Source organism: Amycolatopsis orientalis DSM 40040 = KCTC 9412 (assembly GCF_000478275.1).
In the GTDB taxonomy this organism is placed as follows: domain Bacteria; phylum Actinomycetota; class Actinomycetes; order Mycobacteriales; family Pseudonocardiaceae; genus Amycolatopsis; species Amycolatopsis orientalis.
The window spans coordinates 57,672-115,342 of the sequence record NZ_ASJB01000001.1; the positions used below are offsets into that span (position 1 = coordinate 57,672).

Annotated in this window: 48 protein-coding genes (2 of these 48 cut by a window edge); 12 read left to right on the top strand and 36 right to left on the bottom strand. The window is 69.2% G+C overall.

Going from position 1 to position 57,671, the window contains the following annotated elements; all coding sequences use genetic code 11:
* The 5 genes from L324_RS00245 to L324_RS00265 form a co-directional block, all read right to left on the bottom strand.
* Nucleotides 1–218, bottom strand: the beginning of a protein-coding gene (locus tag L324_RS00245) for a glycosyltransferase family protein (protein WP_081736148.1). The gene continues 1,525 nt to the left of window position 1, outside the view; 218 of the gene's 1,743 nt are visible here — the first part of the coding sequence; it begins with the start codon at nucleotides 216–218; its stop codon lies off the left edge, out of view.
* Nucleotides 219–226: 8 nt separating this feature from the next.
* The gene (locus tag L324_RS00250; protein ID WP_235783367.1) at nucleotides 227–1,816 is read right to left on the bottom strand and encodes a substrate-binding and VWA domain-containing protein; all 1,590 of its coding nucleotides are present in this window, start codon (nucleotides 1,814–1,816) and stop codon (nucleotides 227–229) included.
* Nucleotides 1,817–1,927: 111 nt separating this feature from the next.
* Nucleotides 1,928–4,048 carry a putative bifunctional diguanylate cyclase/phosphodiesterase gene (locus L324_RS00255; RefSeq protein WP_037303155.1) on the bottom strand — a complete coding sequence of 707 codons (2,121 nt, stop codon included), beginning with the start codon at nucleotides 4,046–4,048 and terminating at the stop codon, nucleotides 1,928–1,930.
* A gap of 84 nt (nucleotides 4,049–4,132) precedes the next feature.
* Nucleotides 4,133–5,203 carry an alpha/beta hydrolase gene (locus L324_RS00260; protein WP_152546649.1) on the bottom strand — a complete coding sequence of 357 codons (1,071 nt, stop codon included), beginning with the start codon at nucleotides 5,201–5,203 and terminating at the stop codon, nucleotides 4,133–4,135.
* A gap of 76 nt (nucleotides 5,204–5,279) precedes the next feature.
* Nucleotides 5,280–6,623 (bottom strand): cytochrome P450, encoded by a 1,344-nt coding sequence (locus tag L324_RS00265; RefSeq protein WP_037303157.1) that lies wholly within the window; start codon nucleotides 6,621–6,623, stop codon nucleotides 5,280–5,282.
* Nucleotides 6,624–6,796: 173 nt separating this feature from the next.
* Here L324_RS00265 and L324_RS00270 point away from each other — a divergent pair, with 173 nt between their 5' ends.
* The gene (locus L324_RS00270) at nucleotides 6,797–7,609 is read left to right on the top strand and encodes an SAM-dependent methyltransferase (protein ID WP_037303158.1); all 813 of its coding nucleotides are present in this window, start codon (nucleotides 6,797–6,799) and stop codon (nucleotides 7,607–7,609) included.
* A gap of 56 nt (nucleotides 7,610–7,665) precedes the next feature.
* Here the strand turns inward: L324_RS00270 and L324_RS00275 are convergent, their stop codons facing one another.
* Entirely contained in the window at nucleotides 7,666–8,154 is a 489-nt protein-coding gene (locus L324_RS00275) for a hypothetical protein (RefSeq protein ID WP_037303159.1), read from the bottom strand.
* Between the two features lie 124 nt (nucleotides 8,155–8,278).
* Between L324_RS00275 and L324_RS00280 the strand changes: the two genes are divergently transcribed.
* Nucleotides 8,279–11,038 carry an AfsR/SARP family transcriptional regulator gene (locus L324_RS00280; RefSeq protein ID WP_037303160.1) on the top strand — a complete coding sequence of 920 codons (2,760 nt, stop codon included), beginning with the start codon at nucleotides 8,279–8,281 and terminating at the stop codon, nucleotides 11,036–11,038.
* Here the strand turns inward: L324_RS00280 and L324_RS00285 are convergent.
* From L324_RS00285 to L324_RS00320, 8 genes are all read right to left on the bottom strand, one after another.
* Complete coding sequence (locus L324_RS00285; RefSeq protein ID WP_037303255.1) at nucleotides 11,019–11,816, bottom strand: alpha/beta fold hydrolase; 798 nt, start codon at nucleotides 11,814–11,816, stop codon at nucleotides 11,019–11,021. The genes L324_RS00280 and L324_RS00285 overlap by 20 nt on opposite strands.
* A 70-nt stretch (nucleotides 11,817–11,886) precedes the next feature.
* A complete protein-coding gene (locus L324_RS00290) occupies nucleotides 11,887–13,035 on the bottom strand; it encodes an epoxide hydrolase family protein (protein ID WP_037303162.1) in 1,149 nt (382 codons plus the stop codon).
* 639 nt (nucleotides 13,036–13,674) lie between these two features.
* Nucleotides 13,675–16,020 carry a polysaccharide lyase 8 family protein gene (locus L324_RS00295; protein WP_037303163.1) on the bottom strand — a complete coding sequence of 782 codons (2,346 nt, stop codon included), beginning with the start codon at nucleotides 16,018–16,020 and terminating at the stop codon, nucleotides 13,675–13,677.
* Between the two features lie 107 nt (nucleotides 16,021–16,127).
* The gene (locus L324_RS00300) at nucleotides 16,128–17,585 is read right to left on the bottom strand and encodes an aldehyde dehydrogenase (NADP(+)) (RefSeq protein ID WP_037303164.1); all 1,458 of its coding nucleotides are present in this window, start codon (nucleotides 17,583–17,585) and stop codon (nucleotides 16,128–16,130) included.
* A 15-nt stretch (nucleotides 17,586–17,600) separates the two neighbouring features.
* A complete protein-coding gene (locus L324_RS00305) occupies nucleotides 17,601–18,749 on the bottom strand; it encodes a hypothetical protein (protein WP_037303165.1) in 1,149 nt (382 codons plus the stop codon).
* 4 nt (nucleotides 18,750–18,753) lie between these two features.
* On the bottom strand, nucleotides 18,754–20,010 hold the full coding sequence (locus L324_RS00310) for a glucarate dehydratase family protein (protein WP_037303166.1): 1,257 nt from the start codon (nucleotides 20,008–20,010) through the stop codon (nucleotides 18,754–18,756).
* Nucleotides 20,011–20,012: 2 nt separating this feature from the next.
* Complete coding sequence (locus L324_RS00315; RefSeq protein ID WP_037303167.1) at nucleotides 20,013–20,957, bottom strand: 5-dehydro-4-deoxyglucarate dehydratase; 945 nt, start codon at nucleotides 20,955–20,957, stop codon at nucleotides 20,013–20,015.
* A 47-nt stretch (nucleotides 20,958–21,004) separates the two neighbouring features.
* On the bottom strand, nucleotides 21,005–22,516 hold the full coding sequence (locus tag L324_RS00320; protein ID WP_037303168.1) for a sodium:solute symporter family protein: 1,512 nt from the start codon (nucleotides 22,514–22,516) through the stop codon (nucleotides 21,005–21,007).
* Nucleotides 22,517–22,670: 154 nt separating this feature from the next.
* Between L324_RS00320 and L324_RS00325 the strand changes: the two genes are divergently transcribed.
* Together L324_RS00325 and L324_RS00330 are read left to right on the top strand one after the other, a co-directional pair.
* Nucleotides 22,671–23,483 carry an IclR family transcriptional regulator gene (locus L324_RS00325; protein WP_037303169.1) on the top strand — a complete coding sequence of 271 codons (813 nt, stop codon included), beginning with the start codon at nucleotides 22,671–22,673 and terminating at the stop codon, nucleotides 23,481–23,483.
* 36 nt (nucleotides 23,484–23,519) lie between these two features.
* Nucleotides 23,520–24,344, top strand: a complete 825-nt coding sequence (locus L324_RS00330; RefSeq protein ID WP_037303170.1) for an NAD-dependent epimerase/dehydratase family protein — start codon at nucleotides 23,520–23,522, stop codon at nucleotides 24,342–24,344.
* A gap of 14 nt (nucleotides 24,345–24,358) precedes the next feature.
* Here L324_RS00330 and L324_RS00335 read toward each other — a convergent pair whose 3' ends face one another.
* Together L324_RS00335 and L324_RS00340 are read right to left on the bottom strand one after the other, a co-directional pair.
* Nucleotides 24,359–25,018, bottom strand: a complete 660-nt coding sequence (locus L324_RS00335) for a TMEM175 family protein (RefSeq protein ID WP_037303171.1) — start codon at nucleotides 25,016–25,018, stop codon at nucleotides 24,359–24,361.
* Nucleotides 25,019–25,039: 21 nt separating this feature from the next.
* On the bottom strand, nucleotides 25,040–25,564 hold the full coding sequence (locus L324_RS00340; RefSeq protein WP_037303172.1) for a DUF6790 family protein: 525 nt from the start codon (nucleotides 25,562–25,564) through the stop codon (nucleotides 25,040–25,042).
* A 56-nt stretch (nucleotides 25,565–25,620) separates the two neighbouring features.
* Here L324_RS00340 and L324_RS00345 point away from each other — a divergent pair, with 56 nt between their 5' ends.
* From L324_RS00345 to L324_RS00355, 3 genes are all read left to right on the top strand, one after another.
* A complete protein-coding gene (locus L324_RS00345; protein ID WP_037303258.1) occupies nucleotides 25,621–26,040 on the top strand; it encodes a MarR family winged helix-turn-helix transcriptional regulator in 420 nt (139 codons plus the stop codon).
* Between the two features lie 163 nt (nucleotides 26,041–26,203).
* Nucleotides 26,204–26,617 carry a hypothetical protein gene (locus tag L324_RS00350; RefSeq protein WP_235783368.1) on the top strand — a complete coding sequence of 138 codons (414 nt, stop codon included), beginning with the start codon at nucleotides 26,204–26,206 and terminating at the stop codon, nucleotides 26,615–26,617.
* A gap of 65 nt (nucleotides 26,618–26,682) precedes the next feature.
* Nucleotides 26,683–27,546 carry an aminoglycoside phosphotransferase family protein gene (locus L324_RS00355; RefSeq protein ID WP_037303174.1) on the top strand — a complete coding sequence of 288 codons (864 nt, stop codon included), beginning with the start codon at nucleotides 26,683–26,685 and terminating at the stop codon, nucleotides 27,544–27,546.
* A 49-nt stretch (nucleotides 27,547–27,595) separates the two neighbouring features.
* Here L324_RS00355 and L324_RS00360 read toward each other — a convergent pair whose 3' ends face one another.
* The 10 genes from L324_RS00360 to cmk form a co-directional block, all read right to left on the bottom strand.
* Nucleotides 27,596–28,483 (bottom strand): peptidylprolyl isomerase, encoded by an 888-nt coding sequence (locus tag L324_RS00360; protein WP_037303175.1) that lies wholly within the window; start codon nucleotides 28,481–28,483, stop codon nucleotides 27,596–27,598.
* A gap of 74 nt (nucleotides 28,484–28,557) precedes the next feature.
* Nucleotides 28,558–30,849 carry a glycosyl hydrolase family 95 catalytic domain-containing protein gene (locus L324_RS00365; protein ID WP_037303176.1) on the bottom strand — a complete coding sequence of 764 codons (2,292 nt, stop codon included), beginning with the start codon at nucleotides 30,847–30,849 and terminating at the stop codon, nucleotides 28,558–28,560.
* A 37-nt stretch (nucleotides 30,850–30,886) separates the two neighbouring features.
* Entirely contained in the window at nucleotides 30,887–33,172 is a 2,286-nt protein-coding gene (locus L324_RS00370; protein ID WP_037303177.1) for a glycosyl hydrolase family 95 catalytic domain-containing protein, read from the bottom strand.
* 120 nt (nucleotides 33,173–33,292) lie between these two features.
* The gene (locus L324_RS00375) at nucleotides 33,293–34,117 is read right to left on the bottom strand and encodes a tyrosine-type recombinase/integrase (RefSeq protein WP_037303178.1); all 825 of its coding nucleotides are present in this window, start codon (nucleotides 34,115–34,117) and stop codon (nucleotides 33,293–33,295) included.
* Between the two features lie 61 nt (nucleotides 34,118–34,178).
* Complete coding sequence (locus L324_RS43380) at nucleotides 34,179–34,625, bottom strand: putative endonuclease domain-containing protein (RefSeq protein WP_235783369.1); 447 nt, start codon at nucleotides 34,623–34,625, stop codon at nucleotides 34,179–34,181.
* Nucleotides 34,626–35,256: 631 nt separating this feature from the next.
* A complete protein-coding gene (locus L324_RS00385; RefSeq protein WP_037303180.1) occupies nucleotides 35,257–36,672 on the bottom strand; it encodes a M1 family metallopeptidase in 1,416 nt (471 codons plus the stop codon).
* Between the two features lie 20 nt (nucleotides 36,673–36,692).
* Nucleotides 36,693–40,595: a Pls/PosA family non-ribosomal peptide synthetase gene (locus tag L324_RS00390; protein WP_037303185.1), complete on the bottom strand. Its 3,903-nt coding sequence runs from the start codon at nucleotides 40,593–40,595 to the stop codon at nucleotides 36,693–36,695.
* Between the two features lie 246 nt (nucleotides 40,596–40,841).
* The gene (gene der / locus L324_RS00395; protein ID WP_037303187.1) at nucleotides 40,842–42,326 is read right to left on the bottom strand and encodes a ribosome biogenesis GTPase Der; all 1,485 of its coding nucleotides are present in this window, start codon (nucleotides 42,324–42,326) and stop codon (nucleotides 40,842–40,844) included.
* 5 nt (nucleotides 42,327–42,331) lie between these two features.
* The gene (locus L324_RS00400) at nucleotides 42,332–43,000 is read right to left on the bottom strand and encodes a lysophospholipid acyltransferase family protein (protein ID WP_037303190.1); all 669 of its coding nucleotides are present in this window, start codon (nucleotides 42,998–43,000) and stop codon (nucleotides 42,332–42,334) included.
* Nucleotides 42,997–43,701, bottom strand: a complete 705-nt coding sequence (cmk, locus tag L324_RS00405; protein WP_037303263.1) for a (d)CMP kinase — start codon at nucleotides 43,699–43,701, stop codon at nucleotides 42,997–42,999. The genes L324_RS00400 and cmk overlap by 4 nt, the downstream gene beginning before the upstream one ends.
* A 208-nt stretch (nucleotides 43,702–43,909) precedes the next feature.
* Between cmk and L324_RS00410 the strand changes: the two genes are divergently transcribed.
* From L324_RS00410 to L324_RS00420, 3 genes are read left to right on the top strand one after another with little or no spacing between them, the layout of a single operon-like run.
* Nucleotides 43,910–44,302, top strand: coding sequence for a DUF4267 domain-containing protein (locus L324_RS00410; protein ID WP_037303192.1), 393 nt, complete (start codon nucleotides 43,910–43,912; stop codon nucleotides 44,300–44,302).
* Between the two features lie 15 nt (nucleotides 44,303–44,317).
* Nucleotides 44,318–44,800: a cation:proton antiporter regulatory subunit gene (locus L324_RS00415; RefSeq protein WP_037303196.1), complete on the top strand. Its 483-nt coding sequence runs from the start codon at nucleotides 44,318–44,320 to the stop codon at nucleotides 44,798–44,800.
* 6 nt (nucleotides 44,801–44,806) lie between these two features.
* Entirely contained in the window at nucleotides 44,807–46,003 is a 1,197-nt protein-coding gene (locus tag L324_RS00420) for a cation:proton antiporter (RefSeq protein ID WP_037303199.1), read from the top strand.
* Between the two features lie 70 nt (nucleotides 46,004–46,073).
* On the opposite strand, the gene L324_RS00425 is transcribed toward L324_RS00420, so the two are convergent.
* The 9 genes from L324_RS00425 to pyrG form a co-directional block, all read right to left on the bottom strand.
* On the bottom strand, nucleotides 46,074–47,942 hold the full coding sequence (locus L324_RS00425) for a Xaa-Pro dipeptidyl-peptidase (RefSeq protein ID WP_037303200.1): 1,869 nt from the start codon (nucleotides 47,940–47,942) through the stop codon (nucleotides 46,074–46,076).
* A 106-nt stretch (nucleotides 47,943–48,048) separates the two neighbouring features.
* The gene (locus L324_RS00430; RefSeq protein ID WP_037303202.1) at nucleotides 48,049–48,801 is read right to left on the bottom strand and encodes a pseudouridine synthase; all 753 of its coding nucleotides are present in this window, start codon (nucleotides 48,799–48,801) and stop codon (nucleotides 48,049–48,051) included.
* On the bottom strand, nucleotides 48,791–49,603 hold the full coding sequence (gene scpB, locus L324_RS00435; RefSeq protein WP_037303204.1) for an SMC-Scp complex subunit ScpB: 813 nt from the start codon (nucleotides 49,601–49,603) through the stop codon (nucleotides 48,791–48,793). Before scpB ends, L324_RS00430 begins: the two co-directional genes overlap by 11 nt.
* Nucleotides 49,600–50,535 carry a segregation and condensation protein A gene (locus L324_RS00440; RefSeq protein WP_037303205.1) on the bottom strand — a complete coding sequence of 312 codons (936 nt, stop codon included), beginning with the start codon at nucleotides 50,533–50,535 and terminating at the stop codon, nucleotides 49,600–49,602. The genes scpB and L324_RS00440 overlap by 4 nt, the downstream gene beginning before the upstream one ends.
* Entirely contained in the window at nucleotides 50,535–50,960 is a 426-nt protein-coding gene (locus L324_RS00445; RefSeq protein ID WP_037303208.1) for a hypothetical protein, read from the bottom strand. Before L324_RS00445 ends, L324_RS00440 begins: the two co-directional genes overlap by 1 nt.
* Nucleotides 50,957–51,973: a ParA family protein gene (locus L324_RS00450; protein ID WP_037303211.1), complete on the bottom strand. Its 1,017-nt coding sequence runs from the start codon at nucleotides 51,971–51,973 to the stop codon at nucleotides 50,957–50,959. Before L324_RS00450 ends, L324_RS00445 begins: the two co-directional genes overlap by 4 nt.
* 90 nt (nucleotides 51,974–52,063) lie before the next feature.
* Nucleotides 52,064–52,966, bottom strand: a complete 903-nt coding sequence (xerD, locus tag L324_RS00455; RefSeq protein WP_037303214.1) for a site-specific tyrosine recombinase XerD — start codon at nucleotides 52,964–52,966, stop codon at nucleotides 52,064–52,066.
* A 105-nt stretch (nucleotides 52,967–53,071) separates the two neighbouring features.
* A complete protein-coding gene (locus L324_RS00460) occupies nucleotides 53,072–53,707 on the bottom strand; it encodes an NUDIX domain-containing protein (protein WP_037303216.1) in 636 nt (211 codons plus the stop codon).
* The gene (gene pyrG / locus L324_RS00465; protein WP_081736149.1) at nucleotides 53,704–55,404 is read right to left on the bottom strand and encodes a CTP synthase; all 1,701 of its coding nucleotides are present in this window, start codon (nucleotides 55,402–55,404) and stop codon (nucleotides 53,704–53,706) included. Before pyrG ends, L324_RS00460 begins: the two co-directional genes overlap by 4 nt.
* Before the next feature lie 88 nt (nucleotides 55,405–55,492).
* Between pyrG and aroA the strand changes: the two genes are divergently transcribed.
* Nucleotides 55,493–56,785 (top strand): 3-phosphoshikimate 1-carboxyvinyltransferase, encoded by a 1,293-nt coding sequence (aroA, locus tag L324_RS00470; RefSeq protein ID WP_037303220.1) that lies wholly within the window; start codon nucleotides 55,493–55,495, stop codon nucleotides 56,783–56,785.
* A gap of 1 nt (nucleotide 56,786) precedes the next feature.
* Here aroA and L324_RS00475 read toward each other — a convergent pair whose 3' ends face one another.
* The gene (locus L324_RS00475) at nucleotides 56,787–57,464 is read right to left on the bottom strand and encodes a GntR family transcriptional regulator (protein ID WP_037303226.1); all 678 of its coding nucleotides are present in this window, start codon (nucleotides 57,462–57,464) and stop codon (nucleotides 56,787–56,789) included.
* Between the two features lie 158 nt (nucleotides 57,465–57,622).
* Between L324_RS00475 and L324_RS00480 the strand changes: the two genes are divergently transcribed.
* A protein-coding gene (locus L324_RS00480) for an NCS1 family nucleobase:cation symporter-1 (RefSeq protein WP_037303229.1) crosses the window boundary here: on the top strand, nucleotides 57,623–57,671 show its start. Its footprint extends 1,394 nt past the window's final position; the window shows 49 of its 1,443 coding nt (coding positions 1–49); it begins with the start codon at nucleotides 57,623–57,625; its stop codon lies off the right edge, out of view.

Below are 57,671 nucleotides of genomic sequence, written 5' to 3' on the forward strand. Positions count from 1 at the left end.
TCGGCGAGCAGGAAGCCGCCCGGCGCGAGATGGCCGTGGTAATCCTGGAAGAAGTAGCCGAAGTCGAACGGCCCCGCCTTCGCGGCGTGGTAGGTGATGACGAAGTCGTCCTGCGCGAGGCTCCCCCGCAACGCCGCCCAGGTGTGCAGAAGGAACGGGACCACGCCGGCGACGAACGCGGCGAGCGTGACCGGCGACGGTCTCTCCCCCAGTGCCACTCGGTGCCTCAATTCTTGCAGGTCGGCGGCTGGCACATGATCTTGCTCAGCGCCTGGTAGAAGACGTCGGAGATCTTCCGCGGGTCGGGGGTGGTGAACGATTCCCCGCCGGTGGCGGTGGAGACCTGCCGCAGTTCGGACGCGTCGATATCCGGCCCGATGCCGATCCCGATGACGGGCAGGGGTTTCCGCGGATCCTGGAGCTTGCCCAGTTCTTCCAGCAGCCGCGGCAGGCCGATCGTCTCGCTGTCCTCGTTGCGCCCGTCGGTGAGGACCACGACCAGGTTGATCCGGCCGGGTTTCCAGTTCTGCCTGGCGTTCTGGTAGGCGGCGAGGATCGAATCGTGGAGTCCGGTCGCCCCGCCGGGTTTCGGCCGGACTGACTGCAGTTGCTCGACCCCGCCGGAGGCCTTCTGCTCGGCGATCGTCCGCATCGGCAACAGGACACGGTAGTCCTTGTCACCGTCCAATTTGGTCGAGAACAGCCACAGGCCCAGTTCCGTGGTGGGCTTGAACAGGCCGAGTCCCTGCGTCGCGGCCTGCAAGGTGAGGTCCATCCGGCTCTTCCCCGCCCCGGGTACGGCGGCGGCCATCGAGCCGGAGACGTCGAGGAGCACCTGGACCCGGGCGCTCAGATTCGTTCCCGCCCAGGCCTGCAACGCGGCGTAGAGGTCCGTCGCGGGCGGGGGTCCCGGAGGCCGTGGCGCCGGATCGGTCCGGCTGTCCTGCGCGCGCGGGATCGCGAACTGTCCCGTGGGTGCGCGGAATCCCGCGTCGGCGAAGGTCGCCCCGGCGAGCGGATCGAGCAGCAGCCGCAGAAAACGCTCCGCCGCGCCCCTCGACGCCTCCGACGCCTTGGGCAGCACGACATACGGATAATCGAAGCCGTGCACCGGGACATCCGGATAGGCGGCCACCAGATTCCGGGCGAGCACGGCCTGTTCGGTCGCCGGGAAGGCGGCCGGGAACCGGCCGGGCGCCTGGTTCAGCTTCCGCAGGGCGGCGGTGAAGGCCGCGGCCGGGTCAGCCGCCTTCTCGGTCATCTTCCGGAGGCCGAGAAGCGTGGCGATGCCCAGCGGATCACGGGCCGGATCCGGCATCCCGACCGGGGAGCCGTCGAGGATCTCCTGCCAGGCCGGGGCTTTCCCCGGCCAGCCGAACCGTCGCGCGGTCTCGTCGGGAAGTCCCAGCACCACCGGCGAGTTCGCCACCGACTGACCGGACTCCGGCAGGTTCCACGCACCGGCGTCCCTGGCCTGGACCAGCATCGTGCTCGACTCGGGCACCCAGACGTCGGGCCCGGTGGAGGTGGTGGTCCCGAGCAGGTCGGCGGTTTTGGCCGACTCGCTCGCGGTCACGGTGACACTGAAGCATTCTTCCTGCGGCACGGTCGCCGCGAGCCGCGTGAGCACCGGCGCCACATCGGGCGCGGCGGTGATCTCGACCGGCGTCAACGCGTCACAGCCGTTGCCCGCCAAGCGGGCGCGCAGATAGTCGACACCCCACCAGGCGCCGAGCGCGATCACCAGCAACAGGCTCAAGACGACGACGGGCGCGTTGAAACGCCGCCCACGCCTCGGGCCTACCTGCATGCGCATGCCTCCGAGGTGCGGGGTGAGGATCTGGGATGTTGCCCAATCCACCCGCGCACGTCAACCCTCGGGTAACTTACGCTCGCGCCGGTGCGGCAGATGGCCTAACCGGCGCCCTCAAGCCTGACCGAAGTAGCGGCCCGCGCCGATATGCGCGCCCGCGGCCCGCCACCACCCGGCGTCGCCCGCCGAGTCGATCCCGTCCGCGATCACCGTCGCCCCCGCCATGGTCGCGGTCTCGATGAGGTTCCGCAGCGAGCGCTCGGCCAGGGGTTCGGTCCGCCGCTCGGCCAGCCGGGCGGCGATCCGGACCGTCCGCACGGGCACGTCCACGAGACAGACGACATCACCGGCGGCGCCGAAGTCCTGCAGTTCGGCATCCACCCCGATCTCGGCGAGAAGCTGCAGGTTGTCGACGGTCTCCCCGAGGTCGCGAAGGACGGCACCGGCGGGGAAACCCAGCCGCAGCCGTGACGGCCCCAGACCGGTCATGGCGAGCATGCGGCGCACCGTCCCGACGAGATCCGGATCCGCGGCCTGATGCGGCGTCAGTCCCACCACCATCGGCAACCTGTCGTCGGCCTCCTCGCACGCGGTGCGGATGAGCCATTCGCCGAGCGGGACGATGAGACCCGTCTCGTCGGCGAAGCGGACGCAGGTGTCGTGGCCGATCCGGCCGTGGCGGGGATGGTTCCACGCGAGCCTCGCCTCGATACCTGCGGGTGTGTCGTCCGCGAGCCAGGTCAGCGGCCGGAAACCGACCTCGAGTTCGCCTGTTTCCCAGGCACCCGCCATCGAGACGGCCAGGCTGAACTCGTGCCGTTCCCTGGTGTCGAGGACGGAGTCGGACAGCGCCCACTGCCGGTAGCCGTTGGCCTGCGCCCGGCGCAGGGTCATGTCGGAGACGCGCAGCAGCTCGGTCGGCGCGATGTCGCGCGGCGGCCGGTGCACGACGCCGACGCAGGCCGAGACCGCGACACCGCTCCCGCCTTCGAGGTAGACGGGCTCGGACAGCTCCTGGTTGATCATGCCGATGACGGTGGCGACGTCGGGGCTGGCCGCGGTGTTCTGGATGAGGATGCCGAACTCGTCGCCGCCGAGCCTGGCGACGAGCGCGTCCTCGCCGCCCACGACGGCCCGCAGCTTCGCGGCGACGTTCTTGAGCAGATCGTCGCTCTGTTTCTGGCCGAGCCCGCCCGCGATCAGGGAGAAGCCGTCGAGGTCGAGGTGGTAGACCGTGACGCCGAAGGACGGGTCGGCATGCTGGAGCGCCCGCTCCAGGCGGGTGCCGAAGCACTGCCGGTTCGGCAGGCCGGTCAGCGGGTCGTGCAGGGCCTGGCGGCTCAGCTGCCGCTGGAGCAGTGACACGTCGGTGTCGCCGTCGACCAGCGTCATCAGCTGCTGGGCCACGCCCGCCGGGTCGCGGATGACGGCGCCGGTGAACCGGGCCCACGTCGATTCCTCGTCTTCGGCGACGAGTCTTCGTGAAAGTTCGAGCCGCTGGCTCTTGCCCTCGAGCAGCTTCCGGTAACCCTCGCGCAGGCCCTCCGCGTCCGCCTCGTGGATCAGGTCGTAGAGGTTGAGCCCGACCAGATCGGCCACGGGTCTGCTCAGCATCTCGGCGAACGCCGGGTTCACCCGCTGGATCCGGCCGTCCACCCTGGTGACGGCCACCCCGGTCGCCGAACCGGCGAACAACTGCTCGAAGCGCGCCTGCGCGAGCACCAGCTCACGCCGGGTCTCGCGTTCGAGGGTGACCAGCGTGCGGCTCAGATCCTCCTGCTGCGTCTGGATGCTCTCCCGCAGGGCCTCGCCGTAACCGGAGGCGAGGGCTCCGAGCACCTGCAACACCCGTTCGGGGAGCGCCTTCACGCTCCGCAATTCCGGTTCGTGCAAGAGCCCCTTGCCGAGTACGTCCATCGTGCGACGCAGGCTGTCCGGACCGACGCAGCGGAGCGCGACGAGCCGCGCGCCGGCCTCGGTGGCCTGCGCGGGCTCGGCGTCGTCACTCAGCACCGCCGCGAACACCTCGTCGAGAAGAGCCGCGAAATGCTCTTCGATCTGGGCGTGGGTATACGGAAGGTATGCCGTACTGGTGACCAGATAGGCCCACTTGCGGGCCAGTGTGGCCCGCGTCGGCGCGGCATTCTTCCGTTTGGGCGAAGCGGAGGATGAAGTTCTCTTGGGGGCGTCCGGCGATGCGGAGTACTCGTCGCCGTCCGGAAATGGGGCAGTCACGTCTGCCGGTCCTGTGGTCGTTTTCGCATTCCGTCGAGGAGGAACATCCTCCTCGATTCTCGGGCCATACTCACGGTTTACTGATCACCCGATCGGGTGGTAACCCTGCGGTAGTGCAACACCGACCTTATCCCTCATCCATTCGCGGGTGGCGTCCCGGTACAGCGACGCGTTGCGGTGCAACGCCAGCGAATGTCCGGCACCGGGCAGAACATACGTCGAAAGCTCGGCTTCGGGCCCGTAATACGGCGCTTCCGCCGGACGCAGCGTCTCCCCGCTCGAACAGTCCCGGAGCGCGAACAGACCGCAGAACAGGATGTCCTTCTCCCCGACGGCCTGCAAAACGGGAACCCGGATCGCCTTCGTCGCGGGCAGCACGATGCCGAACACGGCGACGGTTCCCATTCCCGGGACGGAAACCTGATCCTTGGTCGCTTCATCCGCCTCGATGACGCCCGGGTCGGTATTTTCCGTCGCGTAGAACAGCCAGGCACGCGCTCCCGGTTTCGTCACGAAATAGAGCGGATCGCTGCCGAGTGAACCGAGCCGGTCATCCATGAACGCGGGCTGCAGGCCGAAAAGCACGCCGAGGGTCAAGGCGGGTACCGACGGCAGATGCGTCATCCCGGTGAGGATCACGCCGTCGACGTCCTGATACGTCGACGCCTCGGCCGCCACGATGCCCGAACCGACCGAATGCCCGACGATCACGACCTTCTCGAACGGCGTGCCGCCGACCCGGCCCGCCCGCAGGTGCCCGACCACCTCGTGCATCGACCTCGCCAGTGCCGGCAGCAGGAGCGGGAGGCTGAGCGGTTTGCTGCTCCCGCCGGAGCCGAGCTGATCCGCGGCGAAGGTCGCGTAACCGTGCTTGGCCATGTCGCGCTGGTACGAGTAGCGATCCGGGTCGTAGGGCAGGTCCCAGTAGGCGCTGTTGTAGGTGCCGCCGTGCACCAGGAGCTGCACCGCGCCGGGCGCCGGGCCGTCGGGCAGGCAGAACCGGCCGTGCACCGTCGCCGGTTCACCGAGCGGGCCGGTGACCGGCAGATCCACGTCGGAGCACCGGATGTCGACGGCCGCGGCCGGGGCGGCGACCAGGAATCCACCGAGGAGCACGCAGCAGGCGGCCACCGCCGTGGCCAGTTTGAGCGGCATTCTCACAGAACCCTCTCCGGAATCGGAACGCTCGGAAGGAGCACGAACCCTACACCTGGTAATCGAACGCTCACCGTCAGCCCGAGGTTCGGGCCAGCACGGTCATCGGCAAGCGATTCGGCTGCATCGTCGCTTTGATCTTGGGAAAGACCTTCACCCCAGGTAGCGGCTTCAACCGCCACCGCGCGCCGATCGTCGCCGCGACCAAGGCGATCTCCGTCGGGGCGAACTGATGCCCGGGGCACAGCCGGGCGCCGGCGCCGAACGGGATGAACGCGCCCTTCGGCACGGCCGCGGCCCGCTCCGGCTCCCAGCGGTCCGGGTCGAAACGGCCGGGATCGGGGAACCAGCGGGGATCCCGGTGCAGGGTGTGCTGGCTGACCGCGACCTCGGTACCGGCGGGGAGGCGCACGCCGCCGAGTTCGACGTCCTCCCTGGCTCGCCGCATCAGGATCACCGGCGGGGTCAGGCGGACGACCTCGTTGATGATCCGCTGTGTGTAGACCAGGCGCGGCAGGTGTTCGAAGCGCGCGGGCCCGCCGGCCAGGACCTCGTCGACCTCGGCGTGGAACCTGCGTTCGACGTCCGGCCTTGCCCCGATCTCGTGGAAGAACCAGGCCAGCGCGACGGCGGTGGTCTCGGCACCGGTGGTGAGGATCGTGATGACCTCGTCCTCCACCTGGCGGTCGGTCATCTTCTCACCGGTCTCGTCGTCCTTGGCCAGCAACAACATCGACAGCAGATCCCCCTGGTCGCCGCCCTTCTCACGCGCGCTGAGGACCGCGTCGCCGATGACCCGCCGGAGCCGCGCGGCCGCGGCGTCGAACTCGCGGTTCGCCGGGATCGGCAGCCGCTCGACGAACTTCGGCGAAAAGGCCCTGACCATGACGTACTTCAGCATGATCGGGATCGACCGCTGGATCTCGGCGAGCGCGTCGTCGCCGAGTTCGGTGGAGAACAGCGTCCGCCCGGAGATGGTCAGCGCGAGATCCTGCATCCGCCGGTCGAATTCCACCACCTCGCCCGGTTTCCACGAGTCGGCAAGGTCTACAGCGAGCTTCGTCATCGTCGACTCGGCGTAGAGTTCGATGCGGCTTCGCTGGAAGGCGGGCAACATCATCCGCCGTTGCCGCTGGTTGAAGGCGCCGTTGGAGGTCGCCAGCCCGTCACCGAACAACGGCCGCATTTTGTCGAACACAATGCCTTTGTCGAACTTCCCCGCGTCGGCGGCGAGCAGCCGCCAGGCCAGTTCCGGCGTGGTGACCAGGTAAACGGGCATCGGGCCGAAGTCGAGGCGGACGACGTCGCCGTGTGATCGCAGTGACGACAGCAGTTTCAGCGGGTCACGCAGCATCGGCACGGTGTGCCCGAGCAGCGGCCAGCGGCCCGGTGCGACGGCGACGTCCGGAGGTGGTGCCATCGTGCTCGTCTCCCGGTACCTTGGCCGTTGAACCCGGTCACCTTAGGACCGCCGGACGGCGGACGGGGTTCCGTCGCCGCACATCCACACGATCGGACGATGGCAACCCGGCCGCGGCCGCCCGCTAGACTCCTGTGCCCCAACGGATCCCTCACGGAACGGCGGCGACGACGGTGACTTCGAACCTGAGCTGGGTACCCCCCGAGGTCGACATGACCGTGCCGAATCCCGCCCGGGTCTACGACTACTGGCTGGACGGCGACCACAACTTCCAGGCCGACCGCGAACTGGGCGAGCAGATCCTGAAGATCATGCCCGGCGTCCGCGACGCGGCCCGGCTCAACCGCGCCTTCCTGCGCCGTGCCGCGCTGCACATGGTGGACGCGGGCGTGCGGCAGTTCCTCGACATCGGCTCCGGCATCCCGACCGTCGGCAACCTGCACGAGATCGTCCAGCAGGCCGACCCGGCCTGCCGCGTGGTCTACGTCGACCGCGAATCGGTCGCCGTGGCGCACGCCAAACTGCTGCTGCGCGGCAACGACCGCTGCGCCGCGCTCCAAGCCGACCTGCGCGACGTCGACCAGCTCCTCGACGCGCCCGAAACGCGGGAACTGCTGGATCTCGACCAGCCGGTCGGCGTGTTCATGTTGCTGCTGCTGCATTTCGTGCCGGACGCCTGGGATCCGCACGCGATCCTCGCCCGCTACCGGGACCGCATCGCCCCCGGCAGTTTCCTCGCCCTCTCGCACGTCGCCGCCGACGCGGATTCGAGCGGTCTCGACGAGGCCATCGAGGCGTACAAGAGCACGCAGAACATCCCGATCCCCCGGACACACGACCAGGTGCAGTCGTTCTTCGAGGGTTTCGACGTCATCGAGCCGGGTGTCGTCGGCTGCGCGATGTGGAACCCGCAGGGTGCCGGTGACATGTCCAACGACCCGGAGATCAACTCGCTTCCGTACGCCGGCGTCGGCCGGAAACCGTAGCCCGCCCTCGTGAGTGGTAATGACGGTTAGAACCGTCATTACCACTCACGACCCCCTCAGGGCAGGACGTCGGTCACGGTGTCCTTGATGACCTGCCACTTACCGTGCTGGCGGACCAGCGTCAGGCTGATCGTGTAGTGCCTGTCGATGTTCTGCGACGGCGCCTTGTAGTAGGCGTCGAGGATCGCGTAGCCCATCTTGCAGTCCTCGACGACGGTGTGGGTCACCGTCCACGGCATGCTCCACTCGTACGGGAGCTTGAACTGCACGTCGATCACCGGGTCGACGTTGGCGGCGTAGCCGATGATCGTCTGGCCCTTGCGGCCGATGGTGACCATGTCCTGGTGGATGATCGCCCGGTAGCGGGCCGCGTCTCGTTTGTTGTAGCTGTCCATGTCCTCCCAAACGGCGCGGTCGAACGACCGCCGGCAGGCCTGCCGTTCGCTCTCGGCCTGCTGCTCGCCCGCGGTCGCCGCGGCGGGCACGCCGATTCCCGCCGCCGCCACGACCAGCCCGGCCAACGCCGCGTAATACCGCTTGCGCATAGGGTTCTCCTCATCACGTCCGGTACTTCGTCCAGCAGGAGGTTCGCCGGACGGCGCATCACAGCTGCATCACTTCCGCATCGGCGCGGGCCCGCGGCCGGTTAACCTCGCGGGAGGGGGTGCGATGGAGTTTCGGGTGCTGGGGCCGGTGCAGTGCCGCGACGGCGGACGGCCGCTGAAGCTGGCCGGTCCGCGGCAGGAGCGGATCCTGGCCGCGCTGCTGCTCGGCGCCGATCGCGTCGTGTCCGTTTCGCGGCTGGTGGACGTCGTCTGGGACGAGGATCCGCCCGCCACGGCGACCCGGCAGATCCGCAACCTCACCACCGCACTGAAACGCACCCTCGTCGCCGAGGGTGCGGGCGAAGACGTCCTGACCGCGGAGGGACCCGGTTTCGTCCTGCGTCCGCCTTCTTTCGACCTGCGTTCGTTCGAGGAACACGTCTCGCGCGGCGAGTTCCGCGAGGCACTCGCGTGCTGGCACGGTCCCGCACTGTCCGGTGTGGACAGTGCGGTGCTGCGCGGCGAAGCGGACGAACTCGACGAACGCCGTCTGTCCGTTGTGGAACGCTGCCTGGACGAAGAGATCTCCGCCGGTGAGGACTCCGTCGCCGAACTGACGGCACTGGTCGCCGAGCACCCGTTCCGGGAGGCGTTCGCCGGGCTGCTCATGCGCGCGCTCCACCAGCAGGGCAGGCAGGCCGACGCGCTGAACGTCTACCGGCGGACGCAGACGAGGCTGGTGGACGAACTCGGGATCGACCCCGGGCCGAAGCTGCGCGAACTCTACGAGCGGATTCTCCGCGACGAACCGGAGTACGGGAAGGCGCGCTGCTTCCTCCCTTACGACGTACCGGATTTCACCGGCCGGGAGGGAGAGATCCGCCGCCTTCTCGACGCCGTCCGGCTCGGACGGCCCGTGGTGGTCGACGGGATGGCGGGGGTCGGCAAGACCACGCTCGCCGTCCACGCCGCGCACCGGCTCGCCGCGGATTTCCCCGACGGGCAGCTGTTCGTCGACCTTCACGGCCATTCCCCGGCACGGGAACCGCTCCCGCCCGAAGCAGCCCTCGAAGCCCTGCTCGGGCAGCTGGACGTTCCGGCGAGCAGACTGCCGGGCGGTGTGGACCGGCGAGCCGCACTGTGGCGGACCACGACCGCGGGCCGGTCGCTGCTCGTGGTGCTCGACAACGCCGCGAGCGCCGAACAGTTGCGGCCTCTCCTGCCCGGCTCGGCCACGGTCGCCCTCGTGGTCACCGGCAGGCGACGGCTGGCGGCCATCGACGGCGCCGCCTCGATCAGCCTCGACGTCCTCCCGGACGAACAGGCGGGCGCGCTGTTCGCCGCGGCGTCGGGGCGGCCGGACGCGGGGGTGGCCGCCTTGTGCGGGAACCTGCCACTGGCGATCCGCATCGCCGCCGCCCGCTTGCAGCACCGTCCACACTGGACGGTGCACACCCTCGCCGAACGGCTGGGTTCCGAACACGACAGGCTGGCCGAACTGAAGGTCGCCGGACGTGACGTCGCCGCCGCGTTCACACTGTCCTATCAGGACCTGGACGCCGCCGCGCAGCGGATGTTCCGCCTGCTGGGGAGAAATCCGGGTACCGACATCGGCGTACCCGCGGCCGCCGCGCTGGCCGGGGTCGGCGAGCCCGAAGCCGAGCGACTGCTGGAAGAGCTGCTCGACGCCCACCTGCTCACGCAACGGGCCTTGGGCCGGTACTCGTTCCATGACCTGATCGCCGAGCACGCCCGCACCGCGGCCCGTGACGAGGAAGCGGTTCCGGCGGTGGGCAGGCTGCTCGACCACTACCGCGACGGTCATGGAGAGGGCTGGTACGTCACGGAACGGGCCAACCTGGTCGCGGTGACCCGCCACGCCCTCGACACCGGTCATGACGACCACGCCTGGCGGATCGCCGAAAAGACCGCCGAACACCTCCGCGAAAGCGGGCATCTCGACGAAATGCTCGCCGTGGCGCGGACCGGCGTGACCGCCGCCCGCCGGATCGGTGATCCGGACACGCTCCAGCGGAGCCTCGCGAGCCTGACGTTGGCGTTCTGGGAGAACGGGCGGCTCGCCGAGGGCATGCGCTGCGCACTGGAGCGGCTGGACGTCGTCCGCGAATCCGGCGACCGCGGCGCCGAAGCGATCGCACTGTCCAGAGCGGGCGCTCTGCACGGCATGCTCGGTCATTTTCCCGAAGCGATCCGGTTCTATCGGGACGGACTCGCCGTGGCGGACGAGACCGCCGACCCCGAGACCGCCGCCACGCTCTGGGGCAACCTCAGCAACGTGCAGGAGATCCTCGGGCTGCTGGACGACGCGCTGGCCTCGGCCCGGCGGTCGGTGGCGCTGCGCGCGGATCCCCGCGGCACGGTCCTCAGCGCGGCCCAGCTCGGCCTGGTCCTCGCCCGGCACGGCCGGTTCGAGGAGGCGTTCGAGGTCACCGGCCGTTCCATCGCCTCGGCACGGGATCTCGGATACCTGTTCGGCGAGGCGTGGAGCCTCATCGACCACACCGACGCGCTGCTGCTCGCCCATCGGCCCCGTGAGGCGCGCGAGCACGCCGAACGCGCGTGCGCGATCCTCACCCGGCTCAACCATCCGCTGCTGCTGACCATGGCGGCCAACAGTCTCGGTACCGCCTGGCTCGCGCTCGGCGAAGCGTCGGCGGGTCTCGACAGGCACCGCCTCGCGCTCGAAACGGCGAGGCGGATCGGCTACCGGTTGCAGGAGGCCCGTGCGCTGGCCGGGATCGGGCAGGCCCGTGCCGCGCTCGGCGAAGAGGTGGACGCCGACTTCCGGGCGGCACGGGAGCACTACCGCGCGATGGGCCTGTCCGCCGGATCGCTGAAGGTCGTCACCTCAGGAACTCGGTGAGCGGCGCGCGCAGGACGTCCGGCTGGTGAAGGACTCCGTGGTCCTGGCCCTCGACGGTGACGTGCCGGGCACCGGGGACGGCCTCGGCGACGGCGCGGGCGGCGGCACGCATCCAGGTGTCGCTCTCCCCGCCGTCCATGACCAGGGTGGGCACGGTGATCTTGGCGAACCTGGCCGCGGGCAGGACGTTGCCGGGACCGCACAGCGCGAGGTCGTAGGGCAGCGTGTGGGCGAGGCCGGTGAACCAGGCCCAGAACGGGTCGTCCCGCATACCCTTGACGACCTCGGCGGGGGTGGCCGCCGCCTCGACCAGGAACAGCTCCGCCGCGTCGTCACGATTGCCGTCGGCGATGAGCGCCCGGACACGGTCGAAGATGTCGGCCGCGGGCTTCGGACGGCTGTCGTCGACGACATAAGGCGGCTCGTACACCGCGAGGCTGGTCATGGCGACGCCTCTGGCGGCGGCTTCCAGCGCCAGCACCGCTCCCGACGAGTGCCCGAAGACCGCCGCCGCACCGCCGACGTGGTCGATCAGCGCGGCGAGGTCTTCGACTTCGCGCTCCACCGAGTAGACCGCGCCCGCCCCGCTGTCGCCCCGGCCGCGCCGGTCGTAGGCGATCGCGGTGAAGTCCGTGGCCAGCGTGGCGGCCAGGCCGGCCACGGTCGTCCGGTCGTTGAACGCGCCGCCGACCAGGATCACCGGCGTGCCTTCACCGGTGCGTTCGAAGGCGATCGGGGTGCCATCGGCCGAGGTCACGGTCTCGAACGAGGTGGTCATCAGGTCCTCCACAGGGTCGCTTCACTCTAGCTTTCGTCCCTGAGTCGGAGCCGACGACCACCGCTCGACATCACCGCCGAAGTTCTCCGAAGAATTCGCGGAGCTCGGTCACCACGTCGTCCGGAACGGCCATCGCGACCATGTGGCTGGGACTCTCGTGGTCGGCCCAGCGCACGATGTCGTTCTTGCGCGAGGCGATCTTGCGCAACACGGCGGGGCCACCGTGCGAGACTCCGGTCGGGACCACGGTCTGGTCCATCGGCATCGCGGCCGCACCCTCGTAGTACGGCCACAGCGAGGTACCACCGGTCGCGGTCAGCCAGTACAGCGTCGCGTTGGTGAGCAGGAGGTCGCGGTCGATCGGCTCGGCGGGACCGGCGCCGTCCGGCCAGCCGTCGAACTCCTTGAACCGTTCGACCAGGTAGGCCAGTTGCGCGACCGGCGAATCGAGGAAGCCGAAGCTCAGCGTCTGCGGCCTGCTCGTCGTGTAGGCCCCGTAGCCGCTGCCACCCGCGAAGCGTTCCATCAGTCCCGACAGCTCGGCCTGGTCCTGTTCGGTCAGGCCCTCGAAGTCGGCCGGATCGCCCATCGGCACGCCGAGTCCGGAGGTGATGTGGGAGCCGATGACGTGGCCGGGCGCGTACGCCGCCAGGCAGGGCGTCACCAGCGCTCCGGCGTCGTTCCCGTGTGCGCCATAGCGTTCATAACCGAGGCGGCGCATCAGCTCCGCCCAGGTCCGAGCGACCCTCGCGATATCCCACGGCCGCTCGTCGGCCGGTTCCGGGAACGGAGAGAAGCCGAAACCCGGCAAGGAGGGCGCGACGACGTGGAAGGCACGCGAAGGGTCGAGACCGTGGGCCCGCGGGTCCGTGAGCGGTCCCAGGACGTTCAGGAACTCCGCGATCGAATTCGGCCAGCTGTGCGTCATGATCAGCGGGATCGCGTCCGATTCGGGCGAACGGACGTGCAGGAAGTGCACCTGCTGGCCATCGATCACCGTGGTGTACTGCGGGAACTCGTTGAGCTGCTTCTCGTACGCGCGCCAGTCGTACCCGTCGCGCCAGTACTCGGCCAGCTCCTTGAGGTAGCCGACCGGCACACCCCGGCTCCATTCGGCACCGGGCAGCGCGGACGGCCAGCGGGTGCGGGCCAGCCGATCGGTCAGGTCGTCCAGATCGGACTGCGGGATGTCGATGCGGAACTGCTCGATGTCGGTCATGACACGACCGTAAAGACCATATAGGACAGTTCGTGACCTAAAGCCTCGTGAGTGGTAATGACGGTTAGAACCATCATTACCACTCACGAGACCGGCGGCTGATCCCCAACCCGATCCGTGAAGGGCTCCTTCCCGGTGAGTGTCCTGATTTCCCGCATCGTCGGACTGGTCGCCCAGTCTCAGACCTTGGTCGACGGAAGATCCGAGACACTCGACGTCCCCGATCTTCCGTTGATCAAGCTCATGCCGATCACGACCTGTGGACCAGCACCCCCTAGTGGGGAAGATTCCGGACGTTCAACGGCCGCAATCTTCCCCACACCGCTTACGACTCACGAGGCCGGCGGCTCATCCCCCAACCCGGGTAGTGCCAGGTAGTGAAGGACTCCTTCACTACCTTCAGGGTCAGGGTCCCGGCAAAGTCTCAGAGTTGCTGGTCAGCGCTGCTCTTGGTGGTCCGGATGTGACATCGCTGGCGCCTTCGAGGTTCGAGTGTGGAGGCCCCCTTCCCTCGGCTCAGCCGAGGAAACTCGACCTTCGCCCCGTCCGGCGGGGCCCAAGACGCCGGCAGGTGACCTGAAAGCCTCGTGAGTGGTAATGAGGGTTAGAACCGTCATTACCACTCACGAGACCGGCGGTTCATCGGCCGAGTGAGATCACCTGTGTGGCTCCGAAGGTGTTCTTTACCGGCACCTCGACGGTCTTGCGTCGCACGGTCACCCGGACGACCTCCTGGCGCTGCGTCGGGTCCGAGACGGCCAGCCGCCAGCCGTCGCTTCCCCGGCCCAGGGCCACCGACGCCGGACCGGACACCGACACCTCGTCGACCGAGCCGGCGGCGAAGAAGTTCGCCAGCAGCGTCGCGTCCCACAGCCGGACGGCCTGCACGGTCGCGGTGTTGGAGCGCACGCGCCACGCCCAGGCCGACGCGATCGTCTCCAGTACCGAGGCCGTGGGCAGGACGGCGTAGGCGTAACTCGCGTCCGTGGGTTTGGCCCCGTGCTCGATCACCAGCTTCTGGTAGCGCCGGGTGTAGGGCACCGTGGTGCCCTTGGTGTTGGCGCCCTTGTCGACGTCGCGCCAGGTCCCTGTCCGGTCCTCGCGCAGCGCGGTCACCTCCGCGGCGTCGAGCAGGATGTACCCGCCGACCTTCTCCAGATGCAGCCATCGCTTGCGCCGCAACGACTCCGAGCCGCCGACCAGCCTGCCGTCGGCGAGCAGCACCCCCGTGCCGTTCTCGCCGAGGTTGCGGTTCTCGATCGTGGTACGGATCCGCTCACCGGAGGCGTCGGTGATCCCCGCGCCGAGGCAGACCACCCCCGACGGCGTGAAGAACCACGACTTCTTCGCGGTCAGCGTGCCGTCCTGCGAGACGAAGTCGAGGGCGTGCGCGCCGTGCCGCGGGTCCCAGCGGACCCCGCCGCAGTGCGCCTTGCCGGTCAGCGGTACCTGTTCCAGCACCGGGGTCGGCCCGGTCTTGGTGGTCGTACCCGGCAGCAGCAACGGGTCGACGGTCGGCCAGTAGGCGTCGGTGAAGTGCCCCTTGGCTTTCGGCAGGAACAGGTACAGCGAGCCGTCGCCGGTGTACCAGCCGTGCAGGTTCATCGCGTTGACCGACTCGTACCGCGCGATCCGCGACGAGGCGACGCCGAGCGAGGCCGACCAGCCTTCGGTGATGTGCACCATCCGATCCTGCTGGCCGAACACGCGATGCGTGGCGACCGTCGGCGTCGGCCGGACCTTCGTGGCGAGCAGCTCCTGGGCGAACTCGATCCCGGGAACGCCGACGAGGTCCGGGCCCGGCGCGAACCGCTCGGGATCGGGGATCTTCAGGTATGGCGCGAAAGTGTCCTCGGTGATCCATTTCGCGGCGAGCCCGCCGAGTTCCTCCTTGCGCTTCCCGCTCGCCGACCGCGCGAGCAGGACGACGGCGCCGGTGAGCTGATGCCCGATGTCGTGCGCGGACTCCCCTTGCCGGGAAAGGAACCGGCCGCGGACCGACTCCATCAGCGCGCCCGCGTAGACGAACGGGGCGAAGGTGTCGGAGACCAGCGCGTACGCGGCATCCTTGACGTCGGCGGCCAAGTCGAACTCGGTGCCCTTGGTGACGTGGATGGCGGCCGCGACGGCGGTGAGCAGGACGATCCCGTAGTGCCCGGGATACGGCACCGAATCGTGCTGGATGAACGAGCCGTCGGTGTGGAAGCCGTCCCCGGCCGCGCGGTGGAGCTTGGCGATGACGCTCGCCGCTCCCCCGCCTTCGACGTCGGTGAACGCCCCGACGCCGCGCCGGATCCGATCGGTGTCGCCCAGCATCGCCCCGGACACGATGGAGATCGTCGACTTGTCCGCGCGGTTGGCGCCGGTCTCGACGACGCTCGGGTTGTTCGTGCGCAGGTTCGGGTTGCCGGAGAACTTCAGTACCGGCTTCAGATACCTGGCGATCTCGTCCTGGGTCAGCTCGTCCGCCACCGTCGCGAGGATGTGCAGCAGGTAGAGCGGGATGCCGATCTCGTAGGTGTACCAGTTGCCGATCTCGGCGGTCTTCTCGCTGTACTGATCGCTGGTGTACAACAGTTCCAGTGCCGCCTTGATCCGGGCGAGCACCGCCGGATCACCGGCCAGCGCGCCGCCCGGCGTGCCCCAGTTGACCGTGATCGCGCGAAGCCTGGCATACATCGACGTCGTGAATTCGCTGCCCGGGCCGAGCGGGAGGTCCTTCCACAAAGGACCGCCGCCGACCGTCATGCTGTCGTGATAGGACTTCGCGACCCTGTCCAGGTTCGCCAGCGCGGCCGCGCGTTCCGCCGACGGCCGGTTGATGCCGGTCTGCAGTTCGCGATAACCGGTCACGACAGCGGCAGTGCCCGACACGGGCAGGGCCGACGAAGGGGTCACGAGAGTGGTCGTGAGCGCGACCGTGGCGGCCGCCGCCGCACCTGAACGCAAGGCGGTTCTCCGGTCGATGTAACCGAATCCGGGCATGACGGGGCCTCCCAAGAGGTCGAAGACAACAACAAGGGGCGGCGGCGTGTAGTGGGCCTCGTGAGTGGTAATGACGGTTCTAACCGTCATTACCACTCACGAGTCTTCTAGCGTTTCCCGTCGGTCCTGCGCGGCAGTCCCCACGGGTTGTTCTCCTGCAACGGTTCCGGCAGCAGCGCGTCGGGGAAGCCCTGCCAGGCGATCGGTCGCAGGAACCGCTCGATCGCGGCGGTGCCGACCGAGGTGCTGGTCGGCGCGGTGGTCGCCGGGTAGGGGCCACCGTGTTCCTGTGCCCAGGTGACCGTGACGCCGGTCGGCCAGTCGTTCCAGAGCAGGCGGCCGGCGACGCGGGTCAGGGACGGGAGGACCGGGCGGATCCAGTCCATATCGGACTCCTCACCCTGGATGGTCGCGGTGAGCCCCGGTTCCATCACCCCGAGCAGGCTGATCAGCTCGGCCTGGTCGGCGTAGGTGACGATCAGCGAGGCCGGGCCGAAGCACTCCTCGCGGACAGTGTCGGCGTCGGCGAGGAATGCCTTGGCGGTGGTGGCGAGCAGGGTCGCGCCGTGCGAGATCCCTTCCGCGCCACCGGACTCGGACAGCACCTCGACGCCGGCCACGTCACGCAGTTTCGCCAGTCCCTCGGCGAATCCGGCCGCGATGCGCTCGTTGAGCATCGGCTGCGCCGGGATCGCCGAGACGGCCTCGCGCAGCGTGTCTTCCAGCCCGTGTCCTTCGGGAAGGAACAGCAGACCGGGTTTGGTGCAGAACTGCCCGGCACCGAGGCTGAACGAGCCCGCGTAGCCCTTGGCGATCGCCTCGCCGCGGGCGTCGATCGCCGCCCGCGTGACGACGACGGGGTTGACACTGCCCAGCTCGCCGTAGAACGGGATCGGCGACGGCCGCGAGGTCGCGATGTCGAACAGCGCGCGCCCGCCCGGGACCGAACCGGTGAACGACGCCGCCTGGATGCGCGGGTCCTTCAGTGCCGTCACGCCGTTCTGCTGCCCGTAGATGACCGCGAAGATGCCTTCCGGCGCACCGGCCTTGACCAGCGCCTCACCGACGACCTCGCCGGTGCGGGCGGACAGCTCGGGGTGCCCGGAGTGCGCCTTGAGCACCACCGGGCATCCCGCGGCGAGCGCCGACGCGGTATCCCCGCCCGCGACGCTGAAGGCGAACGGGAAGTTGCTGGCGGCGAACACCAGCACCGGGCCGATCGGCGTGAGCAGCCGCCGGATGTCCGGCCGGGGCCCCATCGGCCACGCGGCGTCGGCGTGGTCGACGGTGGCGCCGAGGAACGCGCCGTCGGCGAGCACCTCGCCGAAAAGCCGCAGCTGGAACGTCGTGCGCTTCAGTTCTCCCTGCAGCCGCGGGGAGGCCGGGAGATGGGTCTCCTCGGCGGCCAGCGCGATCAGTTCGGCGGCGGACGCGTCGAGGGCGTCGGCCGCGGCGTTCAGCCAGCCGGCGCGCTGGGCTGGGGTCGCGGCCGCCGCCGTGCCTGCCGCATCGGCGGCGGCCGCGAGGATCTGTTCGAGCGTGGCGGGAGCTGTTGCCTGGCTCATGTGCTTCTGTTTCTCCTAGTCGAGTTCGTGCGCTGCGCTGGTGGCGGCGATGAGGTCCACCCAGCGCCCCGGTCCGGCGAGGCCGAGGTGGTACAGGTGCAGTTCGGTGGCGCCTGCCTTGCCGAGTTCGGTGGTGTAGGCCTCGATGTCGGGCACCGGGCTCGCCCCCACCGCGGTGATGTAGCTGCCGACGGCGACCTTCTCCGGCAGTTTCGCCCGCGCCGCCGCGACGGCGCCCGCGCTGCGGTGACCGGGTGCCCAGTTCTGCAGCACCACCGCGTCGACCTCCGCCGGAGCCGACGGCGTCAGCCCCGGCAGCGCGCCGGTGACCCACGGGTCCATCGCGCCGTGGAGCACGATCCTGGTCCCCGACGGGATCTTCGCGAGCACTTCACGCCGGAGCGCGTCCGTCGCCTTCTGCCGGGTGTCGAGCAGGACCTGCCGCAGCGTCGGCAGGATCCGGTCCTCGGTGGCCCGCAGGTCACCGCTGTCGATCAGCCGCCGGACCTCGGCACGCAGCTTGCCGAGCGCCTTCGCCGGGTCCTTGCCTGCCTCGGCCCAGCCGTCGAGGCAGGCGTCGCAGCAGCACACCGACAGCAGCCGCGCCGTCGCGGGCGACCAGACGCCGTCGGTCTTCTCGTGCTGGTGCTGGTGGACGGCGCCGAGCGGACCGCACGCCTCCAGGATGACCGAGGCGAAATCGAGCCCCGCCAGGCTTTCCGCCGTCAGGTTCGCGGCGTACTCGCGGACGGCAGGCTGCGCCGGGCACAGTGCCCACGGGTACCGCTCACCGAAACAGTTGCGCACGGTGAAATCGGGGAACTCCGTGCCCAGCTGGGAGTTGTGGGTCAGCACGAGCCACGCCGCGGCCGGGACACCGGCCTCGTTCAGCAGCCGGACGGCGTCGCCCGCGCTGTCCCGGCCGTCCACCCAGTCCGGTTCCGCGGGCCGCAGCTCGCCCCATGCCTCCTCGCGCACCGGCCGGTACAGCGCCGCGTGACGCGCGACGACCGAGGTGCGCTCGGGCGACCAGGGCGTCGCCGCGCGGGCGCTGTGGTACGACACGGCGACGGCGACCTCGTCGACACCGAGTTCCCGTACGCGCTCGACGAACCCCGGATCGTCGACGACGTCCCAGGGGTAGGCGTATCCGGTGACCTTCACCGCTTCACCACCGTGCCGTGTTCGGCTCGAACTTTCCGACGAACTTCCGCATATAGGTCACGTCATCCCGTTTTGTCTGTCCACATCGGACATAGTCGTCATGGGCCCGCGCCAGCGCGTCGGGGTCGAGTTCGACCCCGAGCCCCGGCTTGTCGGGCACCGCGACCGCACCGTCGACGAACTCCAGCGCACCCGGGGCGATGACGTCGGCCGTCTTCCACGGCCAGTGGGTGTCGCAGGCGTAGGTCAGGTGCGGCGTCGCCGCGGCCACGTGCACCATAGCGGCCAGGCTGATCCCGAGATGACTGTTCGAATGCATGGAAAGCCCCACGCCGAAGCATTCCGCCGTGGTGGAGAGGGCCTGCGTGTCCCGCAGGCCACCCCAGTAATGATGGTCCGAAAGTATTACGCCGACCGCACGCTGCCGGAACGCCGGTTCGATGTCCGCGAACCGCACGACGCACATGTTCGTGGCCAGCGGCATGTTCGCCTTCTCGGCGACCCTGGCCATGCCTTCGATGCCCGGCGTCGGGTCTTCGAGGTACTCCAGGACCCCGTCGAGTTCTTCCGCGACCCGGATCCCCGTGTCCACGGTCCAGGCGGCGTTCGGGTCGATCCGGAGCGGATGGTCCGGGAACGCCTCGGCGAGCGCGCGGATACCGTCCATCTCCTGGTCGGGATCGAAGGCGCCGCCCTTGAGCTTGATGGAGGAGAAACCGTACTCCCCGACCATGCGCCGCGCCTCGGCGACGAGCGCCTCCGGCGTGGTCACCTCGCCCCACGAGTCCTCCTCGGCGCCGAGGTGGGCACCGAACTTGTAGAACAGGTAGGCGGAGAAGTCGACGGCGTCGCGCGCCTTGCCGCCGAGCAGGTCCACCACCGGCCTGCCGAGGAAGTGGCCCTGCGCGTCGAGCGCGGCCACCTCGAACAGCGAGTACACGCTGGCGACGGTCTTGCTGACGGAGAACCCGCCGGTGAGCCCGTGGGCGTCGGCGAAGACGACCTCGCCGAGGGTGGTGGCGACCTTCCGGCGCAGGCCGGGCAGGTCGAACACATCGTGGCCCTTGAGTTCCGGCAGCACCTTCCGGACCTGCTCCAGGAAGGCGAGGTCCCCGTAGGACTCACCGAGGCCGACCACGCCGTCCTCGCAGAAGAGCTGGATGATGCCGCGCAGCGCGAAGGGCTCGTGTACGCCCATCGCGTTGAGCAGCGGCGGGTCGGCGAACGCGACCGGGGTCAGGACGACGTCGAGAACCTTCATCTTCAGGCACCGGCCTCGACGGACTTGAGGACGGCGAAGCCATCGTCGACGATCTTCTCCAGGCGGGCGATCTGCTCGGCGGTCGGTTCGACCAGCGGCGGCCGGACCGAGCCGACCTTGTCGCCGCGCAACCGCGCCGCGGCCTTGACCAGCGAGACGGCGAAGCCCTGGCCCTCGTCCCGCAACGCCACCAGCGGCAGGTAGAAGCCGGCGAGCAGCGCCTCCATCACCGCGTCGTCGTTCTCGGCGAGTGCCCGGTGGAACCGGGCCGCGATCTCGGGGGCGAAGCAGTGCACGGCCGAGGAGTACCGCGCCACGCCGATGGCGGAGTAGGCGCGCGCCGAGACCTCCGCGGTCGGAAGACCGTTGAAGAACAGGAAATCCCGCGCCCGGTCGGTGCCGATCGACCGGATCGTGGTGATGATCCGGCTCATCAGCTCGACGTCGCCGAAGCCGTCCTTGAGCCCCACCACCGACGGGATGTCGAGCAGGTCGGCCGCGGACTTCGGGGTGAACACCCCGGTGGAACGGTGGTAGACGATCACCGGGATCGAGGAATCCCCGACGGCGTAACGAACGTGGTCGACCAGCCCCGAAGGCGGGCCTGTGACCAGGTAGGGCGGCAGGAGGAGGACGCCGTCCGCACCGTCCGCCTCCGCCGCCGCGATCCCGGCACGCGCCGACGACGCGCCGCCGCCCGCCCCCACCCACACAGGTACGCGCCCGGCGACGACCTCACGAGCCTTGCGCAGGATCGCCGCGTGCTCGTCCGGGGACAGCGAGCTGAATTCGCCCGTACCGCAGGCGACGAACAGCGCGCCGGCTCCGGCGGCCACATGGCTCTCGACGTTTTCCGCGAACGCGTCGAGGTTGAGTTCCAGCCCCTCGGTGAAGGGGGTCAGCGGGAACGCCAGTAGGCCGTCGAGCTCGATCTTGGGCTGTACCATGGATTTCTCTCTCGTTCTTTGTCGGTTGATCCCGGGTTCGGGCCCGGTCAGGCCGGCACGGTGGTGCCGTCCTGGGATTTGCTGACCGCGACGTCGTCGTCCCGGTCGATGGTGTCGATGATCGCGTCCGTGCTGGCCTTGCGCTCGGGCATGAGGAAGCCGAGGCCGACGAACAGCGCCAGCGAGACCAGGATCGGGGTGGACACAGTGACCGCGAGAGTGGCTTTGTAGCCGTAGTAAGCGATCGCGTAGGCGATGAGACCGCCCGCCCACGAGATCAGCGCCGCGCGGGAACCGGACCGGCGGAACGCGGGGAGCATGCCGAGCAGCAGCGGCACCGAGATCGGGCCCATCAGCGCCGCGACCCACAGCACCACGATACCCAGCACGCCACCGAGTTTCTCGGCCTGCGTGGCGACCGCCATGGTCAGCACGACGAAGATCACCGTCGAAACCCGGGCGGCGAGCAGCCCCTGGGATTCGGTGAAGTTCTTCGCCTTCTTCCACAGCACCGGCATCATGTCGCGGGTGATGACCGCGGAGATCGCGTTGGCGTCGGAGGAGACCATCGCCATGGTGTGCGAGAAGATGCCGGCCAGCACCAGGCCTACCAGCCCCGGCGGGAGGAACGTCGTGGTCATGATCGCGTAGGCGTTGTTGGGGTTGGAGATGTTCGGGATCAGCAGCGGCGCGGCGAACATCGGGAACATCATGACCAGCGGCCACACCAGGTACAGGATCGAAGAGAGCCGCGCACCGCGGCGGGCTTCGAAGGTGTTCGGCGCGGCCATGTAGCGCTGCGCCAGGTTCCACATACCGCCGTTGTACTCCAGGGTCTTCACCAGCACGTACACGAGCAACACGACGGTGGTGAACTTCGACGTCGTCGGGTTGAGGTGGCTCGGCGGGAGGTCGCCCCACACGGTCCACAGGCCGGAGACGCCGCCGAGCTTGTCCAGCACGACCCACAGCATCACGATCGCCGCGATGGCCTGGATGACGAACTGGCCGAAGTCGGTGAGCGCGTCGGCCCAGAGACCGCCGACGGTGCAGTAGATCAGCGTGATCGACCCGGTGATGATGATGCCCCAGGTGTAGGGCACGCCCGCGAAGACGTTGAGGATGGTCGCGACCGCGAACCACTTGGCCGCGATGTCGAAGATCTTCAGGAGGCTGCCGCTCCAGGCCAGGGCCTGCTGGGTGGGCACGTTGAAGCGTTTCGCGAGGTACTCCAGCGGCGAGGAGACACCCAGCTTCGAGCGCAGGCGGTTCCACCGCGAGGCGAACAGCCAGCTGCCGATACCGACGCCGATACCGATGCTGGCCATGCCCCAGAAGTAGACCGTGATGCCATCGGTGTACGCGACGCCCGCGTACGCGACGAAGAGCACCGCGCTGTAGCCGGACATGTGGTGGGAGATCCCGGCCAGCCACCACGGCATCTTCCCGCCGGCGGTGAAGAAGTCACTGACCGTGTTGACCCGGCTGTGTGACCACAGGCCGATCACCACCATCAGCACGAAATACGCGGACACCATGATCCAGTCCAGCAAATGCACCGCTGACTCCTTTCCGCGTCCACGATGATGCGGCCTAGTCTGTTCACATCCATGAACGGAGTCTGTTATAGTGATTATGTTCATCCATAAGAACGCTGTTCGGGACGCTAATATGGCCGGAGTCACAAGTCAACGGCCGGATGGAGGAGTGCGGATGCCACAGCAGGAGGCCGCTGTCACCGTGGCGAACGGCTCGTCCGCCACCGAACCGGCCGGGGTGAAATCCGCGCGGCGGGCGATCGACCTGATCGAGACCTTCGCCGCCAACGACGTCTGGCTGTCCCTCTCGGATCTCCACGCGCGTACGGGTTTCCCGAGGTCGAGCCTGCACGGACTGCTGCGCACCCTGCTCGAAGCCGGCTGGCTGGAAGTGGACACCAACACCGCCCGCTACCGCCTCGGCGTACGCGCGCTCATCTGCGGCACGGCCTACCTCGACCGCGACCCGGTCGTCCCGTTCGCGACAGAGGCGCTGGAGCGGATCCGGGAGAAGACCGGCTTCACCGCGCACTTCGCGCGGCGCGAGGGCACCGACGTCGTCTACCTGGAGACGCGGGAGTCACGGCACTCGACGCATCTCGTCTCCCGCGTCGGCCGCACACTGCCCACCCACGCGACCGCGCTGGGGAAGGCTTTACTGGCCGAACTGACCCACGACGAGATCGACGGGCTCCTGACCGGAGAGCTGCGGGCGCTGACCCCGAACACGATCACCACGGTCGAAGCGCTGCACGCCGAATGCGCGAAGACCCGCGAACGCGGCTACGCGTCGGAAGTCGAGGAAGGCAGCCTCGGCGTCCGGTGCGTGGCGGCCGTGATCCCCTACCGCATCCCCGGCACGGACGCGATCAGTTGCTCCATGCCGGTCACCGAAGTCACCGACGCCGACGCGAAACGCGTCGGCGAGCTCCTCGCGGAAATCACGGCGGAACTCGGCCAGCAGCTGCGCCGCGCCGGCATCCGCTGATCGTTCCTGTTCTTCTTCCACTGACAAGGGGTTCCCATGGCAGACCAGCGCGTCCTGATCACCGGCTCGGCGGGCATTGTAGGCACCCTGATGCGGACGCGACTCCGCCGTTCCGGCCGGGTGCTGCGCCTGCTCGACCTGGCCGCGCAGCCCGAAGCCGCGGGCGGCGAGGACGTCGAGCTGATCACCGCGTCGGTGACCGACCCGGAAGCGATGGCGAAGGCGTGCGAAGGCGTCGACGCGCTGATCCACCTCGGCGGGCACAGCCGCGAGAACTCGTGGGAAGCGACACTCGACGTCAACATCAACGGCACGCACACCGTCCTCGAAGCCGCGCGAGCGGCCGGTGTGCCGCGCGTGATCCTGGCTTCCAGCAACCACTCCGTCGGTTTCCGCCGCAACGACGAAGCCGGCGAGAACGGCCTCCCCGCCGACTCCTCACCCCGGCCCGACACCTACTACGGTGTCAGCAAGGCGGCCATCGAGGCACTCGGAAGCCTGTACCACTCGCGGTTCGGCATGGACGTGATCGTCATCCGGATCGGCTCGTGTTTCGAAAGCCCGCTCGTCCTCGGCCCGCGTGGCCTGACGACCTGGCTCTCCCCCGACGACGGCGCCCGCCTCTTCGAAGCGTGCCTGAGCTACCCCTCCCCCGGCTACCGGCTGATCTGGGGCGTCTCCGACAACACGCGCCGGATCTACTCCCTCGCCGAGGCCGAAGAGCTGGGCTACAAGTCGCTCGACAACGCGGAGACCTACGCCGACCAGCTGGCGGACAAACCGGCGCCGACCGGGGTGGCCGCCGAGTACGTCGGAGGGCCTTTCTGCACCGCGCCACTGGGGGCGCACAACCCGCTCTGAGGATGCTTCCGAGGTCATGGTGACGTCGGGTGATCAGGCGCCGGAACGCGCGCGGCCTGGACGCGACCGGCGACGGCGAGCACGACGGGCGCCGCGATCCAGCACAGGTACGCGCCGGTCCCCGTGGTCAGGAACGAGACGGGAACGGAGACCCCGAAGACCGCGGCCAGACAGACGCTGCGCACCAGGTTCGGCGCGAACGCCTCGGGCAGGGCGTCCGTGCGGTACAAGTGTTCGCGGCGGATCTCCCGGATGATCAGCGCGAACAAGGCGGACGCCAGGACCTGCACGATCGCGTAGAAGCTGAACCGGGGCGGGAAGGCGCCCTCGGCGGTGATCACCCGCGTCGCGAACGGCGTCAGGACCTGCATGAACAGCCAGGCCAGGGTGAGGCTGACCAGACGGCCGCTCAGCGAGCGGACAGACCGGAAGATCTCGTGGTGCGCTCGCCAGTGGGCGGCGATCACCACGAAGCTGACCGCGAAGGCCAGGTACTCCTTACCGTGGTCCGACACCGAACGCAGCATCGCCCCGGTGGTGTCACCGGTGGGGACGGGGAGTTCCAGCGCCAGCAAGGTGAGGGCGATCGCGATCACCGCGTCGACGAACATGGTGAGCCGCTCGGCGGCTCCCGCCCGTGTCACATCGGGTTCCTGGCAGGCATGAGTCGCCATGACGAGACAGCTCCTTCGGGGTCAGGCGACGGTCGCCACGGCAGGGCGGGGTGTGGCCGCCAAGCGCCGGGACCACACGGCCAGAATGATCATGACGGCCGGGATGGCGAGGTCGTTGACGAGGACTCCGCCGGTGTTGCCGGGACTGTGGACGCCGTTGGCGAACCACTGGTAGACGTGGCCCGCCAAAGCTCCCCAGAGGAACATCCCGGCGCCGAGCCCGATGGTGACGCGCTCGCGCGCGGAGGCCGAGGCGGCACGGAATCCCATTACGGCCAGCCCGAGGTTGGCGAAGGCGATCTCGAACATGAAGGGTGTCCGATCGAAGCCGATGGCGGTGGCCATGCCGTCCGGGAAGGCGAGGAACGCGACCGTCATCCACAGGCTGCCGAACCCCAAGGCACCGATCGCCCACCAGCGCTGCCAGATCTCCAGCCGTTCCCGGACCGATGTGACGTGGCGGGCCCGCACGAACGCCCCGATGGCCGGTACCAGGATCCAGACCAAAGGGAAGGCGGATCGGGCGAGGTAAGTGAAGTTGTCCATACCTCAGTCTTACCCTGTTAATATTAACCCGTCAACATTCAGGTATAGTGACGCTCGTGGATGATGGACTCGCAGATCTGCTGCACCGCGTGGTCATGCTGCTGGGCGAACAGGCCCGGCGGCGCACCGACGACTCCGACGGCTTGACCTACAGTCAGATAAGGCTTCTGGGCACTCTCGAGGACATCGAGCCGGCGACACAGCACCGGCTCGCGCAGGCACTGTCGGTGTCCGACCCGGCGATCAGCCGGGCGCTACGACCGCTCGAAGCGGATGGCCTGGTGCGGATCACCGTCGACCCCGACCACGCGCGCCGTCGGCTGGTCCGTCTCACCGAGACAGGCCGGAAAGCCTTCCACGCCGCCGGAAAACCGCTCTACGACGAGTTCCGCGCAGGGCTCGTCGCGGCAGGATTTCCCTACGAACGCTATCTCGAGGACACCTTGCGGCTGGCCGAAATCCTCGGAGGCGACTGAGCACAAGACCGGTATCCCGTGTTTCTCGCCGAACAGATCACGCGGGGCCACGTCACCTCATAAGATCGCCGCGCGAAGCCCGGACGTCTCGGTTCCGGGCGGAGAGCTGCGAAAGGCAAGCATGTCACCCTTTACGTTCGCGAGCATCGAGACCATCCCGCGTGTGTTGCAGCTCGTGGTAGGGCTGCTCGGCCTGGTCTTTTCGATCAGAGGACGCTCCAAGGGAGTGTCCGGCCTGATGGTGGGTGCTTTCGTCGTCATGCTCGTCACGACGGCCGCAGGCATCGCCTGGCAGTTCCTGTCGGTGGAGGTGCCGTCCTGGAGTGCTTCCGGCAATCTGAGCGCCGACGAAATCCGCTTGATCTTCATGGGGGTCGGCATCCCCCTCGACGCCGCCGCGCTGCTTTCCTGGCTCCTGGTCGCGCTCGCGGTCGTCAAGAGCGGCCGCCCGCCTCGGCAACCCGGCCTCGCACCGGTCAACTACCCGATGGCCGCGCAGCCGGGTTTCCCGGCCACACAGCCAGGTCACTCGCAGCCCATCCCGCCGGCCCAGCAGCCACCGGGCACGCAACACTGATCGGCACCGTTCCGAGCCGGATAACCGGTTGATCAACCGATGAGGCCGTGACATCTTGCCCAGCCATGGAAACACTCCCGACCATCGATGTCGCGCTGGCGAGGCGGCTGGTCGATACACAGTTCCCGCAGTGGGCCGGTTCGCCACTGCTTCCGCACTCCCCTGGCGGCTCGGATCACGTGATCTACCGGCTCGGCGAGGACCTGTCCGTCCGGCTGCCCCGCCACACCGGCGCGATCAACCAGGCGAAGAAGGAAGCCGAGTGGTTGCCCCGGCTCGCCCCGCACCTGCCGCTGGCCGTGCCTGACCTGGTGGGCGTGGGAGAGCCGGACTTCGGCTATCCGTGGCCGTGGGCGGTTTCGCGCTGGCTGGACGGCGAGGTGGCGACCGTCGATGCCCTCTCCGGGTCGCACGAGGCCGCCTGCGTGCTGGCCGGGTTCCTGACCGCACTCCATCGGTTCGACGCCGAACCGGCCGAAGATCTCACCGGCCGCCCGCTGGCCGCACGGGACACGGCGACGCGATCCGCCATCGCGAAAGCCGGTGACGCCTTCGACCAAGCGGCGATGACCGAGCTGTGGGATACCGCTCTCGCCGCACCCGGGGCGGACGGTCCACCGGTCTGGTCCCATGGCGACTTCCACACCGGCAACCTGTTGACGACCGGCGGCCGCCTCAGCGCCGTCATCGACTTCGGTGAGTTCGGGGTGGGCGATCCGGCTCGCGACCTGATCATCGCCTTCACCCTCATGTCGGCCGAAACGCGAGCCACCTTCCGCGCCGCGCTCGCGGTGGACGACGCCACCTGGACCCGCGGTCGCGGCTGGGCCTTGGCCACCGGATTGAACGCCTACATCCACTACGCCGCCGTCAATCCCCGCGTCGCCGCGCAGACCACGCGCCAGATCACTCAGGCGCTCGATGGCTGAACAACGCCTCTTGAGGAGTAAGGCAAAGGTGTCGGGTCGACGAGCACCTTCAGCCCACCGCGACCGACTGGAACGTCACCGGGACGAGCGGCGGACCCGTGCCGTCGCCGTTCCCCTTCGCGTCGTCCACCCCACCACGCGCGACCTTGTCCAGCACCTGGAGGCCCGCGTCGGAGATGCTCCCGAACACGGTGTACTCCGGCGGCAGTTCCGCCTCGCCGAAGACCATGAAGAACTGGCTGCCGCCGGTGTCCGGTGCCTGCTTCTTCGCCATCGCGAGGATGCCCCTGCCGTACTTGAGTTCGGGGAAGACCTCGTCCGGAATCGTGTAACCCGGTCCGCCCGTGCCGTCACCCTGCGGGTCCCCGCACTGGAGCATCTGCAGCCCCGACGTCCCGAGCCGGTGGCACGACGTCCCGTCGTAGTACCCCTGTCGCGCCAGCGAGAGAAAGTTCGCCACGGTGCACGGGGCCAGCGCGCGGTCCAGGGTCAGCCCGATGTCGCCCGCGGTCGTCTTGAGAGTGACGGCCATCGTGCCGTTCGACGGCGCCGGCCCCGGCGCGGGCGGGGTCGCCTTCTTCGGCACCGGGCCGGAGGAGTCCGGCGGGTAGGCGCAGCTCGCCGGATCCGCCAGAGGCGCCGAGCGCTTCGGCAGCGGTGTCCGCTCACCCGGGATCTGGACCGGGCTCTGCGTCGTCGTTTGCTGGGACGTCGACGACGGAGCCGACGAGGGCGACGCGACCGCGCCCTTGCTCTTCGAGTCCGGCAGGAAGAACCCGGGCGCGACGAATCCGGTGATCGCCACGACCGCGACCACCACGACGAGTCCCAGCACGCCCAGCCCGACCCAGAGCGCCGTCTTGTTCGACGGCGGCGGTTGCTGCGGCGCGCCGTACCATCCCGGCTGCTGGTACGGCTGCTGCGGCGGCTGGGACATCGGCGCTCCTGTCATCCGGCGGGGGAAGTGCAGGAACACTCTCGCCTATCACCACCGGGGAAGTCACGGCGGGCTCAGGGCATCCCCCACGGCGCCGCGGTCCCGTTCGCCGGAACGGGCCGGATTTCGAAGTCGGGTTTGTCGCCTTCGCGGTACACGACGGCCTCCTCGCCGCGCCGCAGATCGATCCGGACGTCCCCGTTCGCCAGGCGCCGCCACCGCTTCGGCCTTCCCGTCCGGTCGCGGACGGTCAGCTCACCTTCGAGGTCCGTCCGCAGCACGCACGGCGCCCCGGCCTCGCTGACCACCTTGACCCAGCGCGTCTTCCCGCCCTGCCGGGACGCGCTGAGCAGGAACGCGCCCTCCGTCCGGAAGTCCCGCAGCGCCGCGTCCGCCCACTTGGCGGGCACGGCCGGGAAGAGCCGGATGACCCCTTCCCAGCTCTGCACCAGCATGTCGTGCAGCGACTGCGCCGCCGAAAGCGGCGTTTCGATGACCGGTCCGGATTCCTTGTACATCGTGTTCGGCTGGATGTAGCGCCGTTGCAGTTCGCCGAGGTAGAACTCCGCCTTCTCGCCACGCAGCATCTGCGCCGACATCGACGCGGCGCCGGTGAACGTGTAGCCCTGCAGCGCGCCTTCGAAGCCCACCCAGTGGTCGAGCGAGGTCTCGATGACACTCCGGTGCTCCGGCCGCTCCCAGGTGATCTCGTACAGCGGATAGATCTGCAGCAGATGTGAGTAGTGCCGATGCGATTTCGCGAACGGCATCCCCGCACCGATCATGAAACCGTTGGCGTCGACCGGATACGGGGCCAGCGTCGCCAGGACCTCCCGCCACCGCCCCGCCAGCGGGTCGTCGATGCGCAGCTCGGCCGCCGAGTCCAGCAACGTCTTGCAACCCCAGCGGATCAGCGAAAGATCGTACGTGCAGTCGGCCGCGTTGACGCCGTACTCCGGCGAGAACGTCGGCGGCAGATGCAGTTTCCCGTCCGCGCCGGGCGCGAGGAAATGCAGATAGTAATTGATCGCTTTGCGCAACAACGGGAACAGCGTGTCCCGCAGGAGACTCCGGTCCATCGTGTGCCGATAGGACAGCCAGACGTTGTGCAGCGCCCAGGTGAGATTGCCGACCTCCGGCGTCGGGGTTTCCTTACCGGGGACGCCGACCGGGAATCCGGAGTTCGTCCCGACCGCGCCGTTGAGCAACGTCATGTCGGTCGTACGCGGGATCCCCGCCGAATCGTGCTGGTACGGCTCGGCGACCTGGCTCGTCAGGTTCGCGCGGTACTGGCCGAGCGCGCGGCTGACGGCGTCCAGTTCCAGGTGGTTGGACCCGTGGATGAGCCAGTACTCCAGCTGGACGTTGAGGTTCCACCAGGTCGCGGGCCACGGCGTCGGCTCCAGCCACGGTCCGCAGGTCGCCATCACCGGCGCGTCGCCGCGGGCGGCGGAGGCGATCTTGTACAGCTGGATCCAGTAGAAACCCTGGAGCCGGGTGTCCGGAATGGACAGAAAGCCGTGCCGGTAGTAGTCGTGCCACCAGCGGCGGTGCTCGATCGTGAGTGCGGTGAACGACTCCGCCCGGCGGACCGTCTTCAGCGCCTCCTTCGCCGACGTCCGCTTCGGATGCGACCAGGCGACCGACGTGTACAGCGTGCGCTTCGACCCCCGCGAGATCTCGCGCCAGGCCGTCACGTGCTCGCCACCCGCCAGCAGGCCCTGCATGGAAAGCCTGATGTCACCACTGGTCTCCAGCTTCGCGGGCGGATTGGCGACGTATCCGGCGGGCGGCGGCTTCCCGAACTTCGGATCCGTTCTCGGGCTCACCGCCTCGGCCGGATGGAATACCCACCGGAAGCCGCGTTCTCCCTCGGTCGGCTCGATCTCGACAGCCAGCAACGACTGTCCGGTGTGGACGATCGACCGCAGCGACAGACTGCCCGCCGCCGTGGTGATCGTGCCCCGGAGTTCGGCGTTCCAGAGATCCATCCGCCAGTCGATCTCCGTGATGGCGCCGACGGGCTCGAGGGTGAAGTGACCGATCGGCAGCCGGGCGAGCCCGAACAGCGAGCCGAATTCGGGCCGGTGGTCCTGGACCTCGCTGTGCTGGACGGTGAACCGGACGGCGTTCCGGCCTGGTTCCGCGTAGACCCCCGACCCGAGGAAACCGTTGCCCAGGAAGGGGCCTTCGTACCAGGTCTTCGGCATCCGGCGCCAGATCAGGTCGGCCGCACCGAGGAAGCCCGGCCAGTCCAAGCCACCGAGCGCGAAGTCGTTCTCCACCGCTGACGCCGACGGCGCGAATCCGGCGGCCGCGACGCCCGCGAGCGCCCCGCCGAGCACCGTCCTGCGTGTGATGTCCATCGTTCAGACCTCCTTGTCGTGAAGTCAGGGCATGGATTCAGGCTGGAAGTCCCCACGCCGGTGTGCCGCCGTCGCCGGGGACGTCGCGTGGTTCCAGCGCCGGACGCGCACCGCGCCGCGTGACGACGGCCGTCCCACCGCGGACGAGCGGGACCGAAATCGCGCCCGCCCCCGCGGCCCGCCAAGGAAGCGGCCGCCCGCGCGCGTCGCGAACCTCGATGTCGCCAGGGATCCCGTGCTGGAGGGTCAGCGGTTCGCCCGCTTCGCTGTGGACACGGACCCAGTCGGTCGCACCGTCCCGGCGCGACGCGTCGACGAGGAAGGCACCCTCCGCGCGCAGGCTTTCGAAGGACGCCTCCCGCCACGCCGACGACACCGACGGGAAGATCTTGAGCACGCCGTGATCGCCTTGCAGGAGCATGTCCACAACGGACTGCGCGGCGGTGATGGGGCTCTCGATCGCGAGGTTCGCGCCTTCGCGGTACATCGTGTTCGGGGTCAGCTGGGTATCGGCCACGACGGTTCCGTCCAGGAAGATCTTGAGGTACCGCAAGGCTTCCTCGGGCGCGTCCATCACCGAACTCATCGACGACGCGGCCGCGAAACTGTAGCCGTGCCATTTGTCCTGCGCGCCGGCCCAATGCGCGAAGGTGCGGCGCATGATGTCCCGGTCGCCGGGACGATCCCAGAGTTTCTCGCGCAACGGATAGAGCCAGAGCAAATGCGAGAAGTGCCGGTGCGATTCGGCGAGCGGGACACCGTCACCGATCAGCACGCCTTGCGCGGGATCCTGGTGGTACGGCACCAGTTTCTCGCCGATCTCCCGCCATGCGGGCACCCGCGGGTCGTCGATGCGCAGCTTGGCCGCCGATTCGACCAGTGTGCGCGCCGCCCAGCGGATCAGCGACAGGTCGTACGTGCAGTCGGCCGCGTCTGCGTACTCGGGCGATCGGGTCATCGGGAGGTGCAGGGCTCCGTCGGGGCCGGCGGCGAGGAAATGGCGGTAGTAGTTGAGCGCCTTGGCGAGCGTCGGATAAAGGACGTCGCGCAGGACGCGGACGTCCATGCTGTGCCGGTACGCGAGCCACACGTTGTGCAGGCCCCAGATCAGGTTGCCGGTCTGGTCGTTCTTCGTGGCGGGGCCGGGAATCCCGACCGCCCGGATGCCGCCGGGCCGCAGCCGCCAGTCCCCCGGATGGGAAAGGGCGTAGGTGTCGCCGTCCCGGTAGGCGGGAGGAACCGAGAGCGCGAGGTTCGCGTGGTCGCGGCGGAAGGTCGCGGTGACCGCGTCGAGCTCGGGATGGTTGCTGCTGTTGACGATCGGGTAGGTGACCTGGACGTTGAGGTTCCACCACACCGCCGTCCAGCTGTTGCCGACCTCCGGGAACCATGGCCCCCATTCGGCGACGACAGGGCCGTTCGCCCGGGTGGCGCAGGCGGTCTTGTACAGCTGGATCCAGTAGAACCGCTGGATGCGTTTGTCCGGAATGGACACGAAACTGCGGCGATAGAAGGCGTTCCACCAGCGCCGATGGTCGGCGACGAGCACGTCCGGGTCGGTCGCCGACACGCGCTGGACCCGGCTGATCGCCTCCGGGGTGTGAGTCGGCTTGGGAAACCCGTACGCGACCGTCGCCGCCAGCAGCCGTCGCGTGCCGACGGTCCGCTCACGCCACGCCGTCGTGTACCCGCCGCCCGCGTGCAGCGGCTGCTCGCAGTACGCGACAGCGCCCGCGCTTGCGAGCTTCGGATCGGGGTTGGCCGTGTAGTCGGGTGGTTTGCGGACCGTCCGGGTGGTCGCCGACTTGAGCGGGGTGAATCCCCACTCCGCGGACGCCTCCCCGGTGAGCGAGACGAGGAGGAGGTCCTGGTCGTTGTGGACCAGCGCGGAGAACCGCACCGAACCCCGGGTGGTGGTGATCGTGCCGCCGAGTTCGGCGTTGTACAGGTCGAGATGCCAGTCGACCGCCGTGATCGCGCCCTCGAAGGTGAGGGTGAGGTAGCCGATCGGGAGCCGCGAGTACCCGATGCCCGCTTCCCACTGTCCGCGCTGGTCCTGGACCTGGGAGTGGCTGAGCATAACCTTGAGGACGTTCGGCTGCGCACTCGCGTAGAACTGCACGCCGAGGAAGCCGTTGGCGAGGAACGGGCCTTCTTGCCAGCTCTTCGGCATGCGCTTCCAGACCATGCGCGCGTCGTCGACGATCCGGCGGTGGACGCCCTGTCCGGCGAGCGCCGGAGGGGCGCCCCGGGCCCAGAGCCCACCGAGCGCCGCCGCCCCGGCCGCGACCCTCAGCATCGATCGCCTGGACAGCTCGGCCATGGGTCGCCTCCAGATTCATACTACGTTTACCGCAGATCAGGTCCTGGCGACGCGCATATTTCCAGACTTTCTCCCACTTTGGCCAGAGCGCTCACCCGGAAAGCGGCAGATACATCCGACCTATCGACCGGTGGCGAGGTAAGTTCGAGTGGCGTCAGGCGATGCGTGACCGAGCAACCCGGAGACGGTTTCGAGGTCGACGCCGTCACGGAGAAGGTTGACGGCGAACGTCTTGCGCAGGGTTCGCGCGGAGAGCTCCGGCAGGCCGATCAGTTTCCCGAAACCGGCGACGACACCATTGACCGACCCGGGCGATACCCGGCACCCCAAAGCGTGGAGGAAGTACGCCGTTGTCTCGTCGGCACCCGGCCGCTCGGCGCGTACCCGGAGATAGGCCTCGAGCGAGGGCCTCAGCTCGGGCCGGAGCGGAATCGTCCGCCGCCGTCCGCCGCGCACGGTGACCGAGTCGATCGACACGTCTCGCAGCTCCAGGGCGGCGAGTTCGGTGACACGGATCCCGGTGTGACTCAAGAGATGCAGGGCCGCCGCGTCCTTGGGCGACAAGAAGTGGACGGCGGCCGCCAGCAATCCGCCGAGTTCGCCATCGGTCAAGGGCGACAACGTCGCCGCTTCGAACGACCTGCTCTGGTCGACCTGGCCCAGCTTCCCGCGCACGTGGTCGCCCAGCGGGCTGTCGGGCCACTTCCGCCACCGCCGGGGCCGGACCTTCAGCAGGTCTTCCTCGGCGGTCACCGCACGCTCGACGTCCAGCGGCCCGCGGGCCGACGTCAGCATCCGCTGATCGCGATGCCGGTTCTCCCGGTTCACGCGCCGTTTGTGCCGAGGGATGTTCTTGCGGGAGGACTTGTCGTTCTCGCCGAATTCGTTGCGGCGGTCCTTGGCGTAGCTCAGCCGCTTCTTCTCCTGCGGACTCTTCCGCCCCATGTCTCTCCCCCGATGTCGGCGGAGAGACGATAGCGAGACGTCCGGACCGCCGACCACCGATTTACCGGCGAGCGTCGTACGACACACGAAGTTCTTCGGCCACCACCTCGGGTTCTGAGCGAAGCCGGCTGGGGAGGGTTTGCAGTACGGCGATCCCCGCCGCGGCGTACCTGGCGTTTCTGTCCAAGGTCCTCGCGTAGTCCTCCTTTGTGAAGTGGAAGTCGTAGGAGTCGATTTCCCAGGCGAGGCGGACTTCCTTGAAGTAGCCGTCGGGTGTCGCGATGTACTCACCGTTTTCGTCTCGCAGCTCGTGGTTCCAGAGCGGTTCGGGCAAGCCGGAAAGGCGCCAGACGTTCATCGCGTCGATTTCGGCGACCGACCGCGCTCCTTTGAGGACGTCACGTAGTACCTCGCGGGGCAACGCGCTACCTCGGTCGCTGCCCACGTCGAGTTCCCGAATGAGGACTTCGGGATTCAGTTTCCCTCGCTGAACAGCCTCCGTCAGCAAAGCCCTGGCGGGGTCGTGCGCGGTGAATCTGCGACATTCGTCGAGAACGGCCCGTGGGAGCGGAGCCACGGGCACACCGTTCACGACGACCGGTCGAGGCATCCGCGTGGTCCGTTCCACGATCACGAATCCCGAGCCGCTGACCTGGCAAGTCGCGGGCACGAGCAGGTGAACCCGGTCAGTAACGCCTCGCGACCCTCGCAAACCGTGGAGACGACAAGCCTGGATTCCGGTGACGACGGCTTCCGGCCCACCGTAAAGAAGTGCTCCTTCGATCACTTGCCGTCGAGTCGGCCCCCCTGAACCGAGCAGCACCACTCCCGGGAGCAACCGCTGCCAAGGCCCACCTGGACGGCATCGCCGGTAGCAGGTCCTTTTCGGAACGCCGGACTCCACGAGCCGCGCGACGGTGATCGCTCCGTCGCGACTCAGTCTGTACAGGGCCTCCTGATCGCGAGCCCATTCGCCTGATCGCACACACAAGATCATCGGCTGCGCCGACTACGCCCGTCAGCACCGATTTCGCCCGCTGTGGACAACTCGCCACATCAGCCCCACTGTGGATAACTCAGCGCCGTCCCCAATGTGGCATTGGGGACGTTGAGTGTCCCCAATGCCACATTGGGGACACTCAAGACAGGGCGGGGAGCGGAGGCAGGGCCGGAGCGTCCAGCCAGGCATCGAAGAAACCGGCGAGAGAGCGCCCCGCGAACCGCTCGGCCAGTGCCACGAAAGCGGTGGTCGTCACCAGACCGTGCCGGTTCTCCATCGCCCACGCCTTCACCAGCGGGAAGAACACCTCGTCGCCCACCGTGGAACGCAAGGCGTGCAACAGAAGGCCGCCGCGTTTGTACACCCGCTCGTCGAACATCCGCGCCACGCCGGGGTCGGACAGGCGCAGGTCCGCCGGTTTGGCCTTCATCCGCGCGTGCCACGTCTTCGCCCAGGCGTGCGCGCTCTGCCCGCCGGATTCCTCGGACCAGAGCCATTCCGCGTAGGTCGCGAAGCCTTCGTTCAGCCAGATGTGCCGCCAGTCGGCGACGGTCAGGCTGTTGCCGAACCACTGATGCGCCAGTTCGTGCACGACGAGCCGCTCGTGGGTACGCCGTCCGTCGACATGGTTGGCGCCGAAGATCGACATACCCTGCGCTTCGATCGGGTCGTCGAGGTCGTCGTCGGTGACCACGATGACGTACTCGCCGAAGGGGTACGGCCCGAACAGCCGCTGCAGCGAGTCCATGATCCGGCCCTGTCGCGCGAAATCACGCGAAAACGCCCGGCGCAGCCGCTGCGGTACGGCGGCCCGCTGCGGGACCGACGTGACCACGGAGCCACCGTCGAGGTTGAGCCGGTACGCGGCGGCCTCGGGATGCGAGAACCAGCCCGGCTGCGGGCCGGAGACCAGCTCGACGTCGTCGTACCGTCCTATTTGGACGCTCATCAGGTAGGTCGGCGTCGGCTCGGGACGTTCGAAGACCCACTTCGTGGTGCTCGCGCGTTCGTACCGCGACACCAGGTTCCCGGTGATGGCGACCAGATACGGCGACGACGTCGTCAGCGCGACACGGTAGGTCGCCTTGTCCGCGGGATGGTCGTTGCACGGGAACCAGGACGGCGCCCCGACCGGCTGGCTCGCGACGAGCGAGCCGTCGGTCAGTTCATCCCAGCCGATGTCGCCCCACAGCCCCGCGATCGGGCGCGGGTTGCCGACGTAGAAGACCTCCGCGACGAACTCGCTCCCGGCGGGCAACGACTTCGCGGGCTTCACCTGCAGCTTGTAGCCGCGCCGCGTGTACTTCGCCGGTTTTCCGTTGACCAGCACCCGGTTGATCCGGAACTCGCCGAAGTCGAGCGTGAACCGTGACAGCGCCTGCGTGGCCTCCGCGGTGATCGTCGCGGAGGCCGACAGCCGGTTGGGGCCGATCTTGTAGTCCAGCTCCAGATCGTAGTGCCGGACACGGTAACCGCCGTTGCCGTGCAGGGGCAGATAGGAGTCGCCGGAGGTGTCCGCGCCGGGCGAGGGCTGCGCGGAGGCCTTCGAATTCACCCGCGAAGAACCCCGCTTCCCTACTTCGTCCAGGCCGAGATGGGATTCCCCAGCCAGCGCGAGTCGGCGGGAACCGCGTCGCCCCGGGTCACCAGAGACCCCGGGCCGACGGTCGTCCGCGCGCCGATGCTCGCGCCAGGCAGCACGATACCGTGCGGCCCGAGCGTCGCTCCCTCGTCCAGGGTCACCGGCGACATCGTCATGATGCGGTCGTGGAAAAGGTGCGTCTGCACGACACAACCACGGTTGATGGTCGCGCCGTCGCCGAGGCTGACGAGGTCCGACTCGGGCAGCCAGTACGTCTCCAGCCAGACACCCTTGCCGATCTTGACGCCCATGGTGCGCAGCCACGCGGGCAGCAGCGGCGTGCCGCCCAGCGAACCGACCAGCCACGGGACGGCGAGCGCCTCGACGAAGGTGTCGGCGAGTTCGTTGCGCCAGACGAACGAACTCCACAGAGGATGGTCGACCGCCCGGAACCGGCCGACCAGCAGCCATTTCATCGCGGTGGCGGTCAGCGCGGCGACGGCACCGGCGGCGAGCAGCAGCGGCCCGCCGAGCAGCAGCGCGACCAGGAAGCCGTACGCACCGGCCAGCGCGAAGATCCCGGCGGCCACCAGCACGGTGAGCGCGACACCGCACATCACCGGGACGATCCGGCACAGCTCGACCAGCGCGCGGGCCGCCTTCAGCCGCAGCGGCGGCGTGTAGGTGCGGCTCGTGTCGGACTCGCCGACCGACCGGCGGACCGGCAGCGGCGGCATCCCGAGGTACGACGAGCCCTTCTTGGCCTTCAGCGGAGCCGACGACAGCACGCCGACCAGACCGCGTTTGGGCACCGAACGGCCGGGGGCCGCCATTCCCGAGTTGCCGAGGAACGCCTGCTTGCCGATCCGGGCGGGCGCGACGTGCAGCCAGCCGTGGCCGAGTTCGTAGGTGGCGACCATGGTGTCGTCCGCCAGGAACGCACCACTGTCCACCTGGGTCATCTTCGGCAGCGCGAGGACGGTGGACGCCTCGACGTTGCGGCCGACCTTCGCCCCGAGCATCCGGAGCCACACCGGGGTGAACAGGCTGGCGTACAAGGGGAACAGGCCCTCACGCGCCATGCCCATCAGCCGTTCGGTCGCCCAGACCTGCCACGCGACCCGGCCGTGCACCGGGTGGTAGCCCTCGACCATGCCGATGCTCAGCGAACGGACACCGGCCAGCACGAGCAGGGCGTAGGTCAGGAAGTACGCGATGGTGGCGAGCGGCGTGAACAGCAGCGCCTGGCCGAGCGCGGCATCCAGCGAAGGAGCGCCGGCGATCCCGTACCCGAGCACCGCGACCGCCGGAAGGGCCGCGGCGGCGGGCAGCAGACCGAGAGCGATCGAAGTCGCGCCGTAGACCGACGACCAGAACCGCGAACGCGGCGGGCGGCTCGACGGCCACTTCAACGAGTCCTTGGTGGTCCTCGCCGCGGGGGCGCCCGCCCAGCGCTGTCCGGCGGGGACGACGCCGCGCACGGTCGACCCGGCCGCGATCTCCGCGCCCTTGCCGATCCGCGCGCCGGGGAACAGCGTGCTGCGCGAGCCGATCCGCGCGTCCGCGCCGATCCGGATCTTGCCGATGTGCACGAGGTCGCCGTCGACCCAGTGGCCGGTCAGGTCGACCTCGGGTTCGATGGCGGCGCCGCGGCCGAGTTTCAGCATGCCGGTGACCGGCGGCGGCGAGTGCAGGTCGACGTCCTTGGCGATCCGCGCGCCGAGGGCCTTGGCGTACGTCGTCATCCAGGAAGCACCCGCGACACTGTCCGCACCGCTGAACTCGGCGAGCTTCTCGGCCGTCCACAGTCGCAAGTGGACACTTCCGCCACGCGGGTAGCTGCCGGGGCGGACCCCGCGCAGCAGCAGTCGCGAGCCCGCCGCCGAGATCGCGATCCGGCCGGCCGGGCTGAACAGCACGACCCACGCGACGGCGATCCACGTCCAGCTCAGCGTCGGCGCCCAGCCGAAACCGGCGAGGGACAGCACGTTCGACAGCGTCGCGGCGATCGTCGTCCAGCGTAGGCCGACCAGGCCCATCAGCGGGATCATCAGCAGCGACTGGATGATTCCCGCCTTGCGCGGGGTCGGCGCGATGTCGCGGCGTTCGGTCTTCTGCCCGCTCAGCGCGTCCAGCAGCGACGCCAGCGCGCCGAGCTTCGGGTTGGCGTAGATGTCGTTCACCGACACCTGCGGGTGCCGGGTGCGGATCCGCGCGATCAGCTGCGCGGCGGTCAGGCTTCCGCCGCCGTTGGTGAAGAAGTCGGCCTTCGGGTTGTCGACCGAGACGCCCAGGATCTCCGCCCAGCCTTCGGCGAGCCAGCTCTCCGTCGGCGACAGGCCGGATTTCGCCGCGTCCACAGTGGACAGCGGCCAGGGCAGCGCGTTGCGGTCGACCTTGCCGGAGGTGCGTGTCGGCAGGTCGTCGATCAGCGCGAGCAGCGGGACGAGTGCGGCGGGAAGCTGCTCGCGCAGCCGGGTCGCGGCCTCGTCGTGGTCGAACTTCACGCCCTCGGCGGGCACGACGTACCCGACCAGCACCTGGTTACCCGCCTTGGTGCGGCGGATCGCGGCGGCGGCACCCTGCACCCCGGGCAGGGACTGGAGCGCGGCGTCGACTTCGCCGAGTTCGATCCGGCGGCCGCCGAGCTTGACCTGCTCGTCGAGACGCCCGAGGAACAGCAGGCCCTCGGTCTCGGCACGGACCATGTCGCCGCTGCGGTACGCGCGGCGCCAGCCCAGCGAAGGCAGCGGCGCGAACTTCTCGGCGTCCTTCTCCGGGTCGAGGTAGCGGGCCAGGCCGACGCCGCCGATGACCAGCTCGCCGGTCTCCCCCATCGCCACCGGCTCACCGGCCTCGTTGACGACTGCGAGCTGCCAGCCGACGAGCGGCAGGCCGATCCGGACGGGGCCTTCACCGGTCATCTGCGCGGCACAGGCGACGACGGTGGCCTCGGTCGGGCCGTAGGTGTTCCAGACCTCGCGGCCTTCGACGGCGACGCGCTCGGCCAGCTCGGGCGGGCAGGCTTCGCCACCGAAGATCAGCAGGCGGACGTCTTCGAGCGCGTCGGCGGGCCACAGCGCGGCCAGCGTCGGGACGGTCGAGACGACGGTGATGCCCTGCGCGACCAGCCACGGCCCGAGGTCGACGCCGGTGCGCACCAGCGAACGCGGCGCCGGGACCAGGCAGGCGCCGTGGCGCCAGGCGAGCCACATCTCTTCGCAGGACGCGTCGAAGGCGACGGACAGGCCGGCGAGCACGCGGTCACCGGGGCCGATCGGCTCCTCGGTGAGGAACAGCTGGGCCTCGGCGTCGACGAACGCGGCGGCCGAGGCGTGCGAGACCGCGACGCCCTTCGGCTTACCGGTCGAGCCGGAGGTGAAGATGATCCAGGCGTCGTCGGCCGGGGCGGGTGAGCCCTCGATGCCGCCCGGCGAGCCGAGCACGGTGATCGCGCCGCCATCGGTGACGACGGCGGCGACGTCGGCCTCGCCGAAGACCAGGTCGGCGCGCTCGTCGGGGTCGTCCGCGTCGACCGGCACGTACGCGGCGCCGACGGACAGGATCGCGAGGATGGCGACGTACAGCTCCGCGGTGCCGGAGGAGATCCGGACGCCGACCCGGTCGCCGACGCCGACGCCGTTGGCGGTCAGCTTGCGGCCGTAGTCGTCGATCTCTTCGACGAGCTTGCGGTAGGAGAGCGTGGTCTCGCCGTCGTCGATCGCGCCCGCGTTGGGGTGGCGGAGCGCGGTCTCGGCGAGGATGTCGATCAGGGTGCGCTCCCCGGCGCCGAGCCCGGACCAGAACAACGCACGGTCGGCGATCGGGGTTTCCGGCGGGGCGACCGCGCCATCGGCGGCACAGGAGGGCGGACGGGAGTCGGCGGTCAGCGTCATCGGGCGGTCACCACGGGCAGGACATAACCATGGGCGCTCAAGCCCATCACACACCTTTCGCGAAGTGCGTCATTCGGGCTCGCTCTCCGAATGAGGCGCCCGCTAGCAGACCTATGACTTTACCGCAGGTCAGCGGCATATCTCGGAAGGGTCTCGGCAGAGTGTCGAACCTCACCGGCGGACACGCCGAAACCCGAGGTCATCGGCGTGTCCGACCAGTGGAACATTTACCTACATCGTGAGAAATCAGCGATTCTTCGGTTTCCCCGCCGTTTTTCCGCTGACCGCTTTTCCGCCGGCCTTGGGCCTTTGCTTCTTTTCCCGCACGCGGACATTCACCCGGACGGGGCTGCCTTCGAAGCCGAATCGCTCACGGAATTTGCGTTCGATGAAGCGCCGGTAGCCCGCCTCGAGGAAGCCGGTGGTGAACAGGACCAGCGTCGGCGGCCGGATGCCGGCCTGGGTCGCGAACAGCACCTTCGGCTGCTTGCCGCCACGCACCGGCGGCGGGGTCGCGGCGATGAGGTCGGCGAGCCAGCCGTTCAGCTGGCCGGTGGGGACCCGCTGGTCCCAGGACTTCAGCGCGGTCCGCAGGGCGGGCGCGAGCTTCCGCACGGATCGCCCGGTGAGCGCGGAGATGTTGACCTTCTCCGCCCACGGCACCCGCACCAGACCGCGGTCCAGTTCGCGCACCATGGCGTGGCGGCGGTCCTCGTCGACGAGGTCCCACTTGTTGAACGCGAGCACACAGGCGCGTCCTGCCTCGACGACCATGGTCAGCACCCGCAGGTCCTGCTCCGAAAGCGGTTCCGCGGCGTCCAGCAGCACGATCGCGACCTCCGCCGCGTCGATCGCGGTCTTGGTCCGCAGCGAGGCGTAGTACTCCGCGCCATTGGCCGAGTTGACGCGCTTGCGCAGGCCCGCCGTGTCGACGAACCGCCAGGTTTCGCCGTCCAGTTCGACCAGCGAGTCGACCGGGTCGACGGTGGTGCCCGCGACCGAGTCCACAACGGACCGGACTTCGCCGGAAAGCTTGTTCAGCAGGCTGGACTTGCCCACGTTCGGCTTGCCGACCAGCGCGACGCGGCGCGGGCCGGCGGTGGCGCGGTCGCCGTCACGCGGCATCGACGGCAGCGCCTTGACGATCGCGTCGAGCAGGTCGCCCGAACTGCGCCCGTGCAGCGCGCTGACCGGGTACGGCTCGCCGAGGCCGAGCGACCACAGCGAAGCGGTGTCGGCGAGCAGGCGGTCGTCGTCGACCTTGTTGGCGGCGAGCAGCACCGGCTTCTTCGAGCGGCGCAGCACCTTGGAGACGGCCTCGTCGGTGGCCGTCGCGCCGACACTGGCGTCGATGACCAGCAGCACCGCGTCGGCGGTGGCCATCGCCATCTCCGCCTGCGCGGCGACGGCGGCCTGCAGCCCGGTCGCGTCCGGCTCCCAGCCGCCCGTGTCCACCAGGGTGAACCGGCGGCCTGCCCAGAAGGCGTCGTAGGCGACGCGGTCCCTGGTCACGCCCGGGACGTCCTGCACGACCGCCTCGCGGCGGCCGAGAATGCGGTTCACCAGGGTCGACTTGCCCACGTTCGGCCTGCCGACGACGGCGAGGACCGGCTGCGCGAGCTGCGCCTCCTCCTCTGCCTCGCCCGCGGCGATCTGGGCGTCCAGCGCGGTGAATTCGGACTCGTCGGACCAGGAGCCGTCGATCTCGCCGACTCCGTCAAGCTCTGTCATCTGTTTCAATCCTGTCGCGTGTCTTGGAGCCCGTGCTCCAAGCGCCATTCGTCCAGTGCCTTCACGAGGTCCGCGAGCGCGACACGAAGCCGCTCGGTTCCCTCCTCCAGCCCTGTCCTTCCCTTCCCGATGGCGGGAGTGAAAGGTTCGCCGACCATGATGTCGACGCGTGGCCGCCAACGCCTCTTGGCGCCGGCGGGTTTGTACGTCCCCCGAGTGGCGACCGGTACCACGGTCGCGTTCCCGGCGCGGACCAGGAAGGCCGCGCCGCGCTCGAAGTTTTCGGCGTCACCGAGGCCTCGGGTGCCTTCGGGGAAGATCCCGACCGCACCGCCGTCCTCGAGCACCTTGACCGCCGTCATCAGCGGTTTGCGGTCCACCGCACCCCGTTTCACCGGGATCTGGCCCAGCTTCGGGAAGAACCAGCCGACGAAACCCTTGAAGAGTTCCGCCTTGACCAGGAACGCGGTGCGCCGCGAGAACATTCCGAACAGCAGCTGAGGTTCCACCATCGAGCTGTGGTTGGCGATGAACACCACCGGACCGGACGACGGCACGCGCTCGGCTCCGTGGACCCGGACCCGGAACGCGGGCCGGACGATGAACTTCGAGATCCCCCGCCCGAAGGTGTGCATCGGGCCACTGGCACCCTCGGGCAGTCCTTTCGCGGTCACCTGGCGGCCTCGGCGGGGCAGTCTTCGAGGAGACCGCGGTGCAGGGCCAGTTCCGCGAGCGCGACGATCACCTGGTCGATGTTGAGCGCCGAGGTGTCCACCTCGACGGCGTCCTCGGCCGCGCGCAGGGGCGAAGCCGCCCGCGTGGAGTCGAGGCGGTCGCGCCGTTCCACCGCCTGCCGGGCGTGGTCGGGGGTGGACTCACGGCCGGCGGCGGTGTCCTGCGCGCTGCGGCGTGCGGCGCGAACCTCGGCCGAAGCGGTGAGGAAGACCTTGAGCCGGGCGTCCGGGGCGACGACGGTGCCGATGTCACGGCCTTCGACGACGATGCCACCGACGCGGTCGAGCACCTCGGCGATGAGCTCACGCTGACGGGTGACCAGGAGTTCGCGCACCGCGGGCACGGCCGAGACCGGCGACACCGCGGTGGTGACGTCCGCGCCGCGGATCTCGGCGGCGACGTCCTCGCCCGCCAGGGTCACGGTCGCTTCGTCAGGGCTGGTCCCGATGCCGAGTTCGGCCTTCTCCGCGACGGCGATCACGGACGGCGCGTCGGCCGGGTCGACCCCGGCGCGCAGCACGGCGAGGGTGACCATCCGGTACATCGCCCCCGTGTCGAGGTAGCCGGCGCCGAGCTTCGCCGCGAGCCGCCGCGAGACGGTGGATTTCCCGGTTCCGGACGGGCCGTCCATCGCGACCACACCACGCAGGGCTCCCGCCACCGAAACTCTCCTCAGCTCTTCGTCGCTCACCTGATCGAGGTCCATTCTGCCTGGTGGCGAACGGCGCGCCTCAGCCGCCCACGGAGAAGTGGCGATATTCGACTTCTAGCAACGCTAGACAAGCTAGCGATAGCACTGCTAGCGTTGCCGTCGTTCCTAGCACTGCTAGCTCTTGGAGTCAGAGACCATGACCAGGATCAAGATCGCCTACGCCCTCTCCATCGCCCTCGTCCTCTTCGTCCTTTACTTCGGTTCCGGTTACGTGTTCTTCCCGCAGACCCAGACGGGCGGTTTCGGCCTGCCGGTCATGCCGTCCGCGGGTGATCCGATCCTCGCGGTCAAGGGAGTCCGCGACATCGGTACGGCGCTCGTGGTGCTCGCGCTGATCCTCTTCCGGAACGTCCGCGCACTGGGCTGGGCACTCCTCGCCCTGGCCTTCATCCCGTTCGGCGACATGCTGATCGTGTTGACCCACAACGGGTCCGTGGGCGCCGCGCTCGGTATCCACGGCGCGACGGCCGCCCTGATGGTGCTGATCTCGGCGCTGTTCCTCGTCCGACCGGCGCGAAACGGACAGTGAGTTACTGTTGTTCACGTGAACGTCGAAGTGACCCCGCTCCCTGGAATAGGCGTCCGCAAGGACTTCGCCACCCGCAACGGCCGCCGCGTCGGCGTGGTGACCCATCGCGACGGACATGTCGAACTGATCGTGTCCAAAACGGACGATCCCGACGCCTGCCTGGCCTCACTTCCGCTCACCACCGACGAAGCGGGCGCGCTCGCGAACCTGCTGGGCGCGCCGCAGCTGGTGGCCCAGCTCACCGAGGAGCACCGGGATCTGCCGGGGATCAACACCAAGCAGCTGCCGGTCAAGACGTCGTCGCCGTTCGACGGCCGCACGCTCGGCGACACCGCCCTGCGCACCAGGACCGGTGTCTCGGTGGTCGCGGTGATGCGGGCCGGGCAGGTCCACCCCTCTCCCACCCCGGACTTCAATCTCACCGCGGGCGACGTCCTGGTCGCGGTCGGCACGTCCGAAGGACTCGAGTCCGCCGTCAAGATCCTCAAGTACGGCTGACCGCGGATGGATCACACCGCACTGTCCTTGATCGAACTCGGGGCGGTCTTCTTCGGGCTGGGCGTGCTGGGGCGCCTCGCCGGGAAGATCGGGATGTCCCCGATCCCGCTCTACCTGATCGGCGGCCTGTGTTTCGGGCAGGGCGGGATCATCCCGCTCGGCGACATCGGCGACTTCACCCACCTCGCCAGCGAGATCGGCGTCGTCCTCCTGCTTCTGCTGCTGGGACTGGAGTATTCGGCGGCCGAGCTGTTCACCGGGCTGAAACGCTCGTGGCTGGCGGGGCTCGTCGACATCGTGCTCAACGCCGCGCCGGGCGCGATCGTCGCGCTCATCCTCGGCTGGGGACCGATCGGCGCGTTCGTGCTCGCGGGTGTCACCTACATCTCGTCGTCCGGGATCATCGCGAAGGTCCTCGGCGACCTCGGGCGGCTCGGTAACCGGGAAACGCCGGTGGTGCTGTCGATCCTGGTGTTCGAAGACCTGGTGATGGCGCTCTACCTGCCGATCCTCACCGCGGTGCTCGGCGGCGTGAGCTTCCTCGGCGGGATGAAGGCGGTCGGGATCTCGCTGATGGTGATCACCGTCGTCCTGGTGATCGCGCTGAAGTTCGGCCGCTACGTCTCCGCCGCGGTGGACAGCCCGGACCGCGAGGTGTTCCTGCTCAAGGTCCTCGGCGCCGCGCTGCTCGTCGCGGGTCTCGCCTCGGCGATGCAGGTGTCGGCCGCCGTCGGCGCCTTCCTGCTCGGCATCGCGATCTCCGGCTCCACGGCGGAGAACGCGACACACATGCTGGAGCCGCTGCGAGACCTCTTCGCGGCCGTGTTCTTCGTCGTGTTCGGACTGAACACCAACCCGGCGTCGATCCCGCCGGTGCTCGGCTGGGCGGTCGTGCTGGCGGTGGCGACCACGCTCACGAAGGTGGGCACCGGCTGGTGGGCCGCGCGAAGGCAGGGCATCGGGAAGATGGGCCGGGCCCGGGCCGGAGCGGCCTTGGTCGCGCGAGGCGAGTTCTCGATCGTCATCGCCGGCTTGGCGGTGGCCGCGGGAGCCGTGACCGGCGAACTGGCGGCCCTCGCGACGGCTTACGTGCTCCTGATGGCCGTGCTCGGCCCGACGGCGGCGCGGATCGTCGAACCGGTGGCCCGTGCGCTGCAGCGGAAGCCTTTCGGTTCGAAGAGCCCCGCTTCGCAGACCGGCTGATCTCACCCCGCGCTATGAAAGGTCCTTTCCTTGCAAATTTTGCAAGGAAAGGACCTTTCATAGCATTCCCCTAGCCGCGCTCAAGGCCCGAAACACCCGCCGGTGCGATCTGGGCCGGAGCAGCCGGAAGCGTCGCCGGAACCGCCGCCGGCCCCGGCCCCGCGACGGGCAGCGCGAGGGACGTCTTGCTCAGATCCACCGTGATCTTCGGGTACTGCGCCGGACCGGAGATGAACGAGCCGTCCGTCCCGCCGATGATCAGCGCGAGCTGATGTCCGTGCGGCACGACATGGTCCGTACTCGCCAGCCGGAACGTCATCGTGTACGGCTGCCCCGGCGTCAGCGGCGATTCCTGGCTCAGCGACCGGAAGTTGGCCAGATCGGCCCAGCCCCGGCTGATGATGTTCAGCCCGACCGACACCGCGTCCGTGCTCGTGTTCAGGTAGCAGGCGTCGTTGCCGGTCGCGCTCGATCCCCAGCACGACTGGGTCATCTCGTTCTTGATGCCCTCCTTCGGCCCGGTGTAGTTCCGGATCGTCGCCGGGCCGTAGTCGACCAAGATCGCCGAGAGCCGCGCTGTGGACGTCGACGGCGTCGCGGTCACCGTCACCTTCGCGGTCCCGGAGACGTGCAGATCCTTCGCGAGCGCACCGGTGCTGAACAGCACGCGCCCGCTGGAGGTCTCCGTCGGCCGCGCCGCCCAGCCGGACGACGTCTGGCCGGAGGAGTCCGTGAACGACACCGTCCCCGTCCCTGCGGTCGTGCCAAGCGTGCCGACACCCGGTGTGCTCCCGGCCACGGGGCGCAGAGTGACGGCGCTGCCCTCCGGCCACGCCGGCTGGTCCACCCAGACGTCGGGTTCGCGTTCCACGCTGGCGCCCGGGGTCTTCTCGATCCCGTTGTCGATGCCGAGCAGGTAGTGGTCGAACCACTTGTGCAGGGTGTCGACCCACGTCGCGCGCCGGTAGTCGAAGGGGTCGACGTGCCCGGCCTGCGTCAGCCAGATCTTGCGCTCGACCTGCAGCGCGTCCCACCACTGCCCGAAGTTGATCGTCTTGACGTTGAGGTCACCCAGGCCGTGCGAAGCGAGCACGCTGGCCTTCACCTTCGAAGCGCTCTGGACGTAGTCGCGGTCGTGCCAGAAGACGTTGTAGTCGCCGTTCGAGGTCGCGCCCGCGGTGAGCTTCTGGTTCGCCGCGGAGCAGTTCTGGCCGCCGTTGCGCTGTGAGACGGTCTGGGCCAGCCCGGCCGGGCTGCCCTGGCGCAGGTTCGCGCCGTCGGAGCGGTAGTAGTCGTACCAGGAGCTGATCGCGCCGATCGGCACGATGGTCTTGAGCCCGTCGACCCCGGTCGCCGCGACGCCGTTGGCGACCGTGCCGTCGTAGGACTTCCCGATCATGCCGACCGCGCCGGTCGACCACGAGGCGAGCGTCTTCGCCGTACCGGTCGCGGTGGTGTACCCGGTCGCCCGGCCGTTCAGCCAGTCGACGACCTTGCGGGCCGAGTTGATGTCCGAGGGACCGCCGATGTCGGTACAGCCGCGGGATTTGTTGGTACCGGCCAGATCCACCAGGACCACGGCGTACCCGCGGGGTACGAAGAAGTTGTCGTAGAACAGCGGGAACCCGACCGGCCTGCCCGCCGAGTCGTAGGTCTTGAGCTCGCTTTCGTTGCCGCGGCCACAGCACGAGTAGTACGGGCTGGCGTCCATGATCACCGGGACCTTGACGCCCCGCGCGGCCGCTTCCTTCGGCCGGATGATGTCGGCGGCGACCCGGTCGGAGCGGCCGTCACCGTCCCCGTCGAGTCCGATGTCCACCCAAGCCGTCTCGCGGACGGCTTGGGCGAAGTCGTACACCGGTTCGCTGCTTCGCGGTTTCGCCGCGGCCTGCGGCGCCACGACCACGGCCGCGGCGACCGCCAGAATCCCTGCCAGCACAACAGTTTTCACGGTCGAGCCCTTCCCCGTCGGCTGAAAGCCCGTCAAGGAGAGCTAAACGCGATGATCGCGGGCGCAGTAGAGCGGAAAGTCTTACCTTCCGGGCTTACAGATCGACGGCGCGGTAGAGCGAACCGACCTCACCGCGGTTGAGCCGCCGGATCGATCCCGACCGCTGGGCGCCGAGCTGGACGTCGCCGAGCGCGGTCCGGACCAGTTTGCGCACCGGATGCCCGGTGGCCGCCATCAGCCGCCGCACGATGTGCTTGCGGCCTTCGTGGATGACCAGTTCGATCTGGGTCCGCCCGGCCAGCATGTCCTTGACCCTGAACTGGTCGACCTTGACGATGCCGTCCGGCAGCTCGAAGCCCGCCCGCAGTTCCTTGCCGAGGCCACGCGGGACGATGCCCTCGACCTCGGCGAAGTAGGTCTTCAGCACCTGGAACGACGGGTGCATCAGCCGGTGGCCGAGGTCACCGTCGTTGGTGAGCAGCAGGAGGCCTTCGGTGTTCTCGTCGAGCCTGCCGACGTGCACGATGCCGGGCGTCTCCTCGTACCGGCCGCGCAGGTAGTCGCCGACGCAGGGGCGGCCGCGGTCGTCGCTCATCGTGCTGTGCACGCCCTTGGGCTTGTTCAGCACGAGATAGACGAGGTCCTCGCGGACCTGGACGCGGGTGCCGTCCACATGGATCACGGAGTTGTCCGGATCGACCCGGCGGCCGAGTTCGGTGACCACCTTGCCGTCCACGCTCACGCGACCGCGCACGATCAGGTCCTCGGCCGCGCGCCGGGAGGCGACGCCCGCCTGGGAAAGGACCTTCTGCAGCCGAATGCCGTCGGGATGCGGGTCAGATGTCATCGATGGTGTCCACTTCGGGTAGCAACGGAGCGATGGGCGGAAGGTCGGCCAGGGACGACAGGCCCAGTCGCTCCAGGAACAGCTCGGTCGTCACATACAGCGTGCCAGTGGTTTCGGGGTCGGTCCCCATCTCCTCGATCAGGCCGCGTGCCAGCAGCGTCCTGATCACCCCGTCCACATTCACCCCTCGGACGGCGGCGACCCTGGCCCTGGTCACCGGCTGCCGGTAGGCGATCACGGCGAGGCTCTCCAGTGCGGCTCGCGTCAGCTTGGAACGCTGGCCGTCGAGCAGAAGCTTCTCCACGAACGGGGCATAGACGTCCCTAGTGTAGAACCGCCACCCTTCGCCGACGCGGCGCAGGTCGATTCCACTCGCCCGGTCGGTGAACTTCTGCGCCATCGTGCGCAGCGCGACGATCACCCGCGACTTCGGCTGGCCGACGGTTTCGGCGAGCGATTCCTCGTCGATCGGCGAGTCCACGACCAGCAGCAGCGCTTCGAGGGCGGCTTCGAGCGCCTCGTCCGAGGTGACGTCGGGGTAGTCCCCGTCACCCGTCGCCACGAGTCCCTCGTCGGCGGGCGGCTCCGCCTCGCCCGCCTCCCCTTCGGTCCCGGACGGGCTGAAAGCGTCCTTCACCTCATCCGACGCGCCGAAAGCGTCCTTCGCCTCATCGGACTCGGCGATGGGAGCCTTCAGCCCATCCTCGGTCTCGGAGGCTCCAGCGCCTTCACTCACCTCAGCGCCTTCACTCACTTCGGGGCTTTCGGTCTCTTCGGGGCTTTCGGTCTCTTCGGGGCTCACCCGTACTCCTCGTCCTCCGCGACGGCGCGGTCTTGTTCGGCCGCCACCGACGCCTCCGCCACGGACCCACCGGTCCAGCGCACGTGCAGTTCGGCGAGCGCCTCCAGCTGCTCGAACTGGACCGTCGCCTCGCGGTACAGCTCCAGCAGCGCGAGGAACCGCGCCACGATCTCGACGGTGTGCTCGCAGTCCTCGACCAGCTCGCCGAAGGTCGCCTCACCACGCTCCGCGAGTTTGAGCCGCAGCAGCGCGGCGTGCTCGCGCACCGAAACCCGGCCCATGTGGATATGCGCGATCGACACCGTCGGCGGCGGCTTCGGCCGGAAGACCGCGACCGCGATCTCGGCGAATTTGGCCGGGTCGACGCCGAGCATCACCTCGGGCAGCAAGCCGATGAACCGGTCTTCGAGCGCGACCGAGCGCGGATAGCGCCGCAGCGCACCGGCCTCCAGCTCACCGAACAGCGCCGCGACCTGCTTGTACGCCCGGTACTGCAGCACACGCGCGAACAGCAGGTCCCGCGCTTCGAGCAGGGCGAGGTCGTCCTCGCTCTCCACCTCCGCGGCGGGCAGGAGCCGCGCCGCCTTGAGGTCGAGGAGGGTGGCCGCGATGACCAGGAACTCGGTCGTCTCGTCGAGGTTCCATTCCGTGCCGAGCGCACGGGTGTAGGCGATGAAATCGTCCGTGACCTGGTGCAGTGCCACTTCCGTGACGTCGAGCTGGTGCTGTGAGATCAGCTGGAGCAGCAGATCGAAGGGGCCCTGGAAGTTCGCCAGGTTCACCTTGAACTTGGACGTGCTCAGCTCTTCGTTGGCCAGTCCTTCGGGGACCATCCCGCCGTGCACGGTCTCGTGCACGACGGGGGTCTCGTCCGCTGCCGCCCGCTCGACCGGCTCCGGGCCGCTGTGCGCGGCCGCCGCCGGGTCGTCCATCAGTTCTCGGTCTCTTTCCCGTCCTCGGTGCCCGCCCGCAAGCGCTGGACGAGTACCGACTCCTCACCGGCCGCGTCGAAATCGGCCAGCAGCACGGCCACCGCCTCGCGGACCAGCCTGCCGCGATCGAGCACGAGCCCGTGCTTCGCCCGGAGGTTCAGCCTGGCCTGCTCCATCGCCAGCAGTTCGTCGCCGGAGACGTAGACGGTGATCTTCGCGTCGTGCTTGGTCCGTCCCGACCCGCTGCGCGCGGCCCGGGCCAGCTGTTCCTTGTGCGCCCGCCCGTCCCCGTCCGCCGAGCCGTTCCCGTCGCCGTTCCCCGCCGAGGGGGCGGGCTGCTCGGGTGCGGGCGGAAGATCGAGGGCGGGGCTGGAGGTGATCCTGAACAGTTCGGATGCTCCGGGCAGGGAAGCGCGCCTGCTCACCGAGCGATCACCTCACGGGCCAGCGCGCGATAAGCCGCCGCGCCGGCTGATTTGGGGGCCCAGGTCGTGATCGGCTCGCCCGCGACCGTCGTCTCGGGGAACCGCACGGTGCGGTTGATCACCGTGTCGAACACGATGTCGCCGAATGCCTCCACCACTCTCGCCATGACCTCCTTCGAGTGCAGGGTTCTCGGGTCGTACATGGTGGCGAGAATCCCGGTGATGTCCAGTTTGGGGTTGAGGCGTTCCTGCACCTTCTCGATGGTGTCGATCAGGAGCGCTACGCCTCGCAGACTGAAGAACTCGCACTCCAGCGGGATGATCACACCGTCCGCGGCGGTCAGTGCGTTCACCGTCAGCAGGCCTAGCGAGGGCTGGCAGTCGACAAGAACATAGTCGTAGTCGTTCATGACCGGACGAAGGACCCGTAACAAAGTGTGTTCGCGCCCTACCTCTGCGACCAACTGGACCTCGGCCGCGGACAGGTCGATGTTGCTCGGCAGCAGGTCGACGCCGTCGACCCGGGTCTTCCGGATGACGTCGGTGATGCTGACCGAGCGCTCCATGATGACGTTGTAGACCGTCTGGTCCAGCTCGTGCGGCTGAATGCCGAGGCCCACCGAAAGCGCGCCTTGCGGATCGAAGTCGACCAGCAGCACCCGGCGGCCGCATTCGGCGAGCGCCGCGCCCAGGTTGATGGTCGAGGTGGTCTTGCCGACGCCGCCCTTCTGGTTGCACATGGCCATCACCAGTGCGGGGCCGTGCCGCTCCAGGACCGGCGGTTCGGGGATCTCGCGAAGCGGACGGCCGGTGGGCCCGATGCCGTCCCTCTCGAGTTCTTGCTGCTTGGTTTCTTTGGCGCGCTTGGCCTTGCGGCCGCGGGAAGAGATCGTGTCCTCCGACGGTTCGTCGCCGTCGTGTTCGGCGGGGGTTGCGATGGTCACCTGGCTGAGGCTCGCCGCGGCCGACCCGGCGGACGCGGACGGCTTCGCCGGCTCGTTCGGTGTCGACATGGCGCGAAAGCTCCTTCGGCTAGGTCTTCGGCAGCCTATGCGCGGATCGCGAATCGAGCCAAAGCGGCTCGCCGGGGCCGATCGGGTCGATTAGCCGAGCGCGCGGGGATGTGCTGTCGCGTAAACCTCGCGGAGCGTGTTGACCGTGACCAGCGTGTACACCTGGGTGGTGGTCACCGAAGCGTGGCCGAGCAGCTCCTGCACGACGCGGACGTCGGCGCCGCCTTCGAGCAGATGCGTGGCGAAGGAATGGCGCAGCGTGTGCGGGGAGACGCCCGCCGTGATGCCCGCGGATTCGGCCGTGTCCTTGAGAACCTGCCACGCGCTCTGCCGGGAAAGCCTGGAGCCGCGGGCGTTGAGGAACATCGCGGGTGTCCCGCGGCCGTGCGTGGCGAGCACCGGCCGCGCGCGGACGAGGTAGGCGTGCACCGCTTCGAGCGCGGGACGGCCGATCGGGACGATGCGCTGTTTGCCGCCCTTCCCGTCGAGCAGCACGGTCCGTTCGGCGTCGTCGATGTCGTCGACGTCGAGCCCGACGGCCTCGGAGATCCGCGCGCCGGTGGAATAGAGCAGTTCCAGCAGCGCCCGGTCCCGCAACGGGCGCTCACCCTCCGGCGGCGGGGTCTCCAGGAGTTTCAGCACATCGTGCACCGGCAGCGCTTTGGGCAGCCGCTTCGCCGCCGCGGGCGGGCGGACCTCACGGGCCGGGTCGTGCTCGGTGATGCCGTCGGCGTGCGCGAACTTGTGCAGTCCCCGCACCGCGACGAGCGCGCGAGCCGCCGAGGACGCGGCCAGCGGCCGATGCTCCTCGTCGCCTTCGCGCAGCGCCGCGCCGAACGAGGTGACGTGCGCCGGGGTGACGTCGGCGAACCGCTCGACGTCGGCGCCGCCGAGGTACTCGGCGTACCGGCGCAGATCACGGGAGTAGCTGTCGAGGGTGTTCCTCGCGGTTCCGCGCTCGACCACCAGATGGTCGAGGTAAGCGGCGACCACCTGGGCGACTCCGGCACCGCCAGCCCGTGACACACCGACACTCTAGGACCAGCCGCCTCGTGAGTGGTAATGACGGTTCTAACCGTCATTACCACTCACGAGGCATTAGACGTTCCGCGAAGCGAACTTCGTCGGCCTGTCCTCCCAAGGCGCATCCGCCGGACGGGTCGAAGCCGCGCCCGAGAGCACCGCGTGGGCGGCCAGCACACCGCCGACGGTCGCCCCGTTCACCAGCTCACCGGCCAGCGCCATCCGGACCGCCTCGGCGAGCGGGAACTTCGCCGTGACGAGGTCCGCCTCCTCCTCACCGAGGATCTCCCGGTCCACTTCGGACAGTCCGCGGGCGAGGTAGACGCGGACGACCTCGTCGGTGAAGCCGGGCGACGCCGCGACGTCGACGAGGGTCTCCCAGCGCTCGGCGCTGAGCCCGACCTCCTCGACCAGCTCGCGTTTCGCCGCGCCGACGGGGTCCTCCCCCGCCTTGTCGATCAGGCCGGCGGGCAGTTCCCACAGCCGCCGCCCGATCGGGTGGCGGTACTGGTGGATCAGCGTGACAGAGCTGTCCACGCCTTCGCCGTCGAGCGCGACGACGGCGACCGCGCCGAGGTGCTCGACGACCTCGCGGCGGGCCGTGCCGCCGCCGGGCATCACGACCTCGTCGACCCGCAGCCCCACGACGCGTCCGATGTGGACGTCCCTTGTGGACGCGACGGTGAACTCGTGCTTCCCGGGCTCGGTCACCTGGCCACCGCGGGCGCTTCGGCCAGCTCGACCGGGAGACGCTCGGCGACCTTGCGGTCCACGACCGCCTTCACGAACGCGCTGAACAGCGGGTGCGGCCGGGTCGGACGGCTCTTGAGCTCCGGGTGCGCCTGGGTGCCGACGAAGAACGGGTGCTTGTCGGCGGGCAGCTCGACGAACTCGACCAGGTGATCGTCGGGCGAGGTACCCGAGAACACCAGGCCCGCCGCGGAAAGGCGCTTGCGGTAGGCGTTGTTGACCTCGTAGCGGTGGCGGTGCCGCTCGGAGACCTCGGTGCTGCCGTACGCCTTCGCGACCTGCGAGCCCGGCTTGAGCTTGGCGACATAGGCACCGAGCCGCATCGTCCCGCCCATGTCGCGCTCGCCCGCGACGACGTCACGCTGGTCGGCCATCGTGGAGATGACCGGGTTGGCGCTCGTGTCGTCGAACTCGGCCGAGTTCGCGTCGGTGATCCCCGCCAGGTTCCGCGCCGCGTCGATCACCATGCACTGCAGGCCGAGGCACAGGCCCAGCAGCGGCAGCCCGTGGGTCCGGGCGTAGGCGATCGCGCCGACCTTGCCCTCGATGCCGCGGATGCCGAACCCGCCCGGGATCAGCACACCGTCCACATCGGACAGGGCGGAGGCGGCACCGGCCGGGGTCTCGCAGCTGTCCGAGGCGACCCAGACGATCTGGACCTTGGCGCGGTGGGCGAACCCGCCCGCGCGCAGCGCCTCGGTCACCGACAGGTACGCGTCCGGCAGGTCGATGTACTTGCCGACGACCGCGACCCGCACCGTCTCCGACGGGTTGTGCACGCGGTCGAGCAGGTCGCCCCACACGGTCCAGTCGACGTCGCGGAACGGCAGCCCGAGACGGCGCACCACGTAGGCGTCGAGCGCCTCACGGTGGAGCACCTTCGGGATGTCGTAGATCGACGGGGCGTCGGGGCAGGCGATGACGGCCTCGGTGTCGACGTCGCACATCAGGCCGATCTTGCGCTTGAGATCCTCCGGCAGCTCGCGGTCGGCGCGGCAGACGAGCGCGTCCGGCTGGATGCCGATGTTGCGCAGCGCGGCGACCGAGTGCTGGGTCGGCTTGGTCTTCAACTCACCCGAGGGGGCGAGGTAAGGCACCAGCGAGACGTGGAGGAAGAAGCACTGGTCGCGGCCGACGTCGTGGCGGACCTGACGGCAGGCCTCCAGGAACGGCAGCGACTCGATGTCGCCGACGGTGCCGCCGACCTCGGTGATCACGACGTCCGGGCTGTTCCCGTCCTCGTCAGCGCCGGCGGCGGCGGTGATCCTGGCCTTGATCTCGTCGGTGATGTGCGGGATGACCTGCACGGTGTCGCCGAGGTACTCACCACGGCGCTCCTTGGCGATGACCTCGGAGTAGACCTGTCCGGTGGTGACGTTGGCCTTGCCGTCGAGGGACCGATCGAGAAAACGCTCGTAGTGCCCGATGTCCAGATCGGTTTCGGCGCCGTCGTCCGTGACGAACACCTCACCGTGCTGGAACGGGTTCATCGTGCCTGGATCGACGTTGAGGTACGGATCCAGCTTCTGCATCGTGACCCGGAGCCCACGTGCGGTAAGGAGCTGACCCAGGCTGGAAGCCGTGAGTCCCTTACCCAGAGAGGAGGCAACGCCTCCGGTGACAAAGACATACTTGGTAGCCCGCGACTGAAGTCCCACGGGCTTCCACCTTATCGCACGCCCGCCGGGGCGCTCAGTGGCCACGCCGCAAGCGTCCGATGGAGTGGAAAACCGCTACCCTCGCGGCGTGACAGACGCGCACGACACCTGGACCGCACCGGTCGCGGAAGGCCCGCTCGACGCGGACGTCCGCGTCCCCGGTTCGAAGTCGATCACCAATCGGGCCTACGTCCTCGCGGCGCTCGCCAGCGCGCCGACGCGGGTGCGGACCCCGCTCGACTCCCGGGACGCGCGGCTCATGCTCGGCGCCATCTACGCCCTCGGCGCCCACTCCCAGGGCAGCATCGGCGGCTACCTCGTGCATCCGCTCGGTCCCGGCCGCGTCCATCCCGGCGAGACCGTCCGGGTGGAACTCGGCAACGCGGGCACGGTCGCCCGGTTCACCCCCGCGCTGGCGGCGCTGGGCACCGGCCCGGCGCTGTTCGACGGGGACGAGGCCCTCCGCCGCCGCCCGATCGGGCCGCTGCTGAAGGCGCTGCGCGGCCTCGGCGCCCGCATCGACGACGACCGCCGCGAGGCGCCTCCGTTCACCGTCCACGGCGAAGGCGGGCTGCGAGGCGGCAAGGTCGATCTGGACTCCTCGGCGTCGAGCCAGTTCCTGTCGGCGCTACTGCTCGCGGGGCCGTCGTTCCAGCAGGGGGTCACCGTGCGCCTGGTCGGCGGCGCGGTGCCGAGCGAACCGCATATCGCGATGACCGTGGAGATGCTGCGCCGGTTCGGCGCCACCGTGGAGCGCGAGGGAAGCGAGTTCCACGTCCCCCCGACGAGGCTCTCCTGCCCTGAGTACGTCGTCGAGCCGGATCTCTCGACGGCCGCCCCGTTCGCCGCGGCCGCGGTCGTGACCGGCGGCACGGTGCGCATCGCGGGCTGGCCACAGCAGACGACCCAGCCCGGCGACTGGCTCCGCAGCCTGCTGCCCCTCCTCGGCGCGACCGCCGAACTCGACGCGGGCGGCCTGACGGTCACCGGCAGCGGCACGATCCCCGGCGTCGAACTGGATCTCCACGACGTCGGCGAACTCACCCCGGTGATCGCGGCGCTGCTGTGCTTCGCCGAGGGCCCGTCGGTCATCTCCGGGGTGGCGCATCTGCGCGGCCACGAGACCGACAGGCTGACCGCGCTGGCCACCGAACTCTCGGCTCTCGGCGCCGACGTCCGCGAGACCGAAGACGGGCTGCGGATCACGCCAGCCCCGTTGCACGGCGGAAAGTTCCGCACCTACGACGACCACCGGCTGGTGATGGCGGCCGCCGTGCTGGGACTGCGGGTCGAGGGGATCGAGGTGGAGAACCCGGAGACGGTCGGGAAGACCTACCCCGGATTCGCCGAAGCCTGGACCGCGATGCTCCAGCCGTCCTGATTCAGCCTGCGGTGCGTTCGCCGCCGTCCTCGGGGAACAACGTCTTCAGTGTGACCTCACGGTTGACCCGCACATGCTCGACGGCGTGGGCCCGCGCGCGGTCCGCGTCGCCCGAAGCGATCGCTTCGTAGAGACGGCGGTGCTCGTCGAGCAGTTCGCCCCAGTGCTCGTTCTGGCTGGTGAGCCAGCGCAGCCTGCCTTCGAGCGGCCGCAGGATCTCGTGCAGCAGGCCGTTGCCCGCCAGCGCGACGATCTCGTCGTGGAAACGGGTGTTGAGCGAGGTGATCCTGGCCGGGTCGCCGCCCTCGGTGGCGCGGGCGGCGTCGGCGAGCAGCCGTTCGAGCGCGCGGAGCCGCGATTTGCCCGCCCGCTCGGCCGCCAAGCCGGCGGCGAGGCCTTCGAGCGCCTCCCGGACGTCGAACAGCTCCTCGACGTCGGCCCTGGCCAGCCGCCGCACGACGATGCGACGGGGAGATTGGACGGTGAGGAAACCCTCGGCCTCGAGGCTGCGGATGGCCTCGCGCACCGGGACCCGTGAGACGCCGAGATCCTCGGCCAGTTCCCGTTCGACGAGCCGGTCCCCCGGCTTCAGCCGCCCGGCGAGGATCCGTTCACGCAGCTCGTCCCGGACCCGTTGCCGGGTCGCGGCCAGCGGCTGCCGCGGTCCTTCCTCGGCCACTCCATCCCCCTCGCTCAACACAGCCGTAACAGCTCGTAACCCGAGTTTATCGGCAGAAACCTTGACGACGGGGCACCGTGGGGTGATATTTGGGATACCAAATTTTGGGATACCAAATCGGCCGGCGCTTGCCGTCACACGTCGATCCGGAGGCCCGTATGACCGCCGCCCCAGACACCCGGTCCGCGACGTCCACCGCGGCCGGAC

Excerpts from the sequence above, each read along its gene's own strand:
- L324_RS00450 (WP_037303211.1), bottom strand. The coding sequence starts at position 51,973 with ATGTCGACACCGAACGAGCCGGCGAAGCCGTCCGCGTCCGCCGGGTCG.
- L324_RS00325 (WP_037303169.1), top strand. The coding sequence starts at position 22,671 with ATGCCACAGCAGGAGGCCGCTGTCACCGTGGCGAACGGCTCGTCCGCC.
- L324_RS00280 (WP_037303160.1), top strand. The coding sequence starts at position 8,279 with ATGGAGTTTCGGGTGCTGGGGCCGGTGCAGTGCCGCGACGGCGGACGG.
- L324_RS00355 (WP_037303174.1), top strand. The coding sequence starts at position 26,683 with ATGGAAACACTCCCGACCATCGATGTCGCGCTGGCGAGGCGGCTGGTC.
- L324_RS00410 (WP_037303192.1), top strand. The coding sequence starts at position 43,910 with ATGACCAGGATCAAGATCGCCTACGCCCTCTCCATCGCCCTCGTCCTC.
- L324_RS00430 (WP_037303202.1), bottom strand. The coding sequence starts at position 48,801 with ATGACATCTGACCCGCATCCCGACGGCATTCGGCTGCAGAAGGTCCTT.
- L324_RS00300 (WP_037303164.1), bottom strand. The coding sequence starts at position 17,585 with ATGAGCCAGGCAACAGCTCCCGCCACGCTCGAACAGATCCTCGCGGCC.
- L324_RS00285 (WP_037303255.1), bottom strand. The coding sequence starts at position 11,816 with ATGACCACCTCGTTCGAGACCGTGACCTCGGCCGATGGCACCCCGATC.
- L324_RS00250 (WP_235783367.1), bottom strand. The coding sequence starts at position 1,816 with ATGCGCATGCAGGTAGGCCCGAGGCGTGGGCGGCGTTTCAACGCGCCC.
- L324_RS00290 (WP_037303162.1), bottom strand. The coding sequence starts at position 13,035 with ATGACCGACATCGAGCAGTTCCGCATCGACATCCCGCAGTCCGATCTG.
- L324_RS00390 (WP_037303185.1), bottom strand. The coding sequence starts at position 40,595 with ATGACGCTGACCGCCGACTCCCGTCCGCCCTCCTGTGCCGCCGATGGC.
- L324_RS00370 (WP_037303177.1), bottom strand. The coding sequence starts at position 33,172 with ATGGCCGAGCTGTCCAGGCGATCGATGCTGAGGGTCGCGGCCGGGGCG.
- L324_RS00340 (WP_037303172.1), bottom strand. The coding sequence starts at position 25,564 with ATGGACAACTTCACTTACCTCGCCCGATCCGCCTTCCCTTTGGTCTGG.
- L324_RS00260 (WP_152546649.1), bottom strand. The coding sequence starts at position 5,203 with ATGCCGCTCAAACTGGCCACGGCGGTGGCCGCCTGCTGCGTGCTCCTC.
- L324_RS00295 (WP_037303163.1), bottom strand. The coding sequence starts at position 16,020 with ATGCCCGGATTCGGTTACATCGACCGGAGAACCGCCTTGCGTTCAGGT.
- L324_RS00315 (WP_037303167.1), bottom strand. The coding sequence starts at position 20,957 with ATGGTACAGCCCAAGATCGAGCTCGACGGCCTACTGGCGTTCCCGCTG.
- L324_RS00310 (WP_037303166.1), bottom strand. The coding sequence starts at position 20,010 with ATGAAGGTTCTCGACGTCGTCCTGACCCCGGTCGCGTTCGCCGACCCG.
- L324_RS00440 (WP_037303205.1), bottom strand. The coding sequence starts at position 50,535 with ATGGACGACCCGGCGGCGGCCGCGCACAGCGGCCCGGAGCCGGTCGAG.
- L324_RS00375 (WP_037303178.1), bottom strand. The coding sequence starts at position 34,117 with ATGGGGCGGAAGAGTCCGCAGGAGAAGAAGCGGCTGAGCTACGCCAAG.
- L324_RS00360 (WP_037303175.1), bottom strand. The coding sequence starts at position 28,483 with ATGTCCCAGCCGCCGCAGCAGCCGTACCAGCAGCCGGGATGGTACGGC.
- L324_RS00365 (WP_037303176.1), bottom strand. The coding sequence starts at position 30,849 with ATGGACATCACACGCAGGACGGTGCTCGGCGGGGCGCTCGCGGGCGTC.
- L324_RS00275 (WP_037303159.1), bottom strand. The coding sequence starts at position 8,154 with ATGCGCAAGCGGTATTACGCGGCGTTGGCCGGGCTGGTCGTGGCGGCG.
- der (WP_037303187.1), bottom strand. The coding sequence starts at position 42,326 with ATGACAGAGCTTGACGGAGTCGGCGAGATCGACGGCTCCTGGTCCGAC.
- L324_RS00330 (WP_037303170.1), top strand. The coding sequence starts at position 23,520 with ATGGCAGACCAGCGCGTCCTGATCACCGGCTCGGCGGGCATTGTAGGC.
- L324_RS00265 (WP_037303157.1), bottom strand. The coding sequence starts at position 6,623 with ATGGCACCACCTCCGGACGTCGCCGTCGCACCGGGCCGCTGGCCGCTG.
- L324_RS00335 (WP_037303171.1), bottom strand. The coding sequence starts at position 25,018 with ATGGCGACTCATGCCTGCCAGGAACCCGATGTGACACGGGCGGGAGCC.
- L324_RS00420 (WP_037303199.1), top strand. The coding sequence starts at position 44,807 with ATGGATCACACCGCACTGTCCTTGATCGAACTCGGGGCGGTCTTCTTC.